The organism is Aestuariivita sp. (assembly GCF_021404545.1).
Taxonomy (GTDB): Bacteria; Pseudomonadota; Alphaproteobacteria; order Rhodobacterales; family Rhodobacteraceae; genus Aestuariivita.
In genome coordinates this window covers 56572-112783 of sequence record NZ_JAAWWD010000001.1, presented here as the reverse complement: position 1 = coordinate 112783, position 56212 = coordinate 56572, and the positions used below count along the sequence as shown (strand labels likewise).

Genomic DNA, 56212 nt, shown 5'->3' with positions numbered 1-56212 from the left:
ATCCTCGGGATAATCGAGATCGAGAACGGCTTGCCCGGCATAGACCCCACAGCTGACCGCCGCGACCGGATCGAGGAGGGGGTCACTGATCACGTCACCGGCTTTCATCAGTTTGTTTACCGCCAGGCGCAGGGCGACCCAACCGCCGGTGATCGCGGCGCAACGGGTTCCGCCATCGGCCTGAAGCACATCGCAATCAACGGTGATCTGCCGTTCGCCCAGCGCGACACGGTCCACACCTGCGCGCAGCGACCGACCGATCAGGCGCTGGATCTCGACCGTGCGTCCGCCTTGTTTTCCGCTGGTTGCCTCACGGCGCATCCGTGTGTTGGTTGCGCGCGGCAGCATTCCATATTCCGCCGTCACCCAACCCAGGCCCGATCCCTTGATAAAGGGGGGGACACGCTCCTCAATCGTGGCAGTACAAAGTACATGCGTTTCGCCCACCTTGATCAGGCAGGACCCTTCGGCATGTTTCGTGAAGCCGGTTTCGATTGAAACCGCGCGCATTTCACTTAGATCTCGTCCTGAGGGTCGCATGGATTTTCCTTTTTTACCTTGGGCGGAGATACCGCCGGGGGGGTCGATGATGCAAGCCCGATTGACCTTTGCGACACGTCGATTTTAATGGCAGCCCAGTGAAGGATCGGTATGTCAGACGCATCACATCTGCTGGACGAGATGAACGACCGCTCGCGCGAGGTGTTTCGGCGGGTTGTTGAATCCTATCTGGAAAACGGCGACCCTGTGGGCTCGCGCACGTTGTCCCGCACCCTGAGTGAAAAGGTCAGCGCCGCGACGATCCGCAATGTCATGCACGATCTGGAGTATCTGGGCCTGCTGGACAGTCCACATGTCAGTGCGGGCCGCGTGCCCACCCAGCTGGGCCTGCGGATGTTCGTCGATGGACTGCTTGAGGTGAGCAACCTGGACGATGACGATCGCGAGAGAATCGACGCGACAGTTACCAGCAATGCGCAGGACGTCGGTTCGATGCTCGACAGGGTAGGCTCGGCGCTGTCCGGGGTGACGCGCGGCGCGTCTTTGGTGTTGACCCCCAAACGCGAAGCGGCGCTGAAACACATCGATTTTGTCTCACTGGCGCAGGATCGCGCCCTGGTGGTCTTGGTGTTTTCCGACGGGCATGTGGAGAACCGTCTCTTTACCCCGCCTCCCGGTCACACGCCGTCCTCGATGCGGGAGGCGTCGAATTTCCTCAATGCGCTGATTGACGGCAAGACGCTTGGCGATCTGCGCGGCGTGATCCAGTCAGAGATTTCGCACCGCAGACAGGAGATCGACCAGTTGGCTCGGGCGATGGTCGAATCGGGTCTGGCCATCTGGGACGGGGAAGAGACGGAAAGCGCGCGTTTGATCGTGCGCGGTCGATCGAACCTGTTGGAGACAGAAGGCGCCGAGGAAGAGCTGGAGCGTATTCGCGTGCTCTTTGACGACCTGGAGCGCAAACGCGATATCGCTGATTTCCTGGAACTCACGGAAGATGGCGAAGGTGTCCGCATTTTTATCGGCTCAGAGAACAAACTTTTTTCACTTTCGGGTTCCTCTCTGGTGGTGTCTCCATATATGAACGCGGATCGTAAGATCATCGGTGCTGTGGGGGTAATCGGCCCCACCCGTCTGAACTATGGACGGATCGTGCCGATTGTCGATTACACGGCACAGCTGGTCGGGCGATTGATATCCGACCGGAACTAGAGGTTTGAGGAATGGCAGAGCCCAAAGAAAACGACTTTCTCGACGATGTGAGCGAGGCCGAGGCCGAGGCCCTGGCAGACGAGATGGCAGAAATCTCGGATGAGGAGGCTGAATTGGACGCGCTGCGCGCCGAACGCGACGATTACAAAGACAAGTTCATGCGCGCCCTGGCCGAGACTGAGAATGCGCGCAAACGGTCCGACAAGGCGCGGCGTGAGGCCGAGCAATATGGCGGTGCCAAGCTCGCGCGGGATATGCTGCCGGTGTATGACAATCTTAAACGCGCGCTGGATGCCGCCGGAGAGAACCAGCGCGCCGCCGCGGCCGCGCTGATCGAAGGGGTCGAATTGACCATGCGGGAGCTTTTGAACGTCTTTAAAAAGCACGGGATCGAAGTGATCACCCCAAAGGTCGGCGACAGATTCGATCCGCAGCATCACGAGGCGATGTTCGAGGCCCCGGTGCCTGGCACCAAGGCCGGAGAGATCATTCAGGTCTCGGCCGAAGGGTTCATGCTGTCGGACCGGCTGCTCAGGCCCGCGCAGGTTGGGGTGTCGTCCAATACTGGCGGATGATGCGCCAGCCGCTGATGGCGTGTAGCGTATTTGAGCGAGAAGAAGCGCAGGGGCCGATCAGGATTTGGCCGCCTCTTTGAGTTTGTAGACCAGGTTTAGTGCTTCTTTCGGTGTCAGCTCATCGGGATGAATTTGGTCGATCATCTCGTCGAGCGGGGACGTCCGGCTGGGTGGCGCCGGTGGCGGGACCGCGGAAAACAGCGGAAGATCGTCGATGATCGCCTTTTGGGTCGATCCGCCTTCGCGTTCGCCTTTCTCGAGCGCATCCAAGACCACCCGGGCGCGCTCCACCACAGATTTCGGTAGCCCGGCCAGTTGGGCAACCTGCACACCATAGCTCCGATCGGCAGCGCCCTTGCGCACTTCATGCAGGAAGATGACCTCGCCCTCCCACTCCTTGACCGCGACGGTCGCGTTTTCGACATGGGCCAGCTTACCGGCAAGTGCGGTCAGTTCATGATAATGGGTCGCAAACAGTGCGCGGCACAGGTTGACCTCGTGCAGGTGCTCCAGCGTTGCCCAGGCGATAGAGAGCCCATCATAGGTGGCGGTGCCGCGCCCGATTTCATCCAGGATGACCAAGGCCCGGTCATCGGCCTGGTTCAGGATCGCTGCGGTCTCGACCATTTCGACCATAAAGGTCGAGCGGCCCCGCGCCAGATCGTCGGACGCGCCCACACGGCTGAAAATCTGGCTGACCATGCCGATATGCGCCGCCTCTGCCGGGACATAGCTGCCCATCTGTGCCAAAAGTGCAATCAGCGCGTTCTGTCGTAGGAAGGTCGATTTACCCGCCATGTTGGGCCCGGTCAAAAGCCAGATCGCCGATCCATCCTCGGCCGTCAGGGTACAGTCATTGGCAATGAAACTGCCACCGCCTTGCCGTTTCAAGGCCTGTTCGACGACAGGGTGCCGTCCGCCAGAGATCGCAAAGCTGCGGGAGGTGTCGATGACCGGCAGGCACCAGTTTTCGGCCTTGGCAAGATCCGCCAGAGAAGCGGCCAGATCAATCTCTGCCAAGGCCCGTGCGGTGGCGTTTATCGTCGCGGCTGAGTCTAGAATTGTGCCAGACAGCCTTTCATAGAGCCGCTTTTCGATATCAAGGGCGCGACCTCCGGCACTGAGGATCTTTGTTTCCATCTCTGACAGGGGAAGGGTGGTGAAACGGACCTGGTTGGCCGTGGTCTGACGGTGAATGAACGTGTCCGACAGGGGTGGGGACAGCATCCTGTCCGCATGGGTTGCGGTGGTTTCGATGAAATAGCCCAGCACATTGTTGTGCTTGATCTTCAGCGACGGGATACCGGTTTGGGCGATATAGTCCTGCTGCATTCCGGCGATGACGGATCGCCCCTCGTCGCGCAGCGTGCGAGCGTCGTCCAGCTCGGGCTCGAACCCGTCGGCGATGAAGCCGCCATCGCGCGCCAGAAGGGGCGGTTCGGCGATCAACGCCTGATCCAGCAGGTCGATCAGCGCGTCATGCCCGGTCAGATCGCCCGCAGCGTCTGTCAAAAGCGGTGGCAGGTCGAGGGGCTCAGCATCTTTCGCGATCCGATCGGCCTGGATGAGACCGGTGCGGATCGCCGCCAGATCGCGGGGCCCACCCCGACCCAGCGACAGCCGTGACAGCGCCCGGTCCAGATCCGGCACCTTGCGCAGCATGTTCCGGATCGTGTCGCGCGTGGAGGCGTCCTCAACAAAGAATGTAACAGCAGCGAGGCGCCCGCTCACCATCTCAGGATCGCGCGAGGGGCTGGAAAGCCGTTGCTCCAGCAATCGCGCGCCGCTTGCGGTTGTCGTGCGATCCATGACCGACAAAAGCGACCCGGCGCGCCCACCGGACAGCGCCTGGGTCAGTTCCAGATTGCGGCGCGTGGCGGCATCAATCTGGACAACGCGGTCCTGCGCCTCGCGCTGTGGGGGGCGGAGCAAGGGGAGTTTGCCCTTTTGCGTGATGTCAAGGTAATCGACAAGCGCACCCATGGCCGAAACCTCTGCCCGTCCGAATGGTGCAAAGGCGTCGAGCGTGCCAACCGAGAACAGAGTACAAAGCCGCTTTTCGGCGTTTGCGCTGTCAAAGCTGGACCGCGAGAGCGGCGTCATTGGAACGCTCATGTCAGACACCAAGTCGCACAGGTCGTTCTCTGCCGCCTCGGAGAGGATCAACTCGGACGGCGCAAGACGGGCCAGTTCCGGGCTCAGCCGGACGGGGGTGAGCGGCATCACGTGAAACGCCCCGGTCGAGATATCGGCCCAGGCCAGGGCGGCCTCTCCCCGGATATCGACATAGGCGGCGAGAAAGTTGTGGCGCCGCGCCTCAAGCAGTGCGTCTTCGGTCAGCGTGCCGGGGGTCACCAGGCGGACCACACCTCGCTTGACCACCGATTTGGATCCGCGCTTTTTCGCCTCTGCCGGGCTTTCCATCTGCTCGCAGACGGCTACGCGGAACCCTTTGCGGATCAGGGTCAGCAGATACCCTTCGGCGGCATGTACCGGAACGCCGCACATCGGGATGTCGGCGCCGTCATGTTTGCCACGTTTGGTCAGCGCGATATCTAGGGCTTCGGCCGCGGCGACGGCATCGTCAAAGAACATCTCATAGAAATCGCCCATGCGATAAAAGAGGAGCGCATCGACATGACCCTCCTTTATCTCAAGATATTGCGCCATCATGGGCGTGACGTTGCTCACGCAGATCCCCCGGTGTTCCGTTCGCGCGACCTTACAAATCACGTCCCGCGCGCGAAAGGCGAAAACGCAATCCCGTTGAGACCCGAGGGACGCTAAGCTATGAGGCTAAAACCGCATCAGGGAGTGGCAGAACAGATGGCCAAGAACAAGATCACGTCCGAAGAGGCCTTGGCCTTTCACCTTGAACCCGCACCGGGCAAGTTCGAGATCCAGGCCACAGTGCCGATGACGACTCAGCGGGATCTGTCGCTTGCCTATTCACCGGGTGTCGCTGTGCCGTGCCAGGCGATCGCCGAAAACCCCGAAACGGCGTATGACTATACCAACAAGGGCAACCTCGTGGCGGTGATCACCAACGGGACGGCGGTTCTGGGTCTGGGAAATCTCGGTGCGCTGGGCTCCAAACCGGTGATGGAGGGCAAGGCGGTCCTCTTCAAACGGTTCGCGGACGTGAACTCCATTGATATCGAGCTTGATACCGAGGATCCCGATGAGTTTTGCCGCGCCGTGCGGCTGATGGGACCGACATTCGGGGGTATCAACCTGGAAGACATCAAGGCGCCGGAGTGTTTCATCATCGAACAGCGTCTGAAGGAGGAGATGGATATCCCGGTCTTCCACGATGATCAGCATGGCACCGCGGTGATCTGCGCTGCAGGGCTGATCAATGCGCTGCATCTGTCAGGCAAAAAGATCGAGGAAGTGCGCATCGTTCTGAACGGCGCGGGTGCGGCTGGGATCGCCTGTCTGGAACTGCTCAAGGCGATGGGGGCGCGGCATGAGAATTGCATCATGTGCGACACCAAGGGCGTGATCTACCAGGGCCGCACAGAAGGCATGAACCAGTGGAAATCGGCGCATGCGGTCAAGACCGAGATGCGCACGCTGGATGATGCCATGAACGGTGCCGACGTATTTCTGGGTGTCTCGGCCAAGGGCGCCGTGACGCAGGATATGGTCGCGTCGATGGCCGACAACCCGGTGATCTTTGCCATGGCCAACCCAGACCCTGAGATCACGCCGGAAGAGGCACATGAGGTGCGCGTCGATGCCATCGTCGCCACCGGGCGATCGGATTATCCCAATCAGGTGAACAACGTTCTGGGTTTTCCCTATCTCTTTCGCGGCGCGCTGGATATCCACGCCCGCGCGATCAATGACGAGATGAAGATCGCCTGCGCCCACGCCCTTGCCGCGCTGGCGCGCGAAGATGTGCCGGATGAGGTGGCCCTGGCCTATGGCAAAAGTCTTGCCTTCGGGCGCGATTACATCATTCCGACACCGTTCGACCCGCGGCTGATCCACCGCATTCCGGTTGCTGTCGCGCGCGCGGGTATGGATACCGGCGCGGCGCGCCGTCCGATCATCGACATGGACGCGTATGAGGTCAGCCTCAAGGCCCGGATGGATCCGACGGCCAGTATCCTGCGCGGCCTCAATGCGCGTGCGCGCGCAGCGCAGGCCCGTATGATCTTTGCCGAAGGGGACGATCCGCGTGTGCTGCGTGCCGCAGTCACCTATCAGCGTTCCGGTCTGGGTAAGGCGCTGGTCGTGGGCCGGTCCGACGACGTCAAGGCCAAGCTGGAGCAGGCGGGCCTTGGCGATGCGGTGCGCGAGATCGAGGTGGTCAATGCCGCCAATACCGCACATCTGGACACCTATAAGGCGTTTCTCTTTGATCGGCTCCAGCGCAAGGGGTTCGATCGCCAGGATATTCACCGGCTGGCGGCGCGCGACCGGCACGTGTTCGCCTCGCTGATGCTGGCGCATGGGCATGGCGACGGGCTGGTGACCGGGGCGACGCGCAAAAGCGCGCATGTGCTCGACCGGATCAACCAGGTGTTCGATGCGGATGCGGCCCATGGCGCGGCCGGTATCACCGCGCTGCTGCACAAAGGCCGGATCGTTCTGATCGCTGACACATTGGTGCATGAATGGCCAGATGACGAGGATCTGGCCAATATCGCAGAGCGTGCCGCCGATGTGGCCCGCCACATGGGTCTGGAGCCGCGCGTGGCCTTTGTCAGCTTTTCCACCTTTGGGTACCCGGTGTCCGAGCGGGCCGAAAAGATGCACCAGGCGCCCAGAGTTCTGGAGCGGCGCGGCGTCTCGTTTGAGTATGAGGGCGAGATGACCGTCGATGTGGCTTTGAACGAACAGGCACAGGCGCAGTACCCGTTCTGCCGCCTTTCGGGCCCTGCAAACATCCTTGTGGTGCCTGCGCGGCATTCGGCCAGTATCTCGGTCAAGCTGATGCAGGAGATGGGCGGCGCCACAGTGATCGGTCCGATCCTGACAGGGGTCGACAGGCCGATCCAGATTTGCTCCACGGTGGCGACGGCGAATGACATTTTGAACATGGCCGTTCTGGCCTCGTGCGAGATTGGCTGATGACGATCTGGAACCTCGGCTCGATCAACCTCGACCTGGTCTATGGGATGGATCGCCTGCCGGGTCGGGGTGAGACGGTTTCGGCCGCGACCAAAGCCGAGTTTCTGGGCGGCAAGGGCGCGAACATGTCTGTGGCCGTGGCCCGGGCGGCGGCCCGCGTGTGCCATATCGGGGCAGTCGGGGCGGATGGGCGCTGGGCGGTGGAGCGCTTGATGGAATACGGCGTTGATACCGGCCATATCGTGCAGGTCGACGTGCCAACCGGTCACGCCATTGTCGCGGTCGAAGGATCGGGCGAGAATCAGATCATCATCTTTCCCGGAGCAAATCGAGACATCCCGGTCGAGCGGCTAAGAGCGGCTCTGACACAGGCACAAACCGGCGATTTTCTGGTGATGCAGAATGAAACAAATGCCCAGATTGAGGCGGCGCGCCTGGGCCACGACATGGGGTTGACGGTCTGTTATGCTGCCGCCCCGTTCGAGGCTGGAGCGGTTCAAGCCGTCCTTGCGTATCTGGACTTGCTGATCCTGAATGCGGTGGAGGCGGAGCAGCTGGAACACGCGCTGGGCCGCCCGGTCACCGATCTGGCGGTGCGTGATGTGATCGTAACGCTGGGCGCCCGGGGCGCGCGGTGGATCAGCACCGAAAGGGGCTCCGATCAGGTATTCGCCGCGCGACAGGTCCAGGCGGTTGATACGACTGGCGCGGGTGACACGTTTACCGGATATGTTCTGGCCGGGCTGGATCGGGGCATGCCGATGCCGCAGGCGATCTCTCAGGCAGTGCTTGCGGCGTCGATCATGGTGACGCGGCGTGGAACGGCGGATGTGATCCCCGATCTCAAGGACCTCCAGGATCTGATACAGGACTAAGGCGCCTCAGCCATCGGCAAAGGGCGCGGCACTGCCCCAAAGTTCCCGCACGCGTTGATCGCGACCACAGGCCTCCCGATAGAACTTATAGGCGTTCGCTTTGCTCTTGGGACCGGCTCGGGTGATGATCAGACCTCGGCTTTTATAGTAATCCTGATGATAGGCCTCGGCCTCATAAAACGGGGCGATGTCGCGCACCGGGGTCACAATTGACTGGCCAAGCTCTTTTTGTGCTTTGGCAAGGATGGCTCGGGCCCGTTCGCTTTCCTGCGGGTTAGAGACGAATATCGCGGTGGTATAGGAAAAACCGCGATCACAGAACTGACCGCCCGCGTCCGTCGGATCAACGGAGCGGATGAATTTACTCAACAGCTCATCGCGCGTTACGATCGAGGGATCGAACTGGATTTGCACGGCCTCCACATGACCGGTGTCACCGCCTACCACCTGCTTATACGTGGGGTTGGATATAGATCCGCCGGTAAACCCCGAGATCACCTCCGATACGCCCGGAACCTTCTCGAAATCGGCCTCGACGCACCAGAAACATCCGCCCGCGACGGTCAATGTCTCGGTCTGGGCGGCATGCGCCTCATTCGCTTTCACAACCAGGCCCATCATGATCAGAACACTCAGGACAAGCGGCTTGATGTTGTTGGCAAGTGTCATGGCTAAAACCTCCGATGTCTTCACAGACTGCCGGGTGAACCGCCTTCGCGCAATTGCCTGACACCGAATGTCACAGGCTGGTGACAGGATTTTACCACTTGGCAGTTGCGATCCTCAGGCCTAGCGTGCCCAAAATCGGAGGGGTCGATGGATCACAAAGTCACCACACATCAGGCCGAAGAAGACGCCCGCAACGATCAGATCCTGATCTATGTCGACGGGCGCATCTTGCCCAAGGCACAGGCCACGGTCAGCGTCTATGACAGCGGGTTCATGCTGGGCGATGGCGTGTGGGAGGGGCTGCGCCTTTATGATGGGACCTGGGCGTTTCTGGATGCCCATATCGACCGGTTGTTCGAGGCCGCCAAGGCCATTGATCTGGACATTGGGTTGGATCGGAATGGCGTGATTTCCGCTTTGTTAGAGACACAACACGCCAATCAGATGACCACAGACGCCCATGCGCGGCTGATGGTGACCCGCGGGGTGAAACACAGACCCTTCCAGCATCCGGGCCTCAGCCGGTCCGGGCCGACGATGGTGATCATCATGGAGCATTCGCGCCCCTCGATCCCGCGTCCGATCCGCTTGGCCACCGTGCCGCATCTGCGCGGGTTGCCAATGACGCAGGATCCCAAACTGAACTCCCATTCCAAACTGAACTGCATCCTGGCCTGTATTGCGGCCGAGAAAGCCGGCGCCGACGAAGCGTTGATGCTGGATGTGCATGGGTTCGTGAACACGACCAACGCCTGCAACTTCTTCATCGTCCGCGGCCGAGAGGTTTGGACCTCTACCGGGGATTACTGCATGAACGGGATCACGCGGGCCAAGGTGATCGATCTGTGCCGTGCCAATGACATTCCGGTGTTCGAGCGGAACTATTCCCTGGTCGACACCTATGGCGCGGACGAGGCGTTTCTGACCGGCACGTTTGGCGCGCAAACTCCGGTTGCCGAAATCGACGGCCGCCAGATCGGGACCGGAGAGATGGGGCCGGTCACGAAACGGCTGCGTGAGCTTTATAAGGATCTGATCGTGCAGGAGTGTGCCTGATGCGGATTGCGATGTGGTCGGGGCCGCGCAATCTTTCTACGGCAATGATGTATGCCTTTGGCGGCCGGTCCGATTTCGCGGCTTGGGATGAGCCGTTCTATGCCGCCTATCTGTGCCATAGTGGGATCGACCACCCCATGCGCGCAGAGATCTTGGCGGCTGATGAAACTGATCCAGAGGCTGTTGCGGCGCGCTGTTCAGACTCTATCCCTAGGCGAAAGCCGCATTTCTATATGAAGCATATGGCGTTTCATATGCTCGATGGCTTTCCCCTGGATTGGGCAGAGGCATGCGTGAACATACATCTGATCCGCCATCCCGCCCGAGTCGTGGCGAGCTATGCGACCAAACGTGAGAACCCGACGCTCGACGATATCGGGTTTCGTCAGCAGGTCGAGATTTTCAACCGGTTTCCGGGGCCTGTCATCGACAGCTTTGATATCCGCCGCGACCCTGAAGGCATGCTGGTCAAGCTGTGCGCAGCGATTGATCTGCCCTGGGATCCCGCGATGCTGCGCTGGCAGGCGGGACCGAAACCTTGGGACGGTGTCTGGGCAAGACATTGGTACGGGGCGGTCCACCGCTCCACCGGGTTCGCAGGAGCCGAAGAGGATTTGCCCCAGTTAGAGCCTGAAATGGCCCATGTAGCGGACATGGCGATGCCATATTACAATCGGCTGGCCGCACTCAGGATTTGAGCAGATCCCCCAGTTTCATCGCCACCGCCGGGTTCCCCGATATCTTGATCTTGCCCATCATCACGGCGGTCATCGGGTTAAGCTTGCCCATGAGCAGTTTCGACAAGTTCTCAGGCGACAGGCTGAGCGTACAATCGGTTTCCTGATCGACATCCGTCGCCGTACCGTCGGCCAGAACGATCACGCCGTCGGCCCCGCAATCAAATTTCAGACTGCCGTTAAAGGGGCGGTTTTCCAGCCCCTTTTGCAGTTTCGGCAAGATCTCGGACAGCATGGTGTACCCTTCCCCCTTGAATCCTCTTGGGGATAGGCGCTGTCTCCGCATTCGGGCAAGCCTAACGAAAGGTCACCCTTTGAGCCGACGTTCCCGTGCGGCAAGCAGTTTCAGCCGCAGCGCGTTAAGCTGGATGAACCCGGCGGCGTCTTTCTGATCATAGGCTCCGGCGTCTTCCTCGAACGTGACATGCGCCTCGGAATAAAGGCTATGATCCGACCAGCGACCGACGCAGCGGGCGCTGCCTTTATAGAGCTTCAGGCGAACGGTGCCGGTCACGTGGGTCTGGCTGGCGTCAATGGCGGCTTGCAGCATTTCGCGCTCGGGCGAGAACCAGAAGCCGTTATAGATCAGTTCGGCATAACGCGGCATCAGATCGTCCTTGAGATGCGCGGCACCCCGGTCCAGCGTGATGGATTCGATGCCGCGATGCGCCTCCAGCAAAAGGGTTCCGCCGGGGGTTTCATAGATACCACGGGATTTCATGCCGACAAACCGGCCCTCGACCAAGTCAAGACGGCCACATCCGTGTTTGCCGCCAAGTTCATTCAACTTGGTCAGCACCGTGGCGGGCGACATTGCCTCGCCATTGACCGACACGGCATCGCCCCGCTCGAACCCGATCTCGACATATTCGGGAGTATCGGGGGCGTCTTCGGGATGCACCGTGCGCTGATAGACGTAATCGGGCGCCATTTCCCCGGGGTCTTCGAGGACTTTCCCCTCGGACGAGGTGTGCAGCAGGTTCGCATCCACCGAAAACGGCGCCTCGCCCCGTTTGTCCTTGGCAATTGGGATCTGGTTCTTCTCGGCGAAGTCGATCAGTTTCGTGCGGCTGGTCAGGTCCCATTCCCGCCAGGGCGCGATCACCTTGATGTCGGGGTTCAGGGCATAGGCCGCCAGTTCGAAACGCACCTGATCGTTGCCTTTGCCGGTGGCTCCGTGCGAAACGGCATCGGCGCCGGTTTCGGCGGCAATCTCGACCAGCCGTTTGGAGATCAGGGGCCGAGCGATGGACGTGCCCAGCAGATAGAGCCCTTCATAGACCGCATTGGCACGAAACATCGGGAACACGAAATCGCGCACGAACTCTTCGCGCACATCTTCGATATAGATGTTTTCGGCCGGTATCCCCAGCATCAGAGCCTTTTCGCGCGCCGGGTCCAGCTCCTCTCCCTGGCCCAGATCGGCGGTAAAGGTCACCACCTCGCAGCCATATTCCGTCTGCAACCATTTCAGGATGATCGACGTGTCGAGACCGCCGGAATAGGCAAGGACAACTTTTTTGGGCGCGGACATGGGGCTTCCCTTTTTGGCTTGGAACGGCTGGCTGTTAACGGGTTTTCACGCCCCGGACAAGGCGGCGCGCGCTTGCGTTGTGTGGCGGGCTGCGCCAGACAGGGCAAATGACGGAATTTCGCGACAGGGCCCGCGCGGCCACAGACCAGATGCGCCCGGTGTTCGATGCAACGCCGCTGCAACTCAACGCCCATCTGTCGGAGCGGTTCGGCGCCGATATCTGGTTGAAGCGCGAGGATCTGAGCCCCGTGCGGTCCTACAAGCTGCGCGGTGCGTTCAATGCGATGCGCAAGCTGCCCGGTCAAAAGCTGTTTGTGTGCGCCAGTGCGGGCAATCACGCGCAGGGCGTGGCCTATATGTGCAAGCATTTCGGGGTGCGCGGTGTGATCTTTATGCCGGTGACCACACCGCAGCAGAAGATCCTGAAAACCCGGATGTTCGGCGGCGACACGGTCGAGATCACGCTGGTGGGGGATTACTTCGATGACACGCTCGCCTCAGCGCAGGCATATGCCGCCGAGCAGGGCGGGCATTTCCTGTCGCCCTTTGACGATCCGGATGTGATCGAAGGGCAGGCCTCCGTCGCGGTGGAGATCGAGGCGCAGCTTGGCGGCGCGCCGGACTACATCGTGTTGCCGGTCGGCGGGGGCGGCATGTCATCGGGGGTTGCGACCTATTTCGGCGATCAGACCTATCCGTTCTTTGTGGAACCCAAGGGCGGTGCTTGCCTGCGCGCCGCATTGGCGGCGGGGCATCCCACGACCCTGGATCACGTGGATACCTTTGTTGATGGCGCCGCGGTAGGCCGGATCGGAGAGCGCACGTTCAACCTGTTGAAGCACACACCCATCCGTGACGCGCTGGTGTTGGAGGAGGATCGCATCTGCACCACGATTATCGAGATGCTGAATGTCGAGGGGATCGTCCTGGAACCCGCAGGGGCCTTGGCTGTCGAGGCGCTGGGCGATGTCGCGCGGCAGGTGCGTGGCAAATCGGTTGTCTGTGTCACCTCGGGCGGAAACTTTGATTTCGAGAGGTTGCCGGAGGTGAAGGAGCGCGCACAACGCTACTCCGGGACCAAGAAATACTTTATCCTCCGCCTGCCGCAGCGGCCAGGCGCACTCAAGGAGTTTCTTGGCATTCTGGGTCCCGATGACGATATCGCGCGGTTCGAATACCTCAAGAAATCGGCGCGCAATTTCGGGTCTGTCCTGATTGGAATCGAAACCTCCTCGCCCGAGAATTTCGACAGGCTTTTCGCCCATCTCCATGACGCAGGGTTCACCTATACCGACATCACCAATGATGAGACAGTGGCCCAGTTTGTGATCTGAGGGAGGGATGGCATGGACGTTTCGGGCAAGAATGTGATCATCACCGGCGGGGCCAGCGGCATTGGTGCGGCGCTGGCCCGCAAGATGGGGGAGGCGGGTGCGCGGGTTGTCGTGGCCGACCTCGATGGCGCGGCTGCCGTGACCTTGGCAGAGGAGATTGGCGGCCTGGGTCTTGCATGTGATGTCACACAGGAGGCAGATATTCAGGCCGTTGTCGCCGCGACCGAAGACCGGTTCGGTCAGGTGGATATCTTTGTCTCTAACGCGGGTCTTGGACGGGGTGAGCCGTCGCATGCCGCCTCTGCCGATAACGCAGTTTGGCAGTTGCAATGGGACGTCCATGTGATGAGCCATGTCTTCGCCGCACGCGCGGTGCTGCCCGGGATGATCGCGCGTGGGGACGGGTATCTTGTCAATATGGCGTCTGCTGCCGGGCTGCTTAGCCAGATTGGCGATGCGGCCTATACGGCGACGAAACATGCCGCCGTGGCTTTCGCGGAGTCGCTGGCTATCGGTCATTTCGATGACGGGGTAAAGGTGTCTGTGATCTGTCCGCAATATGTGGCGACCCCGCTGATTGGCTTAAGTGCCGAGGATGCCGCCAATACCCCCGCCCTGCGCACCCCCGAACAGGTGGCCCAAAGCGTAATGCAGGGAATTGCTGAAGAGCGGTTCATGATCCTGCCGCATGCCGAGGTTGCGCAGTTCGAGCAGTTGCGGGCCACCGATCGGGATCGCTGGTTGCACGGTATGCGCGGATTGCGTGCCAAAGCCCTGCGCGATCTGGGTGGTCTCAAGCTCGACCAGTTCTACAAGCTGATGTAGCCGCGCTCAGGCGGCCAGGCGTCTGGGCAGTTCGTCGAGAAACTGTGCCCTCGCGGTGTCGAACAGCCTCACGACCTGGGTCAGATCGAACTGATCGGCCTGACCTGCGGCGGCCTCACGCTCTCCCTTCAGGCAGAGGGATGACAGATCGGCGAAGCCCAGGTTTAGGGCGCCGTTCTTCAGCGAATGCAGATCATGCTCAAGATCGGCAATAACTGGCGCGTCGCGCAGTTTGTCGATAATCTCCTGCACTTCCTCAAGGAAGATCTCGACGACTTCATCAAATGCCTCTGCCCCGATATCGTTGCGCAGAGAGTTCACCCGGTCCCAGTCGATCATGGCCCCACCCATATCAAAGAGGGTCAGCGTGGAATCAAAGGCTGAACACTTGGTAAAGAACAGCATTTGAACGACTCCAATTTTTCGGTTCACCGCTGATTAATACGATGACCTCAGACTGCGACCTTATTCTCCATCATGATAGGCAGGCAGACCGTGTCAGGCAGCGCGCAGTACACTCAGAATACGACCCGAGGAGAGGGTGTTGTCCCCTCGATCCAGCGGATTTTGGTCGTGGACGACAGCCTTCTGGAACGGCGTATCATCTCGGCGTCCCTGCGCCGGTGGGGGTATGACGTGCAAGAGGCGCAGAATGCGCAGGTTGCGCTTGAGATGTGCCGGCAGACCAACCCCGACCTGATCCTGAGCGACTGGATGATGCCAGGCATGTCGGGGCCGGAATTCTGCAAGGTCTTTCGCACGATGTCGCGGGAGAGATATGGGTATTTCATCCTCCTGACCTCCAAGAGCGACGCAACCGAGGTGGCGCATGGGTTGAACGCGGGCGCGGATGATTTCCTGACCAAGCCGGTGAACGCCGACGAGTTGCAGGCGCGTATCGTGGCGGGGGATCGGATTTTGCGGATGGAGAGGGAGCTGTCGGACAAAAACCGGGTCATTTCGGAGACGCTGGCGCGGTTGCAGGATGTTTATGACAAGATCGACGCCGATCTGATGCAGGCACGTAAGATCCAGCAATCGTTGGTGCCGCGCCTGGAACAGAATTTTGGTCCGTCTCGTGTCAGCCTTCTGTTGAAACCGTGCGGTCATATCGGGGGCGATCTGGTCGGTATGTTCTCTCCCAGCCGAAACAGGGTCGGGTTTTACAACATCGACGTGTCGGGTCACGGGATCACCTCGGCGATGATGACCGCACGGCTGGGAAGCTACCTCAGCGGCACGCATATCGAACAGAATATCGCGGTGGAACGCCGGTTCGACCGGGCCTATGCGCTCAAGGAACCGTCCGAGGTGGCCGCACAGCTGAACGCCCGTCTCAACGCGGATACGGTGATCGAGGAGTACTTTACCATCGCCTATGCCGTGGCGGATCTGTCCACCGGACGTGTACGGCTGGTTCAGGCGGGGCACCCGCATCCGCTGTTGCTGCGCAAGGATGGTGGATCGGAATTCGTCGGAGAAGGCGGCGTCCCCATCGGCCTCCTGCCCAATGCGGAGTTTACCCAGATCGAGCTCCAGATGGAGATTGGGGATCGATTGCTGCTTTATTCCGACGGGCTGACCGAGTGTCTGGACAAAAACGGCGAGATGTTGGGAGAATCGGGATTTCTTGACCTGGTCAACCGTACCCGCTCAGCCAGCGGGCGGGAGTTTCTGGATGACCTGTTTTGGCACCTGACCGACAGAATGCACAGCCAAGACGGGATGGCGGATGACGTCTCGGCCACTCTTTTCGAATATCTGGGCCCTGCGCCCTAGGCACCGAACTGCCTTGCAAAATGGCGATCGCCCGCATTTCCAAGGACGCGGGTCGCGGTGTCGGGGGTGGCCCAGAGCACTTCATGATCCGCCTCCAACGGCGGGCCCAATTGCCGCGTCGGGTGGGCAAGATAGATGTGGCACAGCTTTTCCGCCCAGAGATCGTATTCCGGCATGAACACAAACCGCCGAAACGCGCCCAGGCGGCGGGGTCGGGCGATATGCCAGCCGGTTTCTTCATAGACTTCGCGATGCAGCGCGCAGAGTGGCGTTTCGCCTGGATCAATGCCACCGCCAGGCAATTGGATGTCTGGCGGATCGGCGATCTGAACTGTCAGCAACAGGGCCCCGTTGCGCGGCAAAACGGCATAGGCGCCGGGTCTGAGGATGTATCTCTGTCCCTTTTGTGGGGCCGAGCCAAAACGTCTGATCATATCGGCTTGCCTCTTTTCACGCCCCTTGATGGGCTTATATAGGCGCGATATGCCAATAGACAGGCACCAAGGAAACCCCATGACACGTGGATCTCAAATCGTGTGGGACGATACTGTCCTGCCCTTCCAGCTTGATGCGTCGGACATGCGCGGGCGCATTGCGCGGCTTGACGGTGTGTTGACCGGTATTCTCAAGCAACATGACTATCCCTCGCAGGTCGAGGCACTGGTCGCCGAGATGGCCTTGTTGACCACGCTGATCGGCCAGACTGTCAAACTGCGCTGGAAATTGTCGCTTCAGGTTCAGTCCAAGGGTGCTGTGCGGATGATTGCCACCGATTATTATGCCCCGGGCACGGATGGTGCTCCCGCCCAGGTGCGTGCCTATGCCAGCTATGATGCGGACCGGCTGACCGATGGCGCGCCCTTCGATCAGGTGGGCGACGGGTATTTCGCGATCATGATCGATCAAGGAGAGGGCACAGCGCCCTATCAGGGCATCACACCCCTGTCCGGTGGATCCCTGTCGGCCTGTGCCGAGGCCTATTTCGCCCAGTCCGAACAGTTGCCCACGCGGTTTTCTTTGTCCTTTGGCCTTTCCCAACGGCCGGGATCCGATCCGCAGTGGCGTGCCGGGGGCATCATGTTGCAGCATATGCCCAAAGCCTCGCCATTCGTGGCCAGCAGTGAGGGGTCGGGGGACATCCTGACTGCGTCGGATCTGGTGGATGGCGATGGGGGAGAGAATTGGAACCGCGCCAACATCCTGCTCGACACCGTCGAGGATATCGAGCTGATCGGCCCGACGATCCCGCCCACAGATCTGCTGGTGCGGCTCTTTCACGGAGAGCAGCCGCGCGTTTACGATGCGCAGGCGGTTCGGTTCGGATGTACATGCTCGGAGGATCGCGTACGCCAAAGCCTGTCGATCTATTCGGCGCGCGACATCGAGAAGATGACCACAGATGAGGGGCGGGTGACCGCCGATTGCCAGTTCTGTGGGGCGCATTACGATCTGGATCCGCAAACATTGGGATTCGAAGCGGAAAAGACGGCGTCAGGTGAGTGATCTTGAGACACGGCTCAGGGCGGCGATTGCGCGGCCGGGAGAGGATTCGTCGGATTTCGAGTTGAACCCCGACATCAAGCTCCCGCCCGGCCGACGATTGCGGCCTGCGGGCGTGTTGATCGGGATCACCACTTTTGAAGACGCGCCGCGCGTGCTGCTCACCAAACGCTCCTCGGCTCTCAAACACCATCCGGGGCAGATCGCCTTTCCCGGTGGCAAGCAGGATGAGAGCGATGCCGACGTCACCGCCGCTGCGTTGCGCGAGGCGCGAGAAGAGATTGGTCTGCCTGAAAGCGCTGCCCGTGTTCTGGGAACCCTGCCAACCCATGAGACGGTGACCAGTTTCTTGATCACCCCGGTGATCGCCCTGATCGACCGGCCGTTCCAGATCGTGGCGGAACCGGGTGAGGTGGACGAGGTCTTCTCGACACCTTTACCGCATCTGACCGAGCGCGCGAATTATCTGATCGAATCGCGTCGCTGGCGTGGCATACGGCGGCAGTATCACACCGTGCCATACGGCCCCTACTACATCTGGGGCGCAACCGCGCGTATTCTGCGCGGGTTGGCGGCACGGATGGATGAATGACACGCGACAGACCCGACTGGCTGACGCAGCCTAAGACCCAGGCAGTGTGCGCGGCCCTGACGCAGGATGGCGCGCAGGCGCTGTTTGTCGGTGGCTGCGTGCGAAACTGGCTTTTGGGCGTGCCGGTCCGCGATATCGACATCGCGACCGATGCGACGCCCGACCGGGTCATCGCGCTGGCCCGTGCCGCCGGGCTGCGCTCGGTGCCCACCGGGATCGATCATGGGACGGTCACCGTGGTCTCGGGCGGCATCCCGCATGAGGTGACGACCTTTCGTCGCGACATCGAAACGGACGGGCGCCATGCGGTCGTTACCTTTTCAACCGATGTGGCCGAGGATGCGGCACGCCGCGATTTCACCATGAACGCGATTTACGCCACGCCCGCCGGAGAGCTTCTGGACCCCCTTCACGGTCTGCCGGATCTCAGGGCGCGGTGCGTGCGCTTTATCGGCCGGGCCGAGGATCGCATTCGGGAGGATTATCTGCGGTCGCTGAGATTCTTCCGGTTTCATGCCTGGTATGGCGATCCGCATGCCGGGATGGATGCCGATGCGCTGGCTGCGATCGCAGTGAATCTGGATGGGCTTGAGTGTTTGTCGCGCGAGCGGATCGGAGCAGAGATGCTGAAATTGCTGGGGGCGCCGGACCCTGCCCCCGCAGTGGCCGTGATGCGCCAGACCGGCGTGCTGCGGGCAATCCTGCCGGGCGCCGATGACACGGCGCTCGGGCCCTTGGTTCACATGACCGATGGCGCGGATCCGATTCTGCGCCTCGCCGCGCTGGGCCGAGGGTTTGATGTGACCCTTCGGTTGAGCAAAGCGCAGGCCCGGCGTGCGGCCCTGTTGCGGGACGCCGCCGAACAGGGCAACGCGCCGGTACTGGGATTTCACCTTGGTGCCAAAGACGCCTGTGCCGCGCTTTTCCTGCGGGCCGCCCTGATGGGTCAACCCGTCAACCCCCAGGATCTGGTGGCCGCGCAGCACGCCGCAGATCAGGTTTTCCCCCTCAAAGCCGCAGATCTCATGCCGGGTATCCGGGGCCAGGAGTTGGGCAGCATGCTCAAGAAACTCGAGGCCGACTGGATCGCCTCGGGCTTTGCCTTGACGCGCGCGGACTTGCTGGCGCGTGCCACGGGGAACAAAGGGGGGTGACTTGGGCGGCGATCTGTCGTAATCGGGTGCCCACACCATGACGGAGGGACACTGCATGTATCACGGTATCTGGCTAATCTAGGCCCAGACACGCTCGTGATTTGACGAGGGTGCGCTGGCGCTGCCCTTGTTCGCAATTGTCCCTACCTATGCTCATCAGGAGCACCGTCTATGTTTCGCTTTTTCGAGAATCTCGTCGACCCTTACGCCCCCTATCCTGAAAAGGATGTGCCGCCTACGCGCCTGTGGCCTTTCATGCGCGACTATGGTCACCCGTTCCGGCGGCTCTTTTTCTGGACCGCGCTTTTGTCGATTGCTGTGGCCGCGATCGAGGTTGGGTTGATCTATTACATGGGTCGGGTCGTTGACATCTTGGGCGGTGATCCTGCGCAGGTCTGGGCCGAGCACGGGCTTGAGCTGATCCTGCTTGCGGTGTTCATCCTGGTTCTGCGTCCTGCAATCCAGGCGCTGGATGTGCTTTTGCTGAACAATGCGATCATGCCGAATTTCGGCACGCTGATCCGGTGGCGGGCGCATAAACATGTGCTGCGTCAATCGGTTGGCTGGTTCGAAAATGACTTCGCGGGCCGTATCGCCAACCGGATCATGCAGACGCCCCCCGCCGCAGGCGAAGTGGTGTTTCAGGTCTTTGACGCGATCACCTTCTCCATAGCCTATCTGGTGGGCGCTGCGATTCTGCTGACCACATCGGACCCACGGCTGTTGCTGCCGCTGCTGGTGTGGTTCGTGCTTTATGGTGCGCTCGTCGGCTGGACGATCAAACGGGTCGGTCCGGCCTCGCAGGCGGCGTCGGATGCACGCTCGACCGTGACGGGGCGGGTGGTCGACAGCTATACCAATATCCATTCGGTCAAGATGTTCGCGCATCATGACAATGAGCTTTCCTATGCCAAGGAAGCGATCGAGGGCACGCGGCGCACCTTCTCGGCCGAGATGCGGATTTACACGGTTATGGACATGGCGCTGGTGGCGCTGAACGGTCTTTTGATCGTGGGGGTTGTCGGCTGGGCGATCTATCTTTGGATGCAAGGAACAGCCACGGTGGGTGCGGTGGCGGCAGCCACGGCGCTGACGCTGCGGCTGAATGCGATGACCGGCTGGATCATGTGGGCATTGACCACGTTCTTCCGGCAGCTGGGTGTTGTGGCCGAGGGGATGGAGACGATCGCCCAGCCCATCGATCTGATCGATGACGCGGGTGCGAAACCTCTGGTCCTGACCCAAGGGCGGATCGAGCTGGAGGATCTCAGCCATCATTACGGGCGTGGGTCGGGCGGGCTCGACCGGATCAGCATGGTGATCGAGGCGGGCGAAAAGATCGGCCTGATCGGGCGGTCTGGGGCCGGGAAATCGACCTTGGTCAAGCTTTTGCTGCGGTTCTACGATGCGGAAACGGGGCGGATCCTGATCGACGGTCAGGACATCTCACGCGTGACCCAGGACAGCCTGCGTCAGCAGATCGGCATGGTTCAGCAGGACAGCGCGCTTTTGCATCGGTCGGTGCGCGACAACCTGCTCTATGGCCGCCCCGACGCCACCGAAGAGCAGATGATCGCCGCCGCCAAACAGGCCCAAGCGCATGAGTTCATTCTCGACCTGGCCGACCCGCAGGGGCGCAGGGGCTATGACGCCCATGTGGGTGAACGGGGTGTGAAACTGTCTGGCGGGCAGCGGCAACGCGTGACGCTGGCGCGTGTGATCCTCAAGGATGCGCCGATCCTGCTGCTGGACGAGGCGACAAGCGCGCTTGACAGTGAAGTGGAGGCCGTGATCCAGGAGACGCTTTACGGTATGATGGAAGGCAAGACCGTGATCGCCATCGCGCACCGGCTGTCGACCATTGCTCAGATGGACCGCATACTGGTCATGGATCAGGGCCATATCGTCGAAGAAGGCTCCCACGCCGCGCTTTTGGCGCAAGGTGGCCTATATGCTCAGTTCTGGGCGCGCCAATCGGGCGGGTTCCTGGATGTGGATGCGGCCGAATGAACCCAACCAAGTGGATTGACGCCTTTCGCCCTGCTGATGGGCCTCCGCCCCAAACGCTGGGTGCGTTCATCGCCTGGGGTCTGTCAGGATCCTGGCCGATCCTGGCGCTGGCGGCGGCGGCTTCGTCGCTGGCTGGCGCGATGGAGGCTGGTACGGCCTATATTCTGGGGCTGGTTGTGGATATCGCGGTCTCCAGCGGCCAGGACGCGTTTTTTGCGCCCGCCAATTTGGCGATGATCATCGGCGCGGTGGTGTTCTTTGTGGTTGCCCGGCCCTTGTTCTTTGGCCTGTCGGCGGCGATGAATTCGATTGTCGTGGGGCCGAATGTCAACCCGCTCGTGCATCTGCGCCTGAACCGCTGGACGCTGGGCCAGTCGGTCACGTTCTTTGATGACGATTTCGCCGGCCGCATCGCGCAAAAGCAGATGCAGACCGCGCGGGCTATCACCGATGTGGTGGTCGAGGTGATCAATGTGGTGGCCTTTGCACTGGCCTCGCTCGTCGGCTCGATGCTGCTTTTGACCACGATTGACGCGCGGGTGACGGCGATCTTCCTGCTGTGGCTGATCGCCTATTTCGCGATGATCAAATGGTTCCTGCCGCGTGTGCGCAAACGCTCGGCGGCGCGCGCGGGCGCACGGGCTATGGTGTCAGGGCAGATTGTCGATACGATCACCAATATCAAGACGGTCAAGCTCTTTGCGCTGGACGATCATGAGGATCGCGCGACGCTGAGCGCCATGTCGGTCTTTCGCGACCGCGCGCTTGAATTCGGCTATCTCGCCGCCGGGTTCCGGTTCTGTCTGATGGCGCTGGCCGGGGTGCTGCCGGTGCTGATGATCGGCTCCACGCTCTATTTCTGGCAAAGCGGTCAGGCCAGTACCGGGGACATCGTGGCGGCGGGTGCGGTGTCGATCCGCATTGCGCAGATGACCGGCTGGGTCAGTTTCACGCTGATGGCGATCTATGCCAATGTAGGAGAGATCGAGGATGGCATGCACACCCTGACCCCGCGCACCCGTCTGCCCGATGCCGAAGGTGCAGGCGTTCTGCATGTGCCTGAGGGTGAGATCGTGCTGAATCGTCTGGGTTTTGCCTATGGCCGCCAGACCGGCGGGGTTGAGGATATCCAGCTGACCATAAAACCGGGTGAGAAGCTGGGCATTGTCGGCGCGTCGGGTGCGGGGAAATCGACCTTGGTGTCGCTGCTGCTCAGGCTCTATTCGCCAGAAACTGGCCAGATCCGCATTGATGGCGTCCCGATTGATCAGGTCACTCAAGAGAGTTTGCGGCGCAATATCGGAATGGTCACGCAGGAGACCGCGATGTTCAACCGCTCGGCCCGCGACAATATCCTTTACGGTCGCCCCGATGCGACCGAGCAGGAGATGATCGCCGCCGCAACCAAGGCCGAAGCACATGCATTCATTCAGGATCTGGTCGATCACAAAGGCCGGACCGGATACGAGGCGCATCTGGGCGAACGTGGCGTAAAACTGTCGGGCGGGCAGCGCCAGCGGATCGCCTTGGCGCGGGCCATTCTCAAGAATGCGCCCATTCTGGTGCTGGATGAGGCGACCAGCGCGCTGGACAGCGAGGTTGAGGCGTCGATCCAGACGGCGCTTGAGCGCGTGATGGAGGGCAAGACGGTTCTGGCCATCGCGCATCGCCTCTCTACCCTGTCGGAAATGGACCGCATCATCGTCATGGATCGGGGCCGGATCGTCGAGGAGGGGACCCATGAGGCGCTTTTGGCCAAGGACGGGCTTTACGCCCAGTATTGGAACCGCCAGTCGGGTGGGTTTATCCGCACCGAGGCCGCGGAATAGGGTCAGCCGACCATGACGACGATCACCATTACCCGTCTGGGGCATCAGGGCGATGGCATTGCCGATGGTCCGATCTTTGCTGCGCGTACCCTGCCGGGTGAGGTCGTATCGGGACGGCTGGAGGGTCGCCAGCTCTGCGATCTGAAGATCGAGACACCGGCCGAGACACGCATCAAACCCCCTTGCCCGCATTACAAGTCCTGCGGAGGCTGTGCGTTGCAGCACGCATCCGATGCGTTTGTGGCCGGTTGGAAGGTCGATGTCGTCCGTCAGGCCCTGGCCGCGCAAGGCATCACGCCGACATTTCGTGCGATCCATACCTCTCCGTCACGGTCAAGGCGCCGTGCCACATTGGCTGCGCGGCGGACCAAAAAGGGTGTGTTGGTGGGATTTTATGCTCGTGCCTCGGACACGATCACCGAAATCCCGGGATGTATATTGTTGTCGGAAAACCTTCTGGCCGCGCGCGCTGCGATCGCTGCTTTGGCAGAGGTGGGTGCGAGCCGGAAAGGCGCCTTGGCGGTGACAGCAACGACGTCCGAAGTCGGGATCGATCTGTCGGTCCAGGGGGGCAAACCGTTGGATGGGCCGTTGCAGATCGCCCTTGCCGCGATTGCCGAATCCCATGATCTGGCGCGCCTGACGTGGGAGGACGAGGTGATCGTCACCCGCCATGCGCCGGTTCAGCGCTTTGGCGCGACTGTGGTCACGCCGCCACCGGGCGCCTTTCTTCAGGCCACGCCGGATGGGGAGGCCGCGCTCCTGGCGGCCGTCAAAGAGGCTACTGAAGGGGCCAGGCGGATCATCGACCTGTTCGCAGGGTGCGGGACGTTCGCCTTGCCCCTCGCGGCCGGGGCCGAAGTGCATGCGGTCGAGGGATCGCGCGCGATGACCGAGGCGCTCGATTACGGCTGGCGGCATGCCCATGGCCTTAGACGGGTCACGACTGAAGCACGCGATCTGTTCCGAAATCCCGTGATCGCCGAAGATTTCTCTGGTTTTGACGCAGCTGTTATTGACCCTCCGCGTGCCGGGGCCGAGGCTCAGGCCACCGAGATTGCCGCAGCGAAACTCCCACGTATCGCCTATGTGTCCTGCAATCCTGTCACTTTCGCCCGTGATGCGAAAATATTCATTCAATCGGGTTATGTGCTCAATTGGGTGCAGGTGGTGGATCAATTCCGCTGGTCAGCGCATGTGGAACTTGCCGCCAGCTTCTCGCTCACCCATATGGCGGGCCAGTAAGGAGCATCCAAGCATGAGTTTTCGCGAAAAACTGGCCCAGTTTCTGGAGCAACCGCGTGTGTCGAGCGCGATTGTCGGCGTGATCATTATCAACGCCATCACCCTGGGGATGGAGACATCGTCGACGCTGATGGAGCTTTGGGGGCCTGCGATCTTGATGATCGACCGGTTGTGTCTGTCGATTTTCGTGATCGAGATTGCGCTGAAACTGATCGCTTATGGCGGGCGGTTCTTTCGCAGCGGGTGGAACCTGTTTGATTTCGTGATTGTGGGGATCGCATTGGTGCCGACGGCTCAGGGTCTTTCGGTGTTGCGTGCTTTGCGGATCCTGCGGGTGTTGCGGGTGATTTCCGTGGCGCCCAGCCTGCGCCGCGTGGTCGAGGGATTCGTGACCGCCCTGCCTGGCATGGGGTCTGTGTTCTTGCTGATGGCGATCATCTTTTACATCGGTTCGGTGATGGCGACCAAGCTGTTTGCGGCGTCGTTCCCGGATTGGTTCGGCTCACTTGGGCTCAGCGCCTATTCGCTGTTTCAGATCATGACGCTGGAATCCTGGTCAATGGGGATCGTGCGCCCCGTGATGGAGATTTATCCGTACGCCTGGGTGTTCTTTGTGCCGTTTATCATGGTGACCACCTTTGCGGTGGTGAACCTGTTGGTCGGTCTGATCGTGAACTCTATGCAAGACGCGCATGCGCAGGAAAGCAATGCCGCCACCGACAGTTACCGTGACGAGGTTCTGGCGCGGCTTGAGGCGATTGAGCGCAACCTGCGCATCGAAGAAAATGACAAAAAGTGATTTTGCGGGCGGGACAGTCCACGGTATTAGTTAAGAAAATGGAAACCGAGGCAGTTTCATGAAGCGTCGCACATTCGGGGTCTTGCTGGCATCGGCCGCAGCCGTGTCCGTCACAGGATGTTCTCAGAGCAAATTTCGCACTTATCGCGGACCGGACGTTACCTCGATCGTGGCCAACAAGGGCGCGCGCAAGATGTACCTGCTGCACGGTCAAAGGACCCTGAAAGAGTATAGTTTTGATCTGGGTTTTGCCCCGGTTGGCGACAAAAAGGTCGAAGGTGACGGCAAGACGCCCGAAGGCACCTACATTATCGACCGACGCAATCCCAACAGCCGGTTTCACCTGTCTCTGGGCGTGTCATACCCCAATGCCGAGGATATCGCCGAGGCCGCAGCACTGGGCAAACCCCCCGGTGGCGACATCTTCATTCACGGGCAACCCAACGCATTCAAGGCTAAGGGGCCGGATTGGACCTGGGGCTGCATCGCGGTGACCAATCGCGAGATCGAAGACATCTATGCGATGGTCAGAAACGGGACCGTAATCTCGATCCGCGCCTAGAGGCCAACCAGCGACCGCTCTCCCGAGCCCATGACCAGGGTCCACCAGATCTTGCCGTTGTCCTCCTGAAACCAGGCAAAGCCCATGTCGCGCGCCTGGGCGTCCATGATCACGGTGCGTGTCCCGGGATCGTCCATCCAGGCCGCCAAGGTCTCAAGTTCGGTCTCGTAGGTTTCCGAGATCACCTCGCCCAACATCGTGCCGGTATACCCAACGCGCACAACCCGATCGAGCGGTGAACTGCCGTCCGAGCCAAAATGCCAGGGCCGGTTCTGGACCGCCATGTCGCGGGAGTGGGTTGCCGCTGCGGCGTTCAGTTTGGCGTCCAACACAACCGGCGTCGCGCCAGAGGCCTGACGCAGCGCATTCACGGAATCCAGCATGCGAAATTGCAGCTTGGCTGCGTCACCCTGCCGGATGCGATACACCTGCGGCAACGGTTTTCCGTCTGCGCCCAATTGCTGTGATGTGGGCGGAGGCGGTGCGCAGGCGGCAAGCCCCACCAAAAGCACCATCAAAATGGATATCAGACGCACAATGTCGACCCTCTGACCGTTATCAGACCCTGCTGATACCCTGTCAGCGGTTGTCAGTCCAACCCACAATTCCGTCAATGCGGCGCAAGAGGAGCGTTTCACCCGCAACTGCGGCTTTCTGGCCATATCCCTGGGCCCAATGGCGTTCAATTTGCCAGATCAGGGTGCAACCTGTATGTATTGAGCATTCAAGGACCGAACCGCCAGAGGTCCCACTCGACCCGGTTTCCGCGCATTGGATCCGGATTGTCAGGCGACAGGACGGTGCAGCGGCCGCGCGTTTGCATCCCCTGGATGGCCGGGCGAAAACCGCCTGCCCGATGGTGCCCTGCGCCACTTTCGGAGCTCGGAATTGCGATAAATACTTGCCTTACAAGGCCAGGTTGACGCGGCCTTGCAGTCCTTTCGGCCATATTTATAGACCTTGGTGCGGATAGAGGCACAAGTGTTGCTTATTTGACGACATTTGCTCGCAGGTAAGTGGGGATTCGCCAACAAGCAATTGCAATCGCCGGGGATTGCTGATTACAAAACCCTCACGAGGTAAGTCTTGGGTGTGCGGATCGGGCTATCGGTCCGCACAAATTCTGGAGGTTAACATGAAGAAACTCGTTCTCGCCGCTGCACTGACTGCTGCTGCTTCGACCGCATATGCCGGCAACATTCAAGAGCCGCTGATCGAAGCACCGATCATTGTTGAAGAAGCAACCGGTTCTTCGCAGGGCATCCTGCTGCCGCTGATCATCGTTCTGCTGATCGCAGCCGCTGTTGCAGCCGACTAATCAGTCGCTTGGCACTTAAGTTTGATCAAGGCGGTGGCGCGTTCCACCGCCTTTTTCTTTTTGATAAAGGACTTTAAGGTCGGGGCTGTGACGTTGGACACCCGATCTGTCGGTCGGATTTGGCCGAACCGTTTTTGAAACGGTGCGATATCTGCCTGAACGCGGACCGTCGTTTCGGCGCATAGGCGCCACGTCACGGAGTAATGCGATCGCGGGGACGAGGCGGGTCTGCCGCCTCCTAGCCCAGCCACCCCTTGACATTTTCGTCGATCACCTGGGCCAGAGCTTCGATATGGGCGTCGTCATCGTTCAGGCAGGGGATATAGGTGAACGCCTCGCCGCCTGCTTCCTCAAAGCTTTCCTTGATCTCTTCGTTGATCTCTTCGAGCGTTTCGATGCAGTCGGCGGAAAACGCCGGCGCGCAGACCGCGATGTTCTTTCTGCCGGTTTCAGCCAGTCGCGCGACCTCTTCGACGGTATAGGGTTTGAGCCATTCTTCGGGTCCAAACCGCGACTGGAACGTTGTGGTGATCTCGGTATCGTCCCAGCCCAGACGTTCTTTGAGCAGGCGCGTGGTTTTCTGGCACTGGCAATGATAGGGATCGCCCTCCATCAGGTACCGTTTGGGCACCCCGTGGTATGAGCAGACCAGAATATCGGGCCGGGTTTCCATCGTGGCATAGGCCCGTTCAATGGATTGAGCCAGCGCGTCGATATACTGAGGATGAGCAAAGTAGGGTTCCACCGTGCGGGTCGTGGGCTGCCACTTCTCCTCCATCAACGCGCGGAAGAACTGGTCATTCGCGGTGGCCGAAGTGGCCCCGGCATAATGCGGATAGAGCGGAAAGAACAAGATCTTGGTGCAGCCCGCCTCGACCATCTCGCGCACTTTGGACTTGGTTGATGGATTGCCATAGCGCATGCAGAAATCGACCAACACGTCATCGCCGTACCGCCCATGCATTGCGGTCTTGATCTTGGCCGTTTGCTGTTTGGTGATCGTCATAAGCGGGCTCTCGCTCGCCTCATGATTCCAGATGGATTTATAGGCCGCGCCCGAGCTGAACGGCCGCTTGGTCAGGATCACAAGCTGCAACAGTGGCTGCCAGACCCAGGCGGAATAGTCGATCACGCGCTTGTCGGACAGGAACTCGTTCAGATAGCGCCTCATCGACCAATAGTCGTAATTGTCAGGCGTGCCGAGATTGGCCAGCAGGATACCAACCTTTTCGCCCGGCAGGGCGGGGTGGTCCGCCGGGGCATGGGCAGGGCAAACGGCTTTCTTTGTGGTATCGAGCATCATGGCGTCCGGTTGGGTTGCATGACCGTCCAGATAAACGCTTTTGCCCAATGGTCAATCCGGCAGCTTGGTTTCCTTGGCGCCCAGCGCATCGGCCAGCCGCGCCTGGGCGGATCCCGGACGCAGCGGTTTGGGCTGCGTGTCCGACGGCGCCCACCCGGTGAGTGAGATCATCTCGAAACTGGCTGGAAGGTGTCCGGCCTTGGTGGCGAAGTGATCGGTATAAAGGACCGCCGCCCGGGCAAAGACAGCGCGCCGTACAGGTTTGCGCAGGCGCGCGGTCAGGGCGTTCGTCTCTCCCATTCGGCGCAGATCATGCATCAGATGAAGAAGATCACGATACTCGGCCGTCATGACCATGCTGTCGGCCACCGGCAGGGCAAAGCCCGCGCGTTGCAGGAGCGCGCCCAGATCGCGGATTTCCGGCATCGGCAGGATCCTGGGCGAGAGGCCACCAGTCTCTGCGATCTCGGCCTCCGACAGGGTGATACGCAACTCCGACAGGGTCTGCCCGCCCAGACAAATCGTAAGGCTGAGCCCATCGGGGCGCAACGCGCGGCGGCATTGGATCAACTGGCCGACCGGATCATTGGCCCAATGCAGCGCCATTGCATGGATCACCAGGTCGAACCCGCCCGGATCGAGCGCCAGGACATCGTCATCCGGCACGATTGTGGCGTTTGGGAACGCATCGGCCCAGATCGCCGGGAAAGCTGTGACAATGGCCACATCGCTAAACGACTTTTTAACGAAGCTGAGTCGATCCTGTACCTCGTCCCGGGCGCTATGGTGGAGGAACAGCGCGTCGGGATCTGCCCGGCCCCGGTGAAGGGCAAGGGCGGTGCGATCAATCAGCTGTGGCGTGTCGGTCATGGGCGCAAGGTAGGATCATGAGACCGGGGTTTCAAACCGCAATAAGTGTTGTCTTTCCGCCGCGCTGTGTCGGCTGCGGCGGGATGGTAGAATCTGATTTTGCGCTCTGTGGCGCGTGTTGGGGCCAGACACCGTTCATTGTCGGGCTGGTCTGCGACGCCTGCGGTGTGCCCCTTCCGGGGGTATCGGACGGGGTTGCGGTGCAGTGCGACGACTGTCTCAAGACGCCGCGCCCCTGGACGGCGGGGCGTGCGGCGCTGCTTTATCGCGACTTGGGGAGGCGCATGGTTCTGGCGCTGAAACACGGCGGTCGGGCCGAGATTGCGCTGGCAAGTGCGGCCTGGATGCAACGCGCGGGCGCCGATCTATTTGACAAAGATATGCTGATCGCTCCGGTTCCGCTGCATTGGACGCGCCTGTTTCACCGGACATTCAATCAATCCGCGCTGCTGGCCCATGCGCTCGCCGATCGCACCGGCCATGCGACTTGCCCCGATCTGCTATTGCGCGGGCGCAAGACCCAGCCGCTGGATCACAAGACCGTGGTTGAGCGGTTTGACGTTCTAGAAAACGCGATCAAGGTGCATCCGCGAAGGCGGAAACAGCTCGCGGACAGGCCTGTCTTGCTGATTGACGATGTGATGACATCCGGTGCGACGCTGACGGCAGCCACGCATGCCTGCCTCGCTGCGGGTAGCGGGCCGGTTTTCACCCTAACACTGGCGCGCGTTGCAAAGGACACCTAAATCCCTGACAAAGGCACTGGATCAAAGGGGTGTTCGTGAATATGCAACCGGTTGAAATCTATACTTCGCCCTTGTGCGGGTTCTGTCATGCGGCCAAGCGGCTTTTGGGCAAGAAAGGCGTCAGCTTTGCCGAGATCGACGTCTGGGCCGAACCTGACCGCAAGGCCGAGATGATCCAGCGCGCCAATGGCGGGCGTACCGTGCCGCAGATCTTTATCGGTGAGACACATGTGGGCGGGTGCGACGATCTTTATGCGCTGGAACGGGCAGGCAAGCTGGATGGCCTGCTGGCCGCGTGATGCGGGGCGCCCTGATTCAACTGACGTCCGGCGACAACCCGAAGGTCAATCTGGCCGAAACGACTGCCCTGATCGCGCAGGCCGCCGGTGAGGGCGCCGGATTCTTGCTGACGCCGGAGGTGACCAATTGCGTTTCGGGCAGCCGGACGCAGCAGGCCCAGGTCCTGCGGATACAGGAGGAGGATCCGACACTTGCCGCACTTCGGGCGCAGGCGGCGGATTTGGGCATTTGGTTGCTAATCGGATCTCTGGCGCTCAAAACAGGCGACGCGGATGGACGGTTTGCAAACCGGTCCTTTCTGATCGACCCCAATGGCGCCATTGCCGCCTGGTATGACAAGATCCACATGTTCGACGTACAGGTGAGCGAGGCCGAGACCTATCGCGAATCGGCAGGTTACCGACCCGGGGATCGCGCAGTGCTGGCGCAGACCCCGTTTGGCGCCATTGGCATGACCATTTGCTACGATGTCCGGTTTCCGCATCTCTACCAGACGCTGGCGCGGGCGGGGGCGCGCATTCTGACCGTGCCGTCGGCATTCTCTCCTGTCACCGGTGCTGCGCATTGGCACGCTTTGCTGCGCGCGCGCGCCATCGAGACTGGCTGTTACGTGCTGGCACCCGCCCAGACGGGCGATCACGCGGTCACACGGGGGCGCGCGCGGCGCACCTATGGCCACTCCCTTGCGGTTTCCCCCTGGGGCGAGGTGTTGGCTGACGGTGGGACGACGTGCGGTATTCACTTTTTTGAACTTGATGATAGCTCAGTAGACGAGGCGCGGCGCAAAGTGCCCTCGCTGAGCCATGTTCGACCGTTCGATGATCCGTAGATGACAGATGATACCGGCGCCCTTGCCGTCACCTTGTTCAGTGAAATTCTCACCGCCGATCAGCTTTTGCGAAATCGGTTGAGCCGGGTGTTGCCCAAAGGCATGGAGATTTCGCATTTCTCTGTCCTGAACCATCTGGCGTTTATCGCCGATGAACGAACGCCTGCCCAGTTGGCCAAATCGTTTCATGTCACACGTGGGGCGATGACCAATACGCTGTCGAAACTGGAATGGGCGGGTTATGTGCACATCCGCCCCGATTGGGATGACGCGCGGCGCAAGATGGTGGCGATCAGCCCGGCAGGCAGGCGTGCACGGGACCAGGCGATCTCTTCGATTACGCCGATGCTGACAGAGCTGGTGGGCGATCTGGGCGGCGACAAGGTGCGTGCCGCACTGCCGATCCTGCGAGAGCTGCGCGGCAAGCTGGAGAGCGGAGTTTAGGCCGGTTTCAGCGCTGCCGTCACATAGTTCACGCTCAGATCCCGATCCGAGATCTTCCAGCTCCAGCTAACGGGGTTGAACACAAATCCCTTGCGGTCCACCGGGGTCAGGCCCGCCTGCGACATCAGATCGAAAAGCTCATCGGGCGTGATGAATTTCGACCATTCATGGGTGCCTTTGGGCAGCCAGCGCATGACATATTCCGCGCCCACAATCGCCATTGCAAAGCTTTTTGGATTGCGGTTGATCGTTGAACAGATGTGCAACCCGCCGGGTCGCAACAATTGCTGGCAGGCGGTCAGATACGAGAGCGGATTGGCCACATGCTCGACCACTTCCATGTTCAGCACCACGTCGAACTGCTCGCCTGCGGCGGCCATGTCTTCGGCGGTGGTGTGGCGATACTCGATCTCAAGCCCGGACTTTTCGGCATGCACCCGCGCCACGGGGATATTGCGCTCGGCGGCATCCGCACCCACCACGGTCGCACCCAGGCGCGCCATCGGTTCACACAGCAACCCGCCACCGCAGCCGATATCGAGGATGCGCAGACCCGTGAATGGCTCGGCCCCTGTCAGGTCGCGATCGAACTCTCCGGCAATCTGGCCGGTGATATAGTCCAGCCGACAGGGGTTGAGCATATGCAGCGGCTTGAATTTGCCCGCAGGATCCCACCACTCTGCCGCCATCGCTTCAAATTTTGCGATCTCTGCGGGGTCAACAGTGGTTTGTTGCGCTTGCATTCCTGTCTCCATGTGATCTTTTATCTGTCGCGATCTATATAGGGCAGTAATGGACAAAATCGCGGATCAAAAGCGCGCAGTGCAATATCTCTACCCGCCGATCGACCCGTTCGATCAGCGTATGCTTGACGTGGGGCAAGGGCACCAGATCTATGTCGAACAATGCGGCGATCCCAATGGGATACCGGTTGTGGTGCTGCATGGCGGGCCGGGTGGCGGATGCAGTCCGGCGATGCGGCGGTATTTCGATCCACACGTTTACCGGGTGATTCTATTCGATCAGCGCGGATGCGGCCGGTCGCGACCTCATGCGTCGGTGATCAACAATACCACCTGGCATTTGGTCGAAGATATCGAGCGGATCCGCCGGACATTGGGGATCGAACAGTGGTGTGTCTTTGGCGGCAGTTGGGGCGCGACCCTCTCGTTGATCTATGCGCAGGAACATCCCGACCGTGTGTTGCGGATGATTCTGCGCGGTGTATTCCTGATGACACGGGTCGAGCTGGACTGGTTCTATGGCGGTGGGGCGGGCAAATTCTGGCCTGAGACCTGGGGACGCTTTGTCTCTCTCATCCCGTCTGACGAGCGTGACGATCTGATCCGTGCCTATAACCGCCGCCTCTTTTCCGGCGATCTGAGCCAGGAGACACGCTATGCCCGGGCCTGGTCTGCCTGGGAGAATGCGCTGGCGTCGATCCATTCCAACGGCTCATCCGGCGAAAGCCCGGGCGAGTATGCGCGGGCGTTCGCGCGGTTGGAGAATCACTATTTCATCAATGGCGGGTTTCTGGAATTCGATGGGCAAATTCTGGCGCATATGGGCCGGATTTCCCATATTCCTGCGGTGATCGTGCAGGGCCGGTATGACATGATCTGCCCGCCCAGCTCGGCCTATCGCCTGGCAGAGCTGTGGCCCGCCTGTCAGCTCAAGATGATCCGCAATGCGGGCCATGCGCTGAGCGAGCCGGGGATCAGTTCGGAGCTTGTCCGCGTGATGGATCAGATCGCCGAGGAGGTGCTGTAGCATGTCGCGTCTCGATCGCCGTGCTCTGTTTACCTCGGGTGCCGCCGCAGCCTTGCTGGCGGCGACCGGCGTTTCGCTTGAGGCGGCACCGCGTCGCGGTGGCAGGCTGCGTCTGGCCGTACCACGGATGGATGCGCGGTTTAAGATGGCGCTGCGTGGAGCGGTTTACGACACTCTGACAGAGGTCGGTCCCGACGGGCTGTTGCGTGGGGAACTGGCCCTGTCCTGGGACAGCGATACCCATGCGCGCGATTGGGTCTTGCAGTTGCGACCGGGGGTGACGTTCCATGATGGTCAGGCCTTTGCCGCCGAGGATGCGCGGCGCTCACTGAGCGGGTTCGGCGCCGCCGGAATCGAGGTCGCGGGGGATCACAGCCTGCGCATTCACTTGGACGCGTCCAACCCGCAACTGCCCTATCTGCTGGCCGATCCGGATCTTGTCATGCGGCCGGGCGGTCGCTGGGGTGAGATGCCTGTTGGCACCGGCCTCTACAAGGCGCAACGATATCAGGATGATCGGCATTTCCTGGGCCAGCGGGTAAAGCCGCATTACAAGGACGGCCAGGCCGGGTGGTTCGACAGCGTCGAGATCGCAGTGATTCCCGATGCTGCGGTGCGGGCGGAGGCGTTGCGCGATGGGTTTGTCGACGTGGCCGACCTGCCGCAGGCGGCCAGTTTGGGCGATACCGCGGCGCTGTTTTTGCACCCGGATGCCAAAGCGCTGGAACTGGCCGCGCGGCAGGGCGTCGGCGTGCCGCGACAGATCGGCACGCGCTCTGCGCTGGATGATGGCCGCATCGCCCAAAGATGGTGGATGGCCTGATTTAGCGCCTGCCCGATCCAAAGGGGTTGCAGACTCACCTCCGCACACGTATATCGCTTTCAACAGCGGCGCGTTCGGGTCCACACCAGACGCTCCACCGGAAAGTGTAACGGGCCGCGCGCCCGTTTTTTTTGTGCCTGCATATCAAAGACCCAGAGAGTGATGAGCAACGATCTGATCGCCAAATCTGCTATGGATCGCCGGATGGCCGAGATCATTTCCCCTGTCATGGAAGACATGGGGTTCGAGTTGGTGCGTGTGCGTCTGATGTCGGGCAAGACCACGACCTTGCAGATTATGGCCGATAAACCCGAAGGCGGGATCGAGGTGGATGATTGCGCGCGCATCTCGAACGCGATCAGCGCCACACTGGATGTCGAAGACCCGATTCTGGATGCCTATACGCTGGAGGTGTCCAGCCCCGGCATCGACCGCCCGCTGACCCGTCTCAAGGATTTCGACATGTTCGAGGGGTATGAGGCCAAGCTGGAGACTGCTGAACTGCAAGGTGGGCGCCGCCGGTTCAAGGGGGTTCTGGCGGGCGTTGAGGGCACCGAGGTTCTGATCAATGTCGAAGAGGGCACGATTGGGCTGGACTTTGCCTGGCTCAGCGATGCCAAATTGGTGCTGACCGACGATCTGATCAAGGAAATGCTGCGGCAGCGCAAATCTGCTGGAACGCTGAACGAGACCGCATTTGACGATATAGAAACAGAGGCGCCCCTGGGGGGCGACATCGAGACCGAAACGTCTCCTCAGGAGGACTGAAGACATGGCAATTACCTCTGCAAACCAGCTTGAGCTGTTGCAAACCGCCGAGGCCGTGGCCCGCGAAAAGATGATCGAACCCGGTCTGGTGATCGAGGCGATGGAAGAAAGCCTCGCCCGGGCAGCCAAGTCCCGCTATGGCGCAGAGATGGATATCCGCGTGTCGATCGACCGCAAGACCGGTAAGGCGACCTTTACCCGCGTGCGCACCGTGGTCGAGGATGAGGAACTGGAGAATTACCAGGCCGAGTTCACCGTGGAGCAGGCCAAGCAGTACATGCAGAACCCCGCCGTCGGTGACACTTTTGTCGAGGAAGTGCCTCCGGTCGATATGGGCCGGATCGCCGCGCAATCGGCCAAGCAGGTCATCCTGCAAAAAGTGCGGGAGGCCGAGCGGGAGCGTCAGTTCGAGGAGTTCAAGGACCGCGCAGGCACGATCATCAACGGTCAGGTCAAGCGCGAAGAATATGGCAACGTCATCGTCGATGTGGGTGCGGGCGAAGCGATCCTGCGCCGCAACGAAAAGATCGGTCGCGAATCGTACCGCCCCAATGACCGCATCCGCGTCTATATCAAGGATGTGCGGCGTGAGCCCCGCGGGCCGCAGATTTTCCTGTCGCGCACCGCGCCGGAATTCATGGCCGAGCTGTTCAAGATGGAAGTGCCGGAGATCTACGACGGCATCATCGAGATCAAGGCCGTCGCCCGCGACCCCGGCAGCCGCGCCAAGATCGCGGTGATTTCCTATGACAGCTCCATCGACCCGGTGGGCGCCTGCGTGGGCATGCGCGGCAGCCGTGTGCAGGCTGTCGTGAACGAGCTTCAGGGCGAAAAGATTGACATCATTCCCTGGAACGAGGATCAGCCGACCTTCCTGGTGAACGCCCTGCAACCGGCCGAAGTATCCAAGGTGGTTCTGGACGAGGAAGCGGGCAAGATCGAGGTTGTGGTCCCCGAAGAGCAACTGAGCCTCGCCATCGGCCGTCGCGGTCAGAACGTGCGTCTGGCCAGCCAGCTGACCAATCTCGATATCGACATCATGACCGAGGAAGAGGAAAGCGCGCGCCGTCAGAAGGAATTCGAGGAACGCACGCAGCTGTTCATGGATACGCTCGACCTTGACGAGTTCTTTGCACAGCTTCTGGTTTCGGAAGGGTTCACCAATCTCGAAGAGGTGGCCTATGTCGAGCGGGATGAGCTGTTGGTGATTGACGGCGTGGATGAAAGCACCGCCGAAGAGTTGCAAGCACGTGCGCGCGATTATCTGGAGGCGCAGAACAAGGCGGCGCTGGAGAATGCCAAAGCGCTGGGCGTTGAGGAGAGCCTTATTGAATTTGAGGGCCTGACACCCCAAATGGTTGAGGCATTGGCGAAAGATGACGTCAAAACGCTGGAAGACTTTGCCACATGCGCTGACTGGGAACTGGCCGGCGGCTGGACAACTGTTGAGGGCGAGCGGGTCAAGGATGACGGGATACTCGAACCCTTTGACGTCTCGCTTGAAGAAGCGCAGCATATGGTTATGACGGCGCGTATCCTTCTGGGCTGGGTCGATCCGGCGGATCTGGAAGCTGAAGACGCCGAGGCCGAAGAGGGCGAAGAGCAGACCGAGGAGGCCGGGGCCTGATCTCAGGCTCCGAGGGCATCACATGGGTCGCGGTGGCGCCTCCAAGGATCATAGCGAAGGTCCAGACCGCAAGTGCATTGCCACGGGCGAGGTTCAGCCGAAGTCCGGCCTGATCCGTTTTGTTCTGGGACCGGATGCGCAGGTCGTGCCGGATGTTCTGGGCAAGCTGCCCGGGCGGGGTGTTTATGTGAGTGCGACACGCGCCGCCCTCGACAAGGCCGTGGCAAAGAAGCTTTTTGCGCGCGGGCTGAAGACGGCGGCGCGCGTCGAGGGCGATCTCGTGGCCGAGGTTGAACGGCAACTGATACGCCGGGTTGTGGATCTGATCAGCCTGGCCCGGAAATCCGGTGCTGCGGTCGCCGGGTATGAAAAAGTGAAAGACTGGCTCGCCAAGGAAGAGGCCGAGGTTTTGATCCAGGCCATGGACGGGTCTGAACGGGGTAAATCGAAACTCAGCACGCCGCATTTCGGCACCTATATCGGGTTCCTGAGCGCGGATGAGCTGGGCATGGCCTTTGGCCGGGAAACTGTGATACATGCAGCGCTCGCCTCTGGTGGACTCACCAAACGTGTTGTAGAGGAAGCCCAGCGACTAAAAGGCGTGCGACAAACGGACGGTGGCAGCGGCCATCGGGAAGGAAAAAGAGCTTAATGAGCGATAGTGACGGCAAAAAGACATTGGGTTTGCGCGGTGGCGCGCGTCCTGGCAGCGTGAAACAGAGTTTCAGCCACGGGCGTACCAAGAATGTCGTGGTGGAAACCAAGCGGAAACGCGTGGTTGTGCCCAAGCCGGGTACAGCCAAACCTGCTGCGTCATCGGGCTCTGCGCAATTGGGCGATCCGTCCCGGCGGCCAGCCGGTATCTCTGATGCAGAGATGGAGCGGCGCCTGAAAGCGGTTCAAGCGGCCAAAGCGCGCGAGACTGAAGAAATCGCCAAGCGTGCGGCAGATGAAAAAGCCCGCGCAGAAGAGCGTGATCGCCGCCGCGCCGAGGCCGAAGCCAAGGAGCGCGAAGAGCGCGAGCGCGAGGAAAGAGCCAAGGCCAAGGCCGAGGAAGAAGAGCGCCAGCGCAAGGAGACCGAAGAAAAGGCACGCCGGGCGGCAACCGAACCCGCCGCCGCGCCTGCGGTCGAGAAAGACACACGTGCCAAGCCGGTTTCAACCCCTCGTAAAACGGATCGCGACCGCGATGACCGCAACCGGAGTGGCAAGGGCCGCAGCGACGATAACAATCGCCGGTCGGGCAAACTGACCCTCAACCAGGCCCTCTCTGGTGGCGAAGGTGGGCGGCAACGCTCCATGGCTGCGATGAAGCGCAAGCAGGAACGTGCCCGTCAGAAAGCCATGGGCGGCTCGGTCGAGCGTGAAAAGGTCGTGCGCGATGTGCAGCTGCCAGAAACCATCGTGGTCTCGGAGCTTGCAAACCGGATGGCCGAACGGGTGGGCGAGGTCGTCAAATCGCTGATGCAGATGGGCATGATGGTCACGCAGAACCAGTCCATCGACGCCGACACCGCCGAACTGATCATCGAAGAGTTTGGCCACAAGGTTGTCCGCGTGTCGGATGCCGATGTTGAGGATGTGATCGCGCAGATCGTAGATGACGAGAAAGACCTCAAGCCGCGACCGCCTGTCATCACCGTGATGGGTCATGTGGACCACGGCAAGACCTCGCTTCTGGATGCGATCCGCAACGCCAACGTCACCAGTGGTGAGGCTGGCGGGATCACCCAGCATATCGGCGCCTATCAGGTAAAGGCGTCGGATGGGCAGATTCTGACCTTCCTGGATACACCGGGCCACGCGGCGTTTACGTCGATGCGCTCGCGCGGGGCGCAGGTCACCGATATCGTGGTTCTGGTGGTGGCCGCCGATGATGCGGTAATGCCGCAGACCGTTGAGGCGATCAATCATGCCAAGGCCGCCGAAGTGCCGATGATCGTGGCGATCAACAAGATCGACAAGCCCGAGGCGAACCCGGACAAGGTGCGCACCGATCTTCTGCAACATGAGGTGATCGTCGAAAAGATGTCCGGCGAAGTGCAGGATGTCGAGGTGTCGGCGATCTCGGGCCAGGGGCTGGATCAGCTTCTGGAGGCGATTGCCCTCCAGGCCGAACTGCTTGAGCTGCAATCCAACCCGGATCGCGCCGCGCAAGGGGCGGTGATCGAGGCGCAGCTTGACGTAGGCCGTGGCCCCGTAGCCACCGTTCTGGTGCAGAACGGCACGCTGCGTCAGGGCGACATCTTTGTCGTCGGCGAACAGTGGGGCAAGGTCCGCGCGATGGAGAACGACAAGGGCGACCGCGTCAAGGAGGCCGGTCCGTCGGTCCCGGTCGAGGTGCTGGGTCTGAACGGCACACCCGAAGCGGGCGATGTTCTCAATGTTGTGGATACCGAAGCGCAAGCGCGTGAGATCGCGGAGTATCGCGAACAGGCCGCCAAGGACAAACGGGCTGCTGCCGGAGCCGCGACAACACTGGATCAGCTTTTGGCCAAGGCCAAAGCGGATGAAACTGTCTCCGAGTTGCCCATTCTGGTGAAAGCCGATGTGCAGGGGTCTGCCGAGGCGATCGTTCAGGCGATGGAGAAGATCGGCAATGACGAGGTGCGCGTGCGCGTGCTGCATTCGGGCGTTGGTGCGATTACAGAATCCGATATCGGCCTTGCCGAAGCATCTGGCGCGCCGGTGATCGGGTTCAATGTGCGGGCCAACGCGCCTGCGCGCAATTCAGCCAACCAGAAAGGGGTCGAGATCCGCTATTACTCGGTCATCTACGATCTGGTGGACGACGTCAAAGCCGCCGCATCGGGCCTGCTTTCGGCCGAGGTGCGCGAGAACTTCATTGGCTATGCGTCAATCAAAGAGGTGTTCAAGGTGTCGGGCGTCGGCAAGGTTGCCGGGTGTCTGGTGACCGAAGGGGTTGCCCGCCGGTCCGCAGGTGTGCGGTTGCTGCGCGACGATGTGGTGATCCACGAAGGCACGCTGAAAACGCTGAAGCGCTTCAAAGATGAAGTGGCCGAAGTGCAGTCCGGTCAAGAATGTGGTATGGCATTCGAGAATTACGAGGACATTCGCGAAGGCGATGTCATCGAGATCTTCGAGCGCGAAGAAGTGACACGGACGCTTTCCTGACGAATCAGGCAATCAGGTCGACCGATCAATTCGGTTTGCCTTGTGGACAAAGGGCAGCCTATCGGTTGCCCTTTTTCGCGCGCGCCGCTTCGTCAGGCGGCCTTTGCCACCGGGAATCCCTTGTACACCGTCTCTCCAACACGAACGGCGATTCTGCCGTCCGGCAAGGATCCGACAAAGGTACCTTGGACTGAAATGCAACTGCCGACAGTTATGGTTCTTAGCATGTCTCTTTCCCCAACCAGCTAATCCTCAAAGCCTACAGGAAGGAAGGTTAAGAAAGAATATACAGATGTGTTACAAAATTCAGGCATGCTCTCGAAATAGCGACCAAATGTTGTGCAAATGCCATGAGCCGTGGCATATATGCCAAGTTTTCCCCTTACAACCAGTCGCGCAAGATCGGGATCAGCGGTACGTCCGCCTCGGGCATCGGATAGTTTCGCAGATCTTGTGCGCGTACCCATTTCAGCGCCTGACCCTCTCGTGACATCGGTGTTCCCTCCCATTTCCGGCAGGCGAACAGCGGCATGAGCAAATGAAAATCCTCATAGCTGTGGCTGGCAAAGGTCAGCGGGGCCAGGCAGGAGGACCAGGTGTTGATCCCCAACTCCTCCTCCAGTTCACGGATCAGGGCGGTTTCGGGTGTCTCGCCCATCTCGACCTTGCCGCCGGGAAACTCCCACAACCCGGCCATGGTCTTGCCCTCGGGGCGCTGGGCCAGCAGAACGCGCCCGTCGAGATCAATCAGCGCCACGGCTGAGACCAGAACAGTCTTCCTCACGAGCGATAATCCGCGTTGATCGAGATATAGCCGTGTGTCAGATCGCAGGTCCAGACCGTGGCGGCGCCATCCCCCAGACCAAGATCGACATGAATCGATATGTCGGCTTGTTTCATATGAGCGGCGGCCTCTTCCTCCCGATAATCCGGGCTGACCCAGCCTTTTTCGGCCACGGTCACGGTGCCGAACCGGATGCTCAGCCGATCCCTGTCGGCCGGTGCGCCTGATTTGCCGATGGCCATGACCACCCGGCCCCAGTTCGGATCCTCTCCGGCGATCGCCGTTTTGACCAATGGAGAATTGGCGATTGCCAAACCATGTATGTGGGCGTCACCATCTGTTGCGGCCCCTGTGATCACGATTTCAACGAATTTCGTGGCACCTTCGCCGTCGCGTACCACCTGATGCGCCAGATCGCGCATAAGGTCGTGCAAGGCGGTCTCGAAGGCCTCCGATCCTGAAACATCGCAGCCCGACGCCCCAGTCGCACAGGCCAGCAGTGTGTCCGAGGTTGACGTATCACTGTCGACGGTAATGCAGTTGAACGTCCGTTCATTCAGTCGCGACACCATCTTTTGCAAGGTTGGCTGGTCAATCATCGCATCGGTAAAGAGATAGACCAGCATCGTCGCCATATCCGGCGCGATCATGCCTGACCCTTTGGCGATACCCGCAATCTGCACCGTCTTGTCACCCACCGCGACGCTGCGGGCGGCGCCTTTGGGGAATGTGTCGGTGGTCATGATCGCCTGTGCGGCGGCGGCGATCCCTTCGGGTGATTGAGTTTCGGCCAAAGCTTCCAGCTTGGCGATGATGCGGTCATGCGGAAGCGGCTCGCCGATCACGCCGGTTGAGGATGTGAACACGCGTTCCGGTGGCAGGCCGAGACGGTCGGCAACGGCCCGAACGATCTGCTGAACGGAGGTTTGGCCAAATTGCCCCGTAAAGGCGTTGGCGTTGCCGGAATTGACAAGGATTGCGGCCCCCGCAGCGGCGTCGCCCCCCAGTTTCGCCTGACAATCCAGAACCGGAGCGGCGCGGGTGCTGGATCTGGTAAAGACCCCCGCGATACTGGTGCCGGGGCACAGGACCGCAAGCATCAGATCGGTACGCCCCTGATACCGGACACCTGCCTCAACCGCGGCAAAGCTGACGCCGCCGATAACCGGAAGATCGGGAAACCGGTCTGGCGCCAGCGGCGAGACGGCGGTGATTTCGGCCACGTGGTCAGTTCCTGAGCAGGTCGAGATTCGAGATAGTGGCAGGATCGATTGTGCTGACATCGGGTGTGGCGATATCGGCCGCATCCACCAGCTCTTCGATATGGGCTTCGACGGCGGATTGGCGCAGTTCCTGAGAGATCTCCGCGCGTACCTCCTCCAAGGGCGGTGCGTTCTGGATCCGCGTTTCGTTCAGGAGGATCACATGCCAGCCGAACTGTGTCTGAACCGGAGCGGAGATCGTGCCCGGTTCCAGGGCGATCACCGCGGCCTCGAAATCGGGCACCATCTGACCGGGCCCGAACCATCCCAGAGACCCCCCGCCCGGACCGCTGGGGCCAGTCGAACTCTCTCGCGCTACATCCTCAAACTCTGCCCCGCCCTCGATCTCGGCGATGGCAGCCAGCGCGTCCTCTTCGGTCTCGAGCAGAATATGCGAGGCGTTATACTCCTCGCCGCCGACTCCATTGGCGTATCGCTCGTTATAGAGTGCCTGAATTGCGGCATCGTCGACGGCATTGGCCATCACCGCCTCTACCGCTTCGCCGGCCATCAGTGACCGTTCCTCGTTTTCCAAAGACAGGCGGGCCGCCAGGCTTGGCTCCCCTTCAAAGGACTGTGCCAGCGCGGATTGTCGGATCAGTTGATCCAGGATGCCGCCAAAAAGCAGATCGGGCGGCAACTGCTGATACTGCGCGGGCAATGTCGTAAAGGCGATGATCATGTGGCCCAATGTGATGTCCTGCCCATTGACGGTGGCCACCACCGTTTCGGGTGACGGGGTGTCCTGAGCCTGCGTCGGAAGGGCCAGCGCTCCTGTCAGAGCCAGAGCCATCACGAAAGTGAGACCTTTACGCATTGATACGTCCTGTTTGCGGGCCGCACAGAGGCGCGGCGTTGACACTGTTTCGCGTGCCCCTTACATCGCTGAGAGGCTTGGGCAGAGCTGTCTTCACCATCGTATCTACGGTCTGCGTGCGGGGGCGGCAAGATGTGCCCGCGCACGAAAAAGTCACATCGGCTGGAGAGAGCATGCTGGGATTCGGAACAATCGCCAAAAAGGTGTTCGGCACCCCCAATGACCGCAAGGTCAAGGCGACCAGGCCGGTGGTCGAAAAGATCAACGCACTCGAGCCCGAGTGTGAAGCGCTGAGTGATCAGGGCCTCATCGACAAAACTCAGGAATTGCGCGACCGTTTTGCCGGCGGTGAGAGCCTTGATGATCTCTTGCCCGAAGCCTTTGCCAATTGCCGCGAAGCGGCACGTCGGGCGCTGGGTCTGCATGCGTTCGACACTCAGTTGATGGGGGGGATTTTCCTGCATCAAGGCAACATCGCCGAGATGAAGACCGGCGAGGGCAAGACCCTGGTGGCGACCTTCCCGGCCTATCTGAATGCGCTCAGCGGCAACAGCGTGCATATCGTGACAGTGAACGATTACCTGGCCAAACGTGACAGCGAATGGATGGGGCAGGTCTATAGCGCGTTGGGCATGACCACCGGGTTTGTCTATTCCGGGATGGACGGCCAGGCCAAGCTGGACGCCTATGGCAGTGACATTGTCTATGGCACGAACAATGAGTTCGGCTTTGACTATCTGCGCGACAACATGAAATCCGACCTCGCGCAGCTTTTCCAGAAAGAGCATTTCTTTGCCATCGTGGACGAGGTCGATTCGATCCTCATCGACGAGGCGCGCACGCCGCTGATCATCTCGGGGCCCGCACAGGACCGGTCCGAGCTTTACAAGACCATCGATGCATTGATCCCCGAAGTGCAGGACGATCATTTCGAATTGGACGAGAAGCAGCGCAGCGTGACCTTTACCGACGAGGGTAACGAATTCCTCGAACAGCAATTGCATGCCCGCGGCCTGCTGGAGGAGGAGCAATCGCTCTATGATCCAGAAAGCACGACCGTGGTCCATCATATCAACCAGAGCCTGCGCGCGCATAAGCTGTTTCAGCGGGACAAGGATTACATCGTTCGCGACGGCAACGTGGTGCTGATCGATGAGTTTACCGGACGCATGATGGCAGGTCGTCGCCTGTCGGACGGGCTGCATCAGGCGATCGAGGCCAAGGAACAGGTCGATATCAAGCCCGAGAACGTCACACTGGCCAGCGTGACCTTTCAGAACTTTTTCCGTCTCTACAACAAGCTCGCGGGCATGACGGGGACGGCGGCGACCGAAGCGGAGGAGTTTCGCGAGATTTACGGGCTGGGCGTGGTCGAAGTGCCCACGCACAAGCCCATCGCGCGGGAGGACCGAGACGACATGGTCTATCGCACGGTGCGCGAGAAATACGAGGCGATGATCAAAGAGATCGAAAAGGCCCAGGAAAAAGGCCAGCCCTGTCTGGTTGGCACCACCTCGATCGAGAAATCCGAACAGCTCAGCCAGATGCTGACGCAAGCGGGCATCAAGCATAACGTCCTGAATGCGCGCCAGCACGAGCAGGAGGCGCAGATCATCGCCGATGCGGGCAAATTGGGGGCCGTCACGATTGCCACCAACATGGCCGGGCGTGGCACCGATATTCAACTGGGCGGCAATGTCGAGATGAAGGTGATGCAGGCGATCGCCGAAAACCCCGATGCCGACCCTGATGAGCTGCGCGCCGCCGAAGAGGCACGGCATGCCGAGGAAAAGCAGAAAGTGCTGGATGCGGGGGGGCTTTATGTTCTGGCCTCGGAACGGCACGAAAGCCGCCGAATCGACAATCAGCTGCGCGGCCGGTCGGGCCGTCAGGGCGATCCCGGCAAAACCGCGTTCTATCTCTCGCTCGAAGACGATCTGATGCGGATCTTCGGTTCGGAACGGCTTGACAAGGTGCTCAAGACGCTGGGCATGAAGGAGGGCGAGGCGATCATTCACCCTTGGGTGAACAAATCCCTGGAACGGGCGCAGGCCAAGGTCGAAGGCCGCAATTTCGACATGCGCAAGCAGGTCTTGAAATTCGACGACGTGATGAACGATCAGCGGAAACTGATCTTCGGTCAGCGGCGCGAGATCATGGCGGCAGAAAACGTGGCCGAAATCTCGGCCGATATGCGCCATCAAGTGATCGAGGACCTGGTTACCCAATACATGCCGCCCAAGACCTATGCCGATCAGTGGAACACAGAAGGGCTTTATGCTGCGGTGATCGAAAAGCTGGGCATCGACGTACCGGTCATGGAATGGGCCGATGAAGAGGGCGAGGACGACGAGCATATGATCGAGCGACTGGTCAAAGCCAGTGACGAGCATATGGCCAAGAAAGCGGTTGAGTTTGGCCCCGACACGATGCGTAACATCGAAAAGCAGGTCCTGTTGAACTCGATCGACACCAAGTGGCGCGAGCATCTTTTGACGCTGGAACATTTGCGGTCTGTCGTGGGTTTTCGCGGATATGCGCAACGCGATCCGCTGAATGAATACAAGAGCGAATCGTTCCAGCTTTTTGAAGGGCTGCTGGACAGCTTGCGCGAGGATGTGACCACGCATCTGGCGCATATCAAGCCCATGACCGAGGATGAGCAGCGCGCGATTCTGGCCCAGATGGCCGCCGAACAGCAAAAATTGCAAGCCGCCGCAGAGCCTCAAGCGTCCGCTGCCCCGAGCGAGGATGCCAGCCCTGGATTTGTCGAGGATGATCCTACGACCTGGGGCAATCCCGGCCGGAACGAGAAGTGTCCATGCGGGTCAGGCAAGAAGTTCAAGCATTGTCACGGGCGCCTGGTCTGATCACGGTCGGACGACAAGGCCGCGATTTGGTCATGATGGTTCCGCTGTCGCGACACAGGAATGCCGCCTTTGAGTGACAGGTTGCTGAAAACCTAAGCCGTCAAGGCAGGGAAGAGGTAACGAGCCATGATAAACAAAACGCGTATCATCGCCGTCGCGGGCACCGCGCTCTGCGCAATCGGCATTGGGTTTTTCATGCAGTCCACCTCGCCGGATGGGCCGGGCGTCGCCAAGCAATCGGATGCGGTCAGCCGCGCGGATTTCAAGCCACTCAGCGAGCCGGTGTTTGAGTTGCAAACACGGCCCCAGGCATCTGCGGACGCCCTCCTGACGCGGCCCGATGCCGCATCCGAAACTGGCCTGCCGTCGCTGGCAAACGAGGTGATCACCGCAGCACTGGGGGACGACATGCTGCCCGCGATGCCTGCCGAGCCTGAGATGCCTATGACCGTCTGCGACATCACCTCGACCGCGACGGTCGAAGCCGGTGCAATGGTCCGGTTCACCGTCGAGGCACCATGCCTGGGCAACGAAAACGTGGTTGTGCACCACAACGGCATGATGTTTTCGGCAGTGACGGATGAAATCGGCTCTCTGGACGTGGTTGTTCCGGCGCTGTCCGAAACCGCGATTCTGATCGCCGAATTCGAGAATGGCGAAGGCAGTGTGGCCACCGCTCAGGTCAGTTCCCTGCCGTTTTATGACCGTGTGGTTCTGCAATGGCGCGGGGATTCCGGGTTCCAGCTGCATGCGCGGGAGTTTGGTGCGAATTACGGCGATCCCGGTCATGTCTGGGCCGGTGCCACCCGCGATGTGGCGGCCGCTGCGCTGGGCGAGGGCGGGTTTGTGACCCGGCTGGGAACCTCCGACGCCCTGCTGCCCCGTTTGGTCGAGGTCTATACCTTTCCCACCGGCACTGCCTCCCAAACAGGCGAGGTCGCGCTTAGCATCGAAGTCGAAGTGACGGCGCAGAACTGCGGGACAGATATCGAGGCCCAGGCGATGGAGTTGGACGGCACCGGTATGCTCAAAACCCAGTACATCACCCTGGCCGTGGCGGAATGTTCGTCGATCGGTGACTTTCTGGTGTTGAATAATCTGGTGGATGACCTGAAAATCGCGACCAACTGATCCGCATTATCCGGGGCGCCATGTTTGGTTTCAAAGGTGCGGCGATCTTCGCCGCGCTTCTTCTTTGTCTGGCGCCCTTTGCCACGGCGGCACAGGACGTGACGCTGACCTCCCCCGATGGTGGGGTCGAGATCAGTGGGACGTTGCTGGGATTTGACGGTGAGTTTTACCGCGTCGATACCATTTATGGTGAACTGACTGTTGATGGATCGGGTGTGAGCTGCGACGGTCCGGGGTGTCCCAACCTGATCGATTTCGTTGCCGAGGTGGATTTTTCGGGCTCCTCCACCATGGGAGAGGCCCTGATGCCCGCCTTGTTGGAAGGATTCGCGCTGCGCAACGGGCTGCGCGTGTCGCGTCAGCCGGGCGAGGGCACGCGCGTCGACTATACGCTACGGGATGGCCAAACGGGCAAGGTTGTGGCTCGGTTCGGTTTTCGCATTACAACGACAGATGAAGGGTTCGCCGATCTTCTGGCAGATGAGGCGGATGTGGTCATGGCGCTGCGCGAGATCCGGTCCGAGGAACGGACACGGGCGCGCAACGCTGGGATGGGCGACATGACGGATCGCAATCGCAGCCGGGTTCTGGCCCTCGACGCGATGGTCCCGATTGTGGCGCCGGGCAATCCGGTCAAGGCAATCTCGATGCCTGAACTGGCGGCGGCGTTTTCCGGTCAGATCACCAACTGGTCGGAGCTTGGCGGGCCGGATGCCCCGATCACACTGCACTTGCCTGACGCGGGGTCGGGTCTCGCGCAAGCGGTGGAAGACCGTCTGCTGCGCCCCGAAGCCTTGACCCTGCCCGAGGGTGTGGTGCGGCATCGGTTGTCCAGCGCCTTGTCGCGCACGGTCACAACCGACCCCTTTGGCCTGGGTCTGGTGAGCTATGCCGAGGTCGGCAATGCGCGGATGCTCACGTTGAGCGGGTCGTGTGGGTTCACCCTCCAGGCGACGCGGCGCACTATCAAAACCGAAGATTATCCGCTGACCTCGCCGATGTTTCTCTATCTGCCCGCCCGGCGCCTGCCGAAACTGGCACGCGAATTTCTCAGCTATATGCGCGGACCTGCAGCGCAGATCGTGATCCGACGGGTCGGTTTCGTGGATCAGTCGCCCGAAGAGATCACCATCAATCGGCAAGGGGATCGTTTCGCCAATGCGATATCCGCGGCCGGAGACGAAGTCACGCTCAGCGAGTTGCGGCGGATGGTCGGCACTCTCCGACCGATGGTGCGGCTGACGACATCGTTTCGGTTCGAGGCCGGATCGTCCCGCCTGGACGCGCAATCGCGCTCGAACATCGAACAATTGGCACGTGCCATCGAGGCCGGAGTATACGATGCGCGCAGCCTCAGCTTTATCGGCTTTTCCGATGGCGATGGCCCGTCGGTGGCCAATCTGGCGATTGCACGCAGGCGTGCCGAAGCGGTGCGGGATGCGGTTCTGGCCGCCGCCGAGACGGTGAACCCCGACCGCGTCGCTCTTCAGGTCGAGGCCTATGGCGAAGCCTTGCCAATGGCCTGCGATGACAGCGCCTGGGGTCGCCAGGTCAACCGCCGGGTCGAGGTCTGGCTTCGCTGAAAGCCCCTGACTGGCGTGATTGTCTGCGGGTATGTCGGATCACCACAGGGCGGGTTATCACAGATACCCGTGAGATCGAAAGCTCAGTTCGCGTTCCTTGCCAATGATCAGGTGGTCATGCAGCGTGATATTCAGCGCCGTGCATGCTGCGTGAACCTGACCCGTCATGTCGATATCGGATTGGCTGGGCGTAGGGTCGCCTGACGGGTGATTATGCACCAGGATCAGCGCGGAGGCATTGAGTTCCAGCGCCCGTTTGGCGATTTCGCGAGGGTAGACCGGCACGTGGTCCACCGTTCCTTTCGCCTGCTCCTCATCCGCGATCAGGGTGTTCTTGCGGTCCAAAAACAGGACACGAAACTGCTCTGTCTCGCGATGGGCCAACACTGTATGGCAGTAATCCAGCACCGCGTCCCAACTGGAAATCACGTGGCGTCGCAAGACCCGTGCGCGGGCCAGCCGGTGCGCCGCCGCCTCCACGATCTTGAGCTCGGTGATCACCGCGTCGCCCACCCCCCTGACCGCCTTGAGGTGCAGATCCGAGGCGGTGATGACCCGGTTGAAATCGCCAAAGCGGTCGATCAGCGCGCGGGCCAATGGCTTGACGTCCTGCCGAGGGATCGCCCGAAAGAGGATTAGCTCAAGCAGCTCGTAATCGGGCACAGCCTGCGCGCCGCCTTCCCGGAACCGGGTGCGCAGGCGTTTGCGGTGATCGGCGATATAAGAAGGTTGCTTGCCGTCGCGATGCAGGACCACCGGCAAGGCCTCGTCCATCTCAAAGAGGGAGGGCGAGGCTTCGTGAAAGGCTGATTCATGGGTCATGCGGACAGACTGTCGCAGCTTTGGTGAAAAACCGGTTAACGATCAACGGGTCGGCTGAGACGAAGCGCCTTTTCGGTCACATCACTGCCTTTGGATCCTGGACTTTTGCGCCTCACATCTTGCGCCGGAGCGACAGGCCCAGTGCCGGGTTCTGTTCCATCGGACGGTCACAGGCGCCATCTGGCCGATACGTCTCAAACCTGAAACCGCAGGGTTTTCTTGCCGGTGATGCGCTTGGAGCGCGCCCGGATCCTTGCTGCGCCGCAATCCGCGCCGGATCTTGTGAGGAGAACGGGCCGGGACGCACATAACATCTGCGTCCCGACCGGGTTTCATGCGAGGTCTAGCCCTTCATCCCGTCCCAAAAGGATTTGACGGTCGAGAAGAACGATTTGCCTTCGGGGTTATTGTCCTCACTGAGCTTTTCAAACTCCTGAAGGATCTCTTTCTGGCGCGCGGTCAGGTTCACCGGCGTTTCAACGGCCAGTTCGATAAACATGTCCCCCGCGCCACCGCCACGCAGGGCGGGCATCCCCTTGGATCTCAGTCGCATCTGACGGCCTGACTGGCTGCCGGACGGGATCTGCACACGGGCGCGCCCGCCATCGATCGTTGGCACCTCGATCGAGCCGCCGAGTGCGGCCTTGGCCATGCTTACCGGCACCCGGCAAAAGAGGCTTGATCCGTCCCGTTCAAAGATATCGTGGGGCGTGACCTCGACAAAGATGTAAAGGTCGCCGGGCGGGCCGCCGCGCATGCCGGCCTCCCCCTCGCCGGCGAGCCGGATGCGGGTTCCGGTCTCCACCCCCGCGGGGATGTTGACGTTGAGCGCGCGGTCTTTTTCGACGCGGCCCGCACCGCCACAGGTGCGGCAGGGGTTTTTGACGATCTGGCCCATGCCCGAACAGGTCGGACAGGTGCGTTCCACCGTGAAAAAGCCCTGCTGCGCCCGGACCTTGCCCATGCCCGAGCAGGTCGGACAGGAGGTGGGTTCCGACGCGCCTTCGGACCCAGAGCCCGAACAGGATCCACAGGTTGCCAGGGTCGGCACTTTGATCTGCTTTTGCAGACCGGAATAGGCCTCCTCAAGGGTGACGCGCAGGTTATAACGCAGGTCGGACCCGCGGGAAGCGCGTTGTCGTCCGCCACCGGCGCCACGCTGGCCCATGAAATCGCCAAAAAGGTCGTCGAACACGTCCGAAAAGGCACTGGTGAAATCACCATTGCCGCCATAGCCCGCGCCAGGACGGCCACCGCCGCCACCCATGCCACCTTCAAAGGCGGCATGACCAAACCGATCATAAGCGGCTTTCTTTTCGTTGTCTTTCAGAACCTCGTAGGCTTCATTGGCCTCTTTGAACTGCGCTTCAGCATCCGGGTTGTCGGCATTGCGGTCCGGGTGCAGCTCCTTGGCCTTGGTCCTGTAAGCTTTCTTGATTTCGTCTGCCGAAGCCCCTTTGGGCACGCCCAGAACGTCGTAATAGTCGCGTTTTGACATATGAGTGTCCCTTCCGCCGGAACGTCAGGGGCCGGCCCGGATCCCGGACCGGCCCTGACATGTCGCGGCATTACGCCTTACGCACGTTTGTCGTCATCCAGATCTTCGAATTCGGCATCGACGATATCGTCTTCACCGCTGCGTGCCTCATCGGCGGGCGCGGGTTCCCCCTCGCCTGCTTCGTCCTGGCTGGCTTTGTAGATCGCTTCGCCCAGTTTCATCGCGGCCTCGGTCACGTTCTGGATGCCAGAGCGGATCTTGTCGGCGCCGATATCTTCTTTCTCCAGATCGTCCTTGAGAGCGGCGACGGCCAGCTCGATGGCTTCGATCGTAGTGGGATCGACCTTGTCGGCATGCTCTTCCATCGACTTTTCGGTCGAATGGATCAGCGATTCGGCCTGGTTGCGCGCCTCGACCAGCTCCTTGCGGGCCTTGTCGGCTTCGGCGTTCTCCTCGGCGTCCTTGACCATTTGTTCGATGTCTTCATCGCTGAGGCCACCGGATGCCTGGATGGTGATCTTCTGCTCCTTGCCGGTGCCCTTGTCCTTGGCACTGACCGAGACGATGCCGTTGGCGTCGATGTCGAAGGTCACCTCGATCTGGGGCAGGCCGCGCGGGGCGGGCGGAATGTTTTCCAGGTTGAACTGGCCCAGGATCTTGTTGTCGGCGGCCATTTCCCGTTCACCCTGGAACACCCGGATCGTCACGGCGTTCTGGTTGTCCTCGGCGGTCGAGAAGACCTGGGATTTCTTGGTCGGGATCGTGGTGTTGCGGTCGATCAGGCGTGTGAACACGCCGCCCAGCGTTTCGATCCCCAGCGACAGCGGGGTCACGTCCAGCAGGACCACATCCTTCACGTCGCCTTGCAGAACGCCGGCCTGAATGGCCGCACCCATGGCGACAACCTCGTCGGGGTTCACGCCTTTGTGGGGCTCTTTGCCAAAGAACTTGGTCACTTCCTCGACCACTTTGGGCATGCGGGTCATACCGCCGACCAGAACCACCTCGTCGATGTCGCTGGCCGAAAGACCGGCGTCCTTCAGCGCGGCCTGGCACGGCTTCATCGAGGATTTGATCAGATCTCCCACCAGGCTTTCCAGCTTGGCGCGGGTCAGTTTCATGACCATGTGCAGGGGCTGACCGTCCGAACCCATCGAGATGAAGGGCTGGTTGATCTCGGTCTGCGACGAGCTGGACAGTTCGATCTTGGCTTTCTCGGCGGCTTCTTTCAGACGCTGGAGCGCCATCTTGTCCTTGGTCAGATCGACGCCGTGTTCCTTTTTGAACTCGTCGGCCAAATAGGTGACGATGCGCATGTCGAAGTCTTCGCCGCCCAGGAACGTATCCCCGTTGGTGGATTTCACCTCGAAGAGACCGTCGTCGATTTCCAGGATGGTGACGTCGAATGTGCCGCCGCCCAGGTCATAGACCGCGATGGTGTGGGTGTTTTCCTTGTCCAGACCATAGGCAAGTGCGGCGGCTGTCGGTTCGTTGATGATCCGCAGCACTTCAAGACCGGCGATCTTGCCCGCGTCCTTGGTTGCCTGACGCTGGGCGTCGTTGAAATAGGCGGGAACCGTGATGACCGCCTGGGTCACTTCCTCACCAAGATAGCTCTCGGCGGTTTCCTTCATCTTGCCCAGAATGAACGCGCTGATCTGGCTGGGGGAGTAATTCTCACCCTTGGCTTCGACCCAGGCGTCGCCATTGCCGCCGTCAATCACATTGAACGGCAGGTTCTTGAGATCCTTGGCCAGGTCCTTGTCGTCGAACCGGCGGCCGATCAGGCGCTTGACGCCGAAAATCGTGTTGTCGGGGTTTGTCACCGCCTGCCTTTTGGCCGGTTGGCCAACCAGACGCTCATCATCCGTAAAGGCGACGATAGACGGGGTTGTGCGGGTCCCTTCGGAGTTTTCAATAACCTTGGGTTGCGAACCATCCATGATGGCGACGCAGCTGTTGGTGGTCCCAAGGTCGATACCAATGACTTTGGCCATGTTTTCGATCCCTTCTTAACTAAAGGCGATTGCCCGAGGCCTTGACCCGTTATGGCGTCCCGACCCCGATTTAGGTTAGCGCCGGGGCCTGCCCCCGACGCGTCCCGGCGTATATAAGGATCACAATCCGGGCCTGCAACCGTTCTGAGCAGGGCATGGCAGGGAATCTTCGGGGTATTTTTGGCGCTTTGGCGTCAGACGGGAAAGGGCAGGCTATGCTGCTGCGGATGCGCGGGTTCGAGATCCATAAGGAGTATCTGGATGTTGCCGGACAACATGAGGTGCTGGAGGCGCTGCGGCCAGTGTTGCGCGCGGCTCCGCTCTATCGTCCCGATACACCGTTTGGCAAGCCGATGCGCGTTCGAATGAGCTCGGCGGGGCGGCTGGGGTGGTATTCGGACCGCAGCGGTTATCTCTATGTCCCGCAGCATCCGAGCGGACAGGCCTGGCCTCCGATCCCCGCGCCGGTGCTGGCGATCTGGGAGGCGCTGGTGGGTCCGGACCGGCTGCCCGATTGCTGTCTGATCAACTATTACGACGAGGAGGCGCGGATGGGCCTGCATCAGGACCGGGATGAGGCTGATTTCTCCTGGCCGGTCCTGTCGGTGTCGCTGGGCGATGACGCGCTGTTTCGGATGGGCAATGAGACACGCGGCGGCACGACCGAAAGTGTGTGGCTGGCCTCGGGGGACGTGGTGGTGATGGGCGGGCCCGCGCGGCTGACCTATCACGGGGTGGATCGGATCAGGTTCGGCTCATCCCGGTTGCTGCCAAAGGGTGGGCGGATCAACCTGACGCTGAGGGTGGTGACGTGATCCAAATGCGCGCCTGCGGCGCATTCCTTTGATAGGGGCGAGGCGGTGCCTCGCAGTGGTGCCAGCTTTCTGAGTTCTGCCTAACAATCAGCGGCGCGCGTCCCAGCTGAGCGAGGCGTGCCGCCGGGTATAGAATTCACCCATCAGCCCCAGAACGATGAAACAGCAGCACACGATCAGGGGAAATTCCCAGTTGGTATAACGCGGATAGTAATTGATGAACGCATATCCGCGCGATTGATCGATGATGTGAAACAGCGGATTCCAGTCGAACATCGCAATCATGAATCCCGGCAGGGTATTGGCGACGAACATCTTGCCCGAGGCGATCATGTTGGCCCGCTTATAGACCGTGGCCACAACGTTGGTGAACGTCGGAAACCAGGGTTTGAGCGCAAGCAGAACCAGACCCAGAGCAATGCCGGCAAACCACGCCAGCAGGAACATCATGAAGGCGCCGGCCGGATCGTTTATGGTGATCGGGCTGATCAGAACATGATAGCCGAACAGAATCACCGCCAGCGTCAGCACCTGGATATAGAGCGCCCCAAGTGCCGCGGCCCCGATGGCCACGATGGTATTCATCGGCGCATGCTGCATCATCGCACTACTGGGCCCTTCGGCGCCCATAACCGCGCCCAACGTCTTGACGTTCGTCATATAGAGGAAGATGCCCGTGAGCAGATAGATCATGAAATCGCCGCGGATTGCACCAGGACCGCGCAACCCCAAGAGCGAGAACATCACATAGAACACTGCAACAAAGATGATGATCTGCAACATGTTCACGCCAATCGCGAGGATGGCGTTTCCATGCTGTTTGCGCACGTCCCGAACGATCGAGTGATAGATGACATCGGCCATGCCGAGTGCGACACTCAACCTGCTGCGGCGCCGGACCTGTTCAAACATCCATTCGGTTCCCCGTGAGGCTGCCTCAAATTGCGACGGAATTCTTGCCGTTCCGTTACGTCGTAAGCATAAGGAGAAGCTGATATGAGATCAATCTGTCAGAAATATGGAGTGACCGTCCGTGTCAAATGAAACCCTTGTCCCTGTGATGCGTCGGCTGGCCATCCAAGCCGGTGCCGTTATCATGGAGATTTACGAGGCTGACGATTTCGACGTGAAGATCAAATCGGATGCCAGCCCGGTGACCGAAGCCGATGAGGCCGCCGATGCTCTGATCTCCAAAGGGCTGCGCGCGGCGTTCCCCGATCTGATGCTGGTCACCGAAGAACAGGCCGCCTCGCACATGCAATCTGGCGATACATTCCTGATCGTCGACCCTCTGGACGGGACCAAGGAGTTCATCAACCGCCGGGGAGATTTCACGGTCAATATCGCTTTGGTCGAAAACGGGGTGCCGACACGGGGGGTGGTCTATGCCCCGGCGCGCGGGCGCATGTTCTTTACCACCGCAGACGGGCAATCGGTGGAAGAGACCGGAGATTTCGATCCCGAACAGCTTGGCACCACATCGGCCATCGGTGTGGGGACGCCGGACAACGCCGCGCTGATGGTGGTGGCCAGCAAATCCCATCGCGACCAGGCGACAGATGACTACATCGGCAAGTACGATGTGCGCGATATGACAAGTGCCGGGTCGTCCCTGAAATTCTGTCTGGTCGCGACAGGAGAGGCTGATCTCTATCCGCGGCTGGGCCGCACGATGGAATGGGACACCGCCGCCGGTCACGCGGTACTGGCAGGTGCAGGGGGCGCTGTGGTGCGGTTCGACGATCACACGCCGTTGCACTATGGTAAGGAGGGGTTTGCCAACCCGTTCTTTATCGCCTTTGCGCCGGGTGTTGAGCTGAAAGCGCGTTGAATGTCGGTTCTGATTGTTATTCCCGCGCGCTATGCCTCGACCCGCTATCCGGGCAAACCGCTGGTCGCTTTGACCGGGGCCACCGGCCAGGCGCGTTCGCTGATTGAACGATCCTGGCGGGCGGCATTGGCTGTCCAGGGTGTGGACCGGGTCGTGGTTGCGACAGATGACGACCGGATTGCCGATGCGTGCAAGATCTTTGGGGCCGAGGTTGTGATGACCTCGGACACCTGTTCCAACGGGACAGAACGCTGTGCGGAGGCACATAGCGCGCTGGGCGGCGCCGCTGAGATTGTCGTCAACCTGCAAGGAGACGCGCCGTTGACCCCGCATTGGTTCGTCGAAGATCTGATCGCAGGTCTGCGCGCCGATCCAATGGCGCAGGTCGCGACCCCTGTCTTGCGCTGCGATGGGGCGGCGCTGAACGGGCTTTTGGAGGATCGCCGCGCAGGACGTGTCGGAGGGACCACCTCAGTCTTCGACCGGGATCGCCGTGCGATGTATTTCTCAAAAGAAGTGATCCCGTTCACCTCGGAAACCTACGCGGATGATGCGCCGACCCCGGTCTTTCACCATGTCGGTGTCTATGCCTATCGCCCTGGGGCGCTTTCGGAGTATCCAGGCTGGCCTGCGGGCCCGCTCGAAGCGCTGGAAGGGCTCGAACAGCTTCGCTTCATGGAACAGGGCCGCCCCGTTTTGTGTGTGGAGGTTGAAGCGCGAGGGCGCCAGTTCTGGGAACTCAACAACCCCGAGGATGTTCCGCGCATCCAGCGTATGATGGCTGATATGGAACTTGAATGACCGAGATCCCCGTCAGCATCGTTGTGGTCAGCCGAAACCGGCCACAGGCGCTGATCCGATGTCTGACCGGGATCAGTCAGTTGCGATATGCTCCGTTCGAGGTGGTGGTGGTTGCAGATACCAGCGGGCTGGACGCGGTGCGCCGCTGGCCACCGGGAACGGATCTGAAGACGGTTGCATTCAACGCCCCCAATA

Annotated in this window: 53 protein-coding genes (2 of these 53 running past the window's edge); 35 read left to right on the top strand and 18 right to left on the bottom strand. The window is 60.7% G+C overall.

All coding sequences use genetic code 11. From position 1 onward, the window contains the following. A protein-coding gene (gene rph / locus HEP69_RS00560) for a ribonuclease PH (protein ID WP_290556561.1) crosses the window boundary here: on the bottom strand, positions 1-540 show its 5' portion. 174 nt of this gene lie to the left of the window's left edge; the window shows 540 of its 714 coding nt (coding positions 1-540); it begins with the start codon at positions 538-540; its stop codon lies beyond the left edge, outside the window. 111 nt (positions 541-651) lie between these two features. Here rph and hrcA point away from each other — a divergent pair, with 111 nt between their 5' ends. Both hrcA and HEP69_RS00550 read left to right on the top strand, forming a co-directional pair. After that, the gene (gene hrcA, locus HEP69_RS00555) at positions 652-1716 is read left to right on the top strand and encodes a heat-inducible transcriptional repressor HrcA (RefSeq protein ID WP_290556560.1); all 1065 of its coding nucleotides are present in this window, start codon (positions 652-654) and stop codon (positions 1714-1716) included. Positions 1717-1727: 11 nt separating this feature from the next. After that, positions 1728-2291 carry a nucleotide exchange factor GrpE gene (locus HEP69_RS00550; protein ID WP_290556559.1) on the top strand — a complete coding sequence of 188 codons (564 nt, stop codon included), beginning with the start codon at positions 1728-1730 and terminating at the stop codon, positions 2289-2291. Positions 2292-2348: 57 nt separating this feature from the next. On the opposite strand, the gene mutS is transcribed toward HEP69_RS00550, so the two are convergent. Beyond that, a complete protein-coding gene (mutS, locus tag HEP69_RS00545) occupies positions 2349-4964 on the bottom strand; it encodes a DNA mismatch repair protein MutS (protein WP_290556688.1) in 2616 nt (871 codons plus the stop codon). A gap of 153 nt (positions 4965-5117) precedes the next feature. Between mutS and HEP69_RS00540 the strand changes: the two genes are divergently transcribed. Together HEP69_RS00540 and HEP69_RS00535 are read left to right on the top strand one after the other, a co-directional pair. Beyond that, on the top strand, positions 5118-7373 hold the full coding sequence (locus tag HEP69_RS00540) for an NADP-dependent malic enzyme (protein ID WP_290556558.1): 2256 nt from the start codon (positions 5118-5120) through the stop codon (positions 7371-7373). After that, entirely contained in the window at positions 7373-8248 is an 876-nt protein-coding gene (locus HEP69_RS00535) for a ribokinase (RefSeq protein ID WP_290556557.1), read from the top strand. The genes HEP69_RS00540 and HEP69_RS00535 overlap by 1 nt, the downstream gene beginning before the upstream one ends. Positions 8249-8254: 6 nt before the next feature. Here HEP69_RS00535 and msrA read toward each other — a convergent pair whose 3' ends face one another. Continuing rightward, positions 8255-8917 carry a peptide-methionine (S)-S-oxide reductase MsrA gene (gene msrA, locus HEP69_RS00530; protein WP_290556556.1) on the bottom strand — a complete coding sequence of 221 codons (663 nt, stop codon included), beginning with the start codon at positions 8915-8917 and terminating at the stop codon, positions 8255-8257. Between the two features lie 147 nt (positions 8918-9064). On the opposite strand from msrA, the gene HEP69_RS00525 reads away from it, so the two are divergent. Both HEP69_RS00525 and HEP69_RS00520 read left to right on the top strand, forming a co-directional pair. Beyond that, positions 9065-9973, top strand: coding sequence for a D-amino acid aminotransferase (locus HEP69_RS00525; protein ID WP_290556555.1), 909 nt, complete (start codon positions 9065-9067; stop codon positions 9971-9973). After that, positions 9973-10671, top strand: coding sequence for an HAD family hydrolase (locus HEP69_RS00520; protein WP_290556554.1), 699 nt, complete (start codon positions 9973-9975; stop codon positions 10669-10671). Before HEP69_RS00525 ends, HEP69_RS00520 begins: the two co-directional genes overlap by 1 nt. On the opposite strand, the gene HEP69_RS00515 is transcribed toward HEP69_RS00520, so the two are convergent. Together HEP69_RS00515 and HEP69_RS00510 are read right to left on the bottom strand one after the other, a co-directional pair. Next, on the bottom strand, positions 10661-10945 hold the full coding sequence (locus HEP69_RS00515) for an SCP2 sterol-binding domain-containing protein (RefSeq protein ID WP_290556553.1): 285 nt from the start codon (positions 10943-10945) through the stop codon (positions 10661-10663). The two genes, HEP69_RS00520 and HEP69_RS00515, sit on opposite strands and share 11 nt — an antisense overlap. Before the next feature lie 72 nt (positions 10946-11017). Beyond that, a complete protein-coding gene (locus HEP69_RS00510) occupies positions 11018-12244 on the bottom strand; it encodes an argininosuccinate synthase (protein ID WP_290556552.1) in 1227 nt (408 codons plus the stop codon). A gap of 107 nt (positions 12245-12351) precedes the next feature. On the opposite strand from HEP69_RS00510, the gene ilvA reads away from it, so the two are divergent. Then, positions 12352-13578 (top strand): threonine ammonia-lyase IlvA, encoded by a 1227-nt coding sequence (gene ilvA, locus HEP69_RS00505; protein WP_290556551.1) that lies wholly within the window; start codon positions 12352-12354, stop codon positions 13576-13578. 12 nt (positions 13579-13590) lie between these two features. Next, positions 13591-14403, top strand: a complete 813-nt coding sequence (locus tag HEP69_RS00500) for an SDR family oxidoreductase (RefSeq protein WP_290556550.1) — start codon at positions 13591-13593, stop codon at positions 14401-14403. Between the two features lie 6 nt (positions 14404-14409). Here HEP69_RS00500 and HEP69_RS00495 read toward each other — a convergent pair whose 3' ends face one another. Then, a complete protein-coding gene (locus HEP69_RS00495; protein WP_290556549.1) occupies positions 14410-14808 on the bottom strand; it encodes an Hpt domain-containing protein in 399 nt (132 codons plus the stop codon). A 90-nt stretch (positions 14809-14898) separates the two neighbouring features. Here HEP69_RS00495 and HEP69_RS00490 point away from each other — a divergent pair, with 90 nt between their 5' ends. After that, on the top strand, positions 14899-16182 hold the full coding sequence (locus HEP69_RS00490) for a fused response regulator/phosphatase (protein ID WP_290556548.1): 1284 nt from the start codon (positions 14899-14901) through the stop codon (positions 16180-16182). Here the strand turns inward: HEP69_RS00490 and HEP69_RS00485 are convergent. After that, entirely contained in the window at positions 16179-16616 is a 438-nt protein-coding gene (locus HEP69_RS00485; protein ID WP_290556547.1) for an NUDIX hydrolase, read from the bottom strand. The two genes, HEP69_RS00490 and HEP69_RS00485, sit on opposite strands and share 4 nt — an antisense overlap. Before the next feature lie 79 nt (positions 16617-16695). Between HEP69_RS00485 and HEP69_RS00480 the strand changes: the two genes are divergently transcribed. From HEP69_RS00480 to HEP69_RS00445, 8 genes are all read left to right on the top strand, one after another. Beyond that, a complete protein-coding gene (locus tag HEP69_RS00480) occupies positions 16696-17685 on the top strand; it encodes an Hsp33 family molecular chaperone HslO (protein WP_290556546.1) in 990 nt (329 codons plus the stop codon). Beyond that, on the top strand, positions 17678-18274 hold the full coding sequence (locus HEP69_RS00475) for a CoA pyrophosphatase (protein WP_290556545.1): 597 nt from the start codon (positions 17678-17680) through the stop codon (positions 18272-18274). The genes HEP69_RS00480 and HEP69_RS00475 overlap by 8 nt, the downstream gene beginning before the upstream one ends. Next, entirely contained in the window at positions 18271-19428 is a 1158-nt protein-coding gene (locus HEP69_RS00470) for a CCA tRNA nucleotidyltransferase (RefSeq protein WP_290556544.1), read from the top strand. Before HEP69_RS00475 ends, HEP69_RS00470 begins: the two co-directional genes overlap by 4 nt. 171 nt (positions 19429-19599) lie before the next feature. Beyond that, positions 19600-21438 carry an ABC transporter ATP-binding protein gene (locus tag HEP69_RS00465; protein ID WP_290556543.1) on the top strand — a complete coding sequence of 613 codons (1839 nt, stop codon included), beginning with the start codon at positions 19600-19602 and terminating at the stop codon, positions 21436-21438. After that, positions 21435-23267, top strand: coding sequence for an ABC transporter ATP-binding protein (locus HEP69_RS00460; RefSeq protein ID WP_290556542.1), 1833 nt, complete (start codon positions 21435-21437; stop codon positions 23265-23267). Before HEP69_RS00465 ends, HEP69_RS00460 begins: the two co-directional genes overlap by 4 nt. 12 nt (positions 23268-23279) lie before the next feature. Then, positions 23280-24512 (top strand): class I SAM-dependent RNA methyltransferase, encoded by a 1233-nt coding sequence (locus tag HEP69_RS00455; protein ID WP_290556541.1) that lies wholly within the window; start codon positions 23280-23282, stop codon positions 24510-24512. A gap of 13 nt (positions 24513-24525) precedes the next feature. Then, positions 24526-25311 (top strand): ion transporter, encoded by a 786-nt coding sequence (locus HEP69_RS00450; RefSeq protein ID WP_290556540.1) that lies wholly within the window; start codon positions 24526-24528, stop codon positions 25309-25311. Positions 25312-25369: 58 nt separating this feature from the next. Further along, on the top strand, positions 25370-25873 hold the full coding sequence (locus HEP69_RS00445; RefSeq protein WP_290556539.1) for a L,D-transpeptidase family protein: 504 nt from the start codon (positions 25370-25372) through the stop codon (positions 25871-25873). Here the strand turns inward: HEP69_RS00445 and HEP69_RS00440 are convergent. After that, positions 25870-26412: a CAP domain-containing protein gene (locus tag HEP69_RS00440; RefSeq protein ID WP_290556687.1), complete on the bottom strand. Its 543-nt coding sequence runs from the start codon at positions 26410-26412 to the stop codon at positions 25870-25872. The two genes, HEP69_RS00445 and HEP69_RS00440, sit on opposite strands and share 4 nt — an antisense overlap. 596 nt (positions 26413-27008) lie before the next feature. On the opposite strand from HEP69_RS00440, the gene HEP69_RS00435 reads away from it, so the two are divergent. Continuing rightward, a complete protein-coding gene (locus HEP69_RS00435) occupies positions 27009-27191 on the top strand; it encodes a hypothetical protein (protein WP_290556538.1) in 183 nt (60 codons plus the stop codon). Between the two features lie 238 nt (positions 27192-27429). Here HEP69_RS00435 and hemH read toward each other — a convergent pair whose 3' ends face one another. Beyond that, positions 27430-28491 (bottom strand): ferrochelatase, encoded by a 1062-nt coding sequence (hemH, locus tag HEP69_RS00430; protein ID WP_290556537.1) that lies wholly within the window; start codon positions 28489-28491, stop codon positions 27430-27432. A 54-nt stretch (positions 28492-28545) separates the two neighbouring features. Next, positions 28546-29364, bottom strand: a complete 819-nt coding sequence (locus tag HEP69_RS00425; protein ID WP_290556536.1) for a methyltransferase domain-containing protein — start codon at positions 29362-29364, stop codon at positions 28546-28548. A gap of 17 nt (positions 29365-29381) precedes the next feature. Here HEP69_RS00425 and HEP69_RS00420 point away from each other — a divergent pair, with 17 nt between their 5' ends. Genes HEP69_RS00420 through HEP69_RS00405 form a run of 4 tightly spaced genes read left to right on the top strand, consistent with a single transcriptional unit; the run spans position 29382 to position 31683 of the window. Beyond that, a complete protein-coding gene (locus tag HEP69_RS00420) occupies positions 29382-30110 on the top strand; it encodes a ComF family protein (RefSeq protein WP_366111285.1) in 729 nt (242 codons plus the stop codon). Between the two features lie 41 nt (positions 30111-30151). Further along, positions 30152-30409: a glutaredoxin 3 gene (gene grxC, locus HEP69_RS00415; protein ID WP_290556535.1), complete on the top strand. Its 258-nt coding sequence runs from the start codon at positions 30152-30154 to the stop codon at positions 30407-30409. After that, entirely contained in the window at positions 30409-31239 is an 831-nt protein-coding gene (locus HEP69_RS00410; protein ID WP_290556534.1) for a carbon-nitrogen hydrolase family protein, read from the top strand. The genes grxC and HEP69_RS00410 overlap by 1 nt, the downstream gene beginning before the upstream one ends. Continuing rightward, the gene (locus tag HEP69_RS00405; protein WP_290556533.1) at positions 31240-31683 is read left to right on the top strand and encodes a MarR family winged helix-turn-helix transcriptional regulator; all 444 of its coding nucleotides are present in this window, start codon (positions 31240-31242) and stop codon (positions 31681-31683) included. It begins immediately after the preceding gene. Here the strand turns inward: HEP69_RS00405 and ubiG are convergent. Next, positions 31680-32426, bottom strand: a complete 747-nt coding sequence (gene ubiG / locus HEP69_RS00400) for a bifunctional 2-polyprenyl-6-hydroxyphenol methylase/3-demethylubiquinol 3-O-methyltransferase UbiG (protein WP_290556532.1) — start codon at positions 32424-32426, stop codon at positions 31680-31682. The genes HEP69_RS00405 and ubiG overlap by 4 nt on opposite strands. 49 nt (positions 32427-32475) lie before the next feature. Here ubiG and pip point away from each other — a divergent pair, with 49 nt between their 5' ends. The 6 genes from pip (at position 32476) to infB (ending at position 39806) form a co-directional block, all read left to right on the top strand. Then, on the top strand, positions 32476-33453 hold the full coding sequence (gene pip, locus HEP69_RS00395) for a prolyl aminopeptidase (protein ID WP_290556531.1): 978 nt from the start codon (positions 32476-32478) through the stop codon (positions 33451-33453). A 1-nt stretch (position 33454) separates the two neighbouring features. Continuing rightward, a complete protein-coding gene (locus HEP69_RS00390; RefSeq protein WP_290556530.1) occupies positions 33455-34276 on the top strand; it encodes an ABC transporter substrate-binding protein in 822 nt (273 codons plus the stop codon). 162 nt (positions 34277-34438) lie between these two features. Beyond that, entirely contained in the window at positions 34439-35044 is a 606-nt protein-coding gene (gene rimP, locus HEP69_RS00385) for a ribosome maturation factor RimP (protein WP_290556529.1), read from the top strand. A 4-nt stretch (positions 35045-35048) separates the two neighbouring features. Beyond that, positions 35049-36671: a transcription termination factor NusA gene (nusA, locus tag HEP69_RS00380; RefSeq protein WP_290556528.1), complete on the top strand. Its 1623-nt coding sequence runs from the start codon at positions 35049-35051 to the stop codon at positions 36669-36671. A 22-nt stretch (positions 36672-36693) separates the two neighbouring features. Then, positions 36694-37323, top strand: a complete 630-nt coding sequence (locus tag HEP69_RS00375; protein ID WP_290556527.1) for an RNA-binding protein — start codon at positions 36694-36696, stop codon at positions 37321-37323. Next, positions 37323-39806 carry a translation initiation factor IF-2 gene (gene infB, locus HEP69_RS00370; RefSeq protein ID WP_290556526.1) on the top strand — a complete coding sequence of 828 codons (2484 nt, stop codon included), beginning with the start codon at positions 37323-37325 and terminating at the stop codon, positions 39804-39806. The genes HEP69_RS00375 and infB overlap by 1 nt, the downstream gene beginning before the upstream one ends. Positions 39807-40188: 382 nt before the next feature. On the opposite strand, the gene mutT is transcribed toward infB, so the two are convergent. From mutT to HEP69_RS00355, 3 genes are read right to left on the bottom strand one after another with little or no spacing between them, the layout of a single operon-like run. Continuing rightward, positions 40189-40590, bottom strand: coding sequence for an 8-oxo-dGTP diphosphatase MutT (gene mutT / locus HEP69_RS00365; protein ID WP_290556525.1), 402 nt, complete (start codon positions 40588-40590; stop codon positions 40189-40191). Then, positions 40587-41813 (bottom strand): bifunctional glutamate N-acetyltransferase/amino-acid acetyltransferase ArgJ, encoded by a 1227-nt coding sequence (gene argJ / locus HEP69_RS00360; protein ID WP_290556524.1) that lies wholly within the window; start codon positions 41811-41813, stop codon positions 40587-40589. Before argJ ends, mutT begins: the two co-directional genes overlap by 4 nt. Before the next feature lie 4 nt (positions 41814-41817). Continuing rightward, positions 41818-42669, bottom strand: coding sequence for a peptidylprolyl isomerase (locus HEP69_RS00355; protein WP_290556523.1), 852 nt, complete (start codon positions 42667-42669; stop codon positions 41818-41820). Positions 42670-42842: 173 nt separating this feature from the next. Here HEP69_RS00355 and secA point away from each other — a divergent pair, with 173 nt between their 5' ends. From secA to HEP69_RS00340, 3 genes are all read left to right on the top strand, one after another. Further along, a complete protein-coding gene (gene secA, locus HEP69_RS00350) occupies positions 42843-45539 on the top strand; it encodes a preprotein translocase subunit SecA (RefSeq protein ID WP_290556522.1) in 2697 nt (898 codons plus the stop codon). A 126-nt stretch (positions 45540-45665) separates the two neighbouring features. Then, positions 45666-46670: a hypothetical protein gene (locus HEP69_RS00345; protein ID WP_290556521.1), complete on the top strand. Its 1005-nt coding sequence runs from the start codon at positions 45666-45668 to the stop codon at positions 46668-46670. Between the two features lie 20 nt (positions 46671-46690). Next, positions 46691-48253 carry a phosphate ABC transporter substrate-binding/OmpA family protein gene (locus HEP69_RS00340; RefSeq protein WP_290556520.1) on the top strand — a complete coding sequence of 521 codons (1563 nt, stop codon included), beginning with the start codon at positions 46691-46693 and terminating at the stop codon, positions 48251-48253. Positions 48254-48310: 57 nt separating this feature from the next. Here the strand turns inward: HEP69_RS00340 and radC are convergent, their stop codons facing one another. From radC to dnaK, 3 genes are all read right to left on the bottom strand, one after another. Then, entirely contained in the window at positions 48311-49075 is a 765-nt protein-coding gene (gene radC / locus HEP69_RS00335; protein WP_290556519.1) for a DNA repair protein RadC, read from the bottom strand. Positions 49076-49418: 343 nt separating this feature from the next. After that, positions 49419-50573: a molecular chaperone DnaJ gene (dnaJ, locus tag HEP69_RS00330; RefSeq protein ID WP_290556518.1), complete on the bottom strand. Its 1155-nt coding sequence runs from the start codon at positions 50571-50573 to the stop codon at positions 49419-49421. Positions 50574-50650: 77 nt separating this feature from the next. Further along, a complete protein-coding gene (gene dnaK / locus HEP69_RS00325) occupies positions 50651-52570 on the bottom strand; it encodes a molecular chaperone DnaK (protein ID WP_290556517.1) in 1920 nt (639 codons plus the stop codon). A 215-nt stretch (positions 52571-52785) separates the two neighbouring features. On the opposite strand from dnaK, the gene HEP69_RS00320 reads away from it, so the two are divergent. After that, positions 52786-53385, top strand: a complete 600-nt coding sequence (locus tag HEP69_RS00320; RefSeq protein ID WP_290556685.1) for an alpha-ketoglutarate-dependent dioxygenase AlkB — start codon at positions 52786-52788, stop codon at positions 53383-53385. Positions 53386-53472: 87 nt separating this feature from the next. On the opposite strand, the gene HEP69_RS00315 is transcribed toward HEP69_RS00320, so the two are convergent. After that, the gene (locus tag HEP69_RS00315; RefSeq protein ID WP_290556516.1) at positions 53473-54297 is read right to left on the bottom strand and encodes an ABC transporter permease; all 825 of its coding nucleotides are present in this window, start codon (positions 54295-54297) and stop codon (positions 53473-53475) included. A 121-nt stretch (positions 54298-54418) separates the two neighbouring features. Between HEP69_RS00315 and cysQ the strand changes: the two genes are divergently transcribed. The 3 genes in view from cysQ to HEP69_RS00300 are tightly spaced (each overlapping or abutting the next) and all read left to right on the top strand, a layout consistent with a single transcriptional unit that may run on beyond the window. Continuing rightward, entirely contained in the window at positions 54419-55216 is a 798-nt protein-coding gene (gene cysQ / locus HEP69_RS00310) for a 3'(2'),5'-bisphosphate nucleotidase CysQ (protein ID WP_290556515.1), read from the top strand. Continuing rightward, a complete protein-coding gene (locus HEP69_RS00305) occupies positions 55217-56017 on the top strand; it encodes a manno-octulosonate cytidylyltransferase (protein ID WP_290556514.1) in 801 nt (266 codons plus the stop codon). Then, on the top strand, positions 56014-56212 hold the 5' end (the start) of the coding sequence (locus tag HEP69_RS00300) for a glycosyltransferase (protein WP_290556513.1). Its footprint extends 1016 nt past the window's final position; 199 of the gene's 1215 nt are visible here — the first part of the coding sequence; it begins with the start codon at positions 56014-56016; its stop codon lies beyond the right edge, outside the window. Before HEP69_RS00305 ends, HEP69_RS00300 begins: the two co-directional genes overlap by 4 nt.

What these genes read in the sequence shown, in the direction of transcription:
- HEP69_RS00535 (WP_290556557.1), top strand. Translation starts at nt 7,373, where the DNA reads ATGACGATCTGGAACCTCGGCTCGATCAACCTCGACCTGGTCTATGGG.
- HEP69_RS00460 (WP_290556542.1), top strand. Translation starts at nt 21,435, where the DNA reads ATGAACCCAACCAAGTGGATTGACGCCTTTCGCCCTGCTGATGGGCCT.
- HEP69_RS00320 (WP_290556685.1), top strand. Translation starts at nt 52,786, where the DNA reads ATGCTGCTGCGGATGCGCGGGTTCGAGATCCATAAGGAGTATCTGGAT.
- msrA (WP_290556556.1), bottom strand. Translation starts at nt 8,917, where the DNA reads ATGACACTTGCCAACAACATCAAGCCGCTTGTCCTGAGTGTTCTGATC.
- HEP69_RS00520 (WP_290556554.1), top strand. Translation starts at nt 9,973, where the DNA reads ATGCGGATTGCGATGTGGTCGGGGCCGCGCAATCTTTCTACGGCAATG.
- hemH (WP_290556537.1), bottom strand. Translation starts at nt 28,491, where the DNA reads ATGCTCGATACCACAAAGAAAGCCGTTTGCCCTGCCCATGCCCCGGCG.
- grxC (WP_290556535.1), top strand. Translation starts at nt 30,152, where the DNA reads ATGCAACCGGTTGAAATCTATACTTCGCCCTTGTGCGGGTTCTGTCAT.
- secA (WP_290556522.1), top strand. Translation starts at nt 42,843, where the DNA reads ATGCTGGGATTCGGAACAATCGCCAAAAAGGTGTTCGGCACCCCCAAT.
- infB (WP_290556526.1), top strand. Translation starts at nt 37,323, where the DNA reads ATGAGCGATAGTGACGGCAAAAAGACATTGGGTTTGCGCGGTGGCGCG.
- HEP69_RS00375 (WP_290556527.1), top strand. Translation starts at nt 36,694, where the DNA reads ATGGGTCGCGGTGGCGCCTCCAAGGATCATAGCGAAGGTCCAGACCGC.
- rimP (WP_290556529.1), top strand. Translation starts at nt 34,439, where the DNA reads ATGAGCAACGATCTGATCGCCAAATCTGCTATGGATCGCCGGATGGCC.
- HEP69_RS00355 (WP_290556523.1), bottom strand. Translation starts at nt 42,669, where the DNA reads ATGCGTAAAGGTCTCACTTTCGTGATGGCTCTGGCTCTGACAGGAGCG.
- HEP69_RS00450 (WP_290556540.1), top strand. Translation starts at nt 24,526, where the DNA reads ATGAGTTTTCGCGAAAAACTGGCCCAGTTTCTGGAGCAACCGCGTGTG.
- HEP69_RS00550 (WP_290556559.1), top strand. Translation starts at nt 1,728, where the DNA reads ATGGCAGAGCCCAAAGAAAACGACTTTCTCGACGATGTGAGCGAGGCC.
- nusA (WP_290556528.1), top strand. Translation starts at nt 35,049, where the DNA reads ATGGCAATTACCTCTGCAAACCAGCTTGAGCTGTTGCAAACCGCCGAG.
- HEP69_RS00405 (WP_290556533.1), top strand. Translation starts at nt 31,240, where the DNA reads ATGACAGATGATACCGGCGCCCTTGCCGTCACCTTGTTCAGTGAAATT.
- mutS (WP_290556688.1), bottom strand. Translation starts at nt 4,964, where the DNA reads ATGATGGCGCAATATCTTGAGATAAAGGAGGGTCATGTCGATGCGCTC.
- radC (WP_290556519.1), bottom strand. Translation starts at nt 49,075, where the DNA reads ATGACCCATGAATCAGCCTTTCACGAAGCCTCGCCCTCCCTCTTTGAG.
- HEP69_RS00485 (WP_290556547.1), bottom strand. Translation starts at nt 16,616, where the DNA reads ATGATCAGACGTTTTGGCTCGGCCCCACAAAAGGGACAGAGATACATC.
- HEP69_RS00425 (WP_290556536.1), bottom strand. Translation starts at nt 29,364, where the DNA reads ATGACCGACACGCCACAGCTGATTGATCGCACCGCCCTTGCCCTTCAC.
- HEP69_RS00410 (WP_290556534.1), top strand. Translation starts at nt 30,409, where the DNA reads ATGCGGGGCGCCCTGATTCAACTGACGTCCGGCGACAACCCGAAGGTC.
- pip (WP_290556531.1), top strand. Translation starts at nt 32,476, where the DNA reads ATGGACAAAATCGCGGATCAAAAGCGCGCAGTGCAATATCTCTACCCG.
- HEP69_RS00390 (WP_290556530.1), top strand. Translation starts at nt 33,455, where the DNA reads ATGTCGCGTCTCGATCGCCGTGCTCTGTTTACCTCGGGTGCCGCCGCA.
- HEP69_RS00315 (WP_290556516.1), bottom strand. Translation starts at nt 54,297, where the DNA reads ATGTTTGAACAGGTCCGGCGCCGCAGCAGGTTGAGTGTCGCACTCGGC.
- dnaJ (WP_290556518.1), bottom strand. Translation starts at nt 50,573, where the DNA reads ATGTCAAAACGCGACTATTACGACGTTCTGGGCGTGCCCAAAGGGGCT.
- HEP69_RS00500 (WP_290556550.1), top strand. Translation starts at nt 13,591, where the DNA reads ATGGACGTTTCGGGCAAGAATGTGATCATCACCGGCGGGGCCAGCGGC.
- hrcA (WP_290556560.1), top strand. Translation starts at nt 652, where the DNA reads ATGTCAGACGCATCACATCTGCTGGACGAGATGAACGACCGCTCGCGC.
- HEP69_RS00305 (WP_290556514.1), top strand. Translation starts at nt 55,217, where the DNA reads ATGTCGGTTCTGATTGTTATTCCCGCGCGCTATGCCTCGACCCGCTAT.
- ilvA (WP_290556551.1), top strand. Translation starts at nt 12,352, where the DNA reads ATGACGGAATTTCGCGACAGGGCCCGCGCGGCCACAGACCAGATGCGC.
- dnaK (WP_290556517.1), bottom strand. Translation starts at nt 52,570, where the DNA reads ATGGCCAAAGTCATTGGTATCGACCTTGGGACCACCAACAGCTGCGTC.
- HEP69_RS00345 (WP_290556521.1), top strand. Translation starts at nt 45,666, where the DNA reads ATGATAAACAAAACGCGTATCATCGCCGTCGCGGGCACCGCGCTCTGC.
- HEP69_RS00540 (WP_290556558.1), top strand. Translation starts at nt 5,118, where the DNA reads ATGGCCAAGAACAAGATCACGTCCGAAGAGGCCTTGGCCTTTCACCTT.
- HEP69_RS00455 (WP_290556541.1), top strand. Translation starts at nt 23,280, where the DNA reads ATGACGACGATCACCATTACCCGTCTGGGGCATCAGGGCGATGGCATT.
- HEP69_RS00480 (WP_290556546.1), top strand. Translation starts at nt 16,696, where the DNA reads ATGACACGTGGATCTCAAATCGTGTGGGACGATACTGTCCTGCCCTTC.
- HEP69_RS00445 (WP_290556539.1), top strand. Translation starts at nt 25,370, where the DNA reads ATGAAGCGTCGCACATTCGGGGTCTTGCTGGCATCGGCCGCAGCCGTG.
- HEP69_RS00470 (WP_290556544.1), top strand. Translation starts at nt 18,271, where the DNA reads ATGACACGCGACAGACCCGACTGGCTGACGCAGCCTAAGACCCAGGCA.
- HEP69_RS00495 (WP_290556549.1), bottom strand. Translation starts at nt 14,808, where the DNA reads ATGCTGTTCTTTACCAAGTGTTCAGCCTTTGATTCCACGCTGACCCTC.
- HEP69_RS00340 (WP_290556520.1), top strand. Translation starts at nt 46,691, where the DNA reads ATGTTTGGTTTCAAAGGTGCGGCGATCTTCGCCGCGCTTCTTCTTTGT.
- HEP69_RS00465 (WP_290556543.1), top strand. Translation starts at nt 19,600, where the DNA reads ATGTTTCGCTTTTTCGAGAATCTCGTCGACCCTTACGCCCCCTATCCT.
- HEP69_RS00435 (WP_290556538.1), top strand. Translation starts at nt 27,009, where the DNA reads ATGAAGAAACTCGTTCTCGCCGCTGCACTGACTGCTGCTGCTTCGACC.
- ubiG (WP_290556532.1), bottom strand. Translation starts at nt 32,426, where the DNA reads ATGCAAGCGCAACAAACCACTGTTGACCCCGCAGAGATCGCAAAATTT.
- HEP69_RS00525 (WP_290556555.1), top strand. Translation starts at nt 9,065, where the DNA reads ATGGATCACAAAGTCACCACACATCAGGCCGAAGAAGACGCCCGCAAC.
- HEP69_RS00515 (WP_290556553.1), bottom strand. Translation starts at nt 10,945, where the DNA reads ATGCTGTCCGAGATCTTGCCGAAACTGCAAAAGGGGCTGGAAAACCGC.
- HEP69_RS00510 (WP_290556552.1), bottom strand. Translation starts at nt 12,244, where the DNA reads ATGTCCGCGCCCAAAAAAGTTGTCCTTGCCTATTCCGGCGGTCTCGAC.
- HEP69_RS00420 (WP_366111285.1), top strand. Translation starts at nt 29,382, where the DNA reads ATGAGACCGGGGTTTCAAACCGCAATAAGTGTTGTCTTTCCGCCGCGC.